The sequence below is a fragment of the Paenibacillus sp. J22P143 genome, assembly GCF_059692035.1.
In genome coordinates this window covers 1-57,671 of the sequence record NZ_JCAUAQ010000028.1, presented here as the reverse complement: position 1 = coordinate 57,671, position 57,671 = coordinate 1, and the positions used below count along the sequence as shown (strand labels likewise).

Sequence of the window (57,671 nt, the reverse complement as noted above, 5' to 3'; positions counted from 1 at the left end):
TTATCTGATCTGTAGACAAAGCTTGATTGTAAATTCTTACGGCATCAATACGTCCATTGAAGCTTTGTTTACCGCTGCTGTCTGCACCGATATATGTTCCCGTTGTTGGTATAGCTGGAGTTGTCGTATTATTGGTTACCGGTACGCTGTTGCCGTTAATAATTAGCTCCCACGTACCGCTTCTTCTTGCCGCAGTGACATTGGTCCATTGTCCCGCAGTCAAGGCGGTCTGCGATCCAAGAATCGTCTGTCCGCCAAGCGCAATGGCTACCTTATCGCCCTGGTTATGGTCCAGTATGATCGAATAACCATTGGTAAGGCCGTCCCCGTTCGACAAGATCTGTTGCGAGCCCGAAGTTGCGCCATTCCACTTCACCTTGGCTGTTAATGTTATATCGTCTGTTTTTGTCGATACAAGACCTGCGCTTGCATAGTTACCGTCAGCGCCGTTCAGGCTGAGCGAAGCGGAACCTTCCATTTTATCAGCCGTATCATAAGCCGCGTTTCCATTCAGGGTTGCACCAAACCCGTTCGGAATGCTGTCGTTGCCATTGCTGTTGAATCCCCACATCGTGCTGGCATTGACGCTCTCCATCAGCTGGAATTTGTCCACATTCACGCCTGTTGCGTTGCCATCGCTTCTAAGGGAGATGATGTTATTCGAACCCGGCCTCAGCTCGATCTCTACCGCATAATCGTTATAGGAACTTATTCCTCCTGTAGCCGGCAAGCTGAGTGTCTGAACCTTGCCTCCATTTACATATAATCCCTTGGTACCCGCCGCACCGGCAGCATATCTGAATTTCAATATTTTTTTGCCGCCAGAAGCGCCTCCGTCAACCCTGTTCATGTCCAAATATGCGCTTGCGTTGTTCATATTTACATATTTGCCGCCAGACACATTGACATCATCGTTCATGGTTGCATATGAGAATACACCATCTTCGGCTTCGTACAAGCCGGTTGTATTCGGCCCCCGTTGTATAGTTCCATTCCATACTGTTTGACTCGTAGTGAATTCTCTGCCCCTAATGCTCACCTTGTCCTGATACACATCAAATATGAGTCCCTGACCCCCATTTGTTACAATAGCTCCATCTCTTACCGCTGAGAATTTGTCACTGTATAAATTGCCTTGATATTTAATATCGTCATGAAGATGTCCTGAAACAAAAACACTTTGCGGATATTTCTCCAAAATATTCTTCATTTTCTGCTGCTGCCTATATTCAATTCCTAAATATCTCTGAGCATAATTATCAGCAAGATATGTTTTAGATACAGTATTATCTAATGGCTGATGTATGATCAGAAATACCGGCTTGTTCGAGTCGGCATCTTGAGCTATCGTGCGCTCCAACCAACTGATCTGTTCGTCGGAAATATATTGCACCCATTTAGACTCAGATCCTAAAAAAATGAAATGATAACCTTCGATCCACTTATCATAATACAATCCCGGCATACCTGTTCTATTTACATATCTATTCTTGTTATCGTCGTAATTATCAATATAGTCATACTCGTGGTTCCCAATTGTATAATATACAGGAGCATGTTGTGTTGCATTCATCGTATTCAAGACAGCGTCATATTCATCATCTCTTCCAAAATTGGTGATATCCCCGGCTACAGTGATGGCACTGACATTGTTATCGACAGAGTCCTTCAATGCCTTTGCGAGATTCGCTGTATTGCTATGAATGTCGGATATGGACATAAAGCTGAAGATGGGACCTGACGCAGGATTTTGCCCACCTGCTGCAGAGCTTTGTCCCTGAAAAAGCACAGTGACAAGGCCAGTACTCCCTACCAATGCAACGATCAGGAGTGGGGATAGCAATAATTTTTTGAACCTTTTTACGAAAGACATTCGTTGTACCTCCCTAATTATTTAAATAATTCCTCCGAAACCAGTGAACTTAATACGGCTAAAATTAATCATTAACTTGTTATCACCCCCCTCAATAATTCAAGACTCTCAATTTATCTCGTTAAGAGTTTTGTAAACGATTTGTAAACGCTACCATAAAATTACAAATGCCGTATTCTTTTAGCGAATCATGTAATACTTTTGAAAAAGTTGAGAATAAATCACAGTGTTAGCCCTGCAATGCTAATGATTTAATATTAATTTTATAGTTATCAATTGAATATCTTAAAAATTATATAATCATCCCAAAAAGTGAACATTTACAAAATAAAAAAAAAATCTGCTAAACGCACAAATAGCCCGATACGAGTCCTATAACTCGTATCGGGCTATTTTCCCCATGAACAAATGATTCTTGCAGTTTGATCCATAGAGTTAACTCCATTCAGCCTTTCACCGCTCCTGAAGTCATCCCCGAGATGATATATTTCTGACCTAGCAAATATACGATTAGAATAGGCACAATCGTCAGTACAATAACAACGCACATATTGTTCCATTGTGAGTAGAAGGAACCGTAATAATTGTACATGGCCATAATCATTCCCCACTTTTTCGAGGAGTTCAAATAGTAAAGGGGAATAACGAAATCGTTCCAGCTAGTTAGAAAATTAATGATGAGCACTGTTGAGGTCACTGGCTTTAATAGTGGCAGGATCACCTTGCCAAAGAGCTGAAGTCCACTACAACCGTCTATAATTGCAGCTTCATCCAGTGCTCGGGGAACCCCATGAATAAATCCAAAGTATAAAAACACACTAAACGGTATGAACATAGCTGAGTACAATAAAATGATACCGGGCATCGTGTTCAGAAGATGCAGCATTTGCATGATTTTAAATGTTGCCACCATGTTCATCGGAGCTACTAAGCCTAATAAAACCATATAATAGATCGCTTTATTCAAACGAGTTCTGTTCCTGGAAAGTACGAATGCAGACATAGAAGATGTCAATGATGTTAATATCACCGTCGAGGTTGAAATGAGCATACTGTTTAGAAAACTACGGAATAAATGACTTCCTTGAATCACTTTTACATAGTTCTCCAAGTGAAAAGAGCTCGGCCAATGGAAATTCATATAATTAGCTTCAGCGGTTGGTTTGAAGGAATTCAGCAGCACCAGAAATACGGGAACCAAGACGAGCAGCGTTAATATCCACATCATGATTTCTTTCGAGAGATGGACTGCGGTTGACGTTCTCATGATATTTCCACCTCATTTGCTTTAGAGAAGGCACCTAACACCGCGAATGAAATGATCGTAATGAATACAAACATGATAACGCCCAGTGCAGTTGCATACCCATAATCTCCTTTTGAAAACTCATTAAAGACCGTAATGTTGATGACTTCAGTTGCTCTGCCTGGTCCACCATTGGTCAATGGATAAATCATATCGAATACCTTCAGTCCAGAAATGACGCCTAAAACGGAATTAATAGAAATCGAAGGCATGAGCAACGGCAGCGTGATATGCTTGAATTTGCCCCAACGATTCGCCCCGTCAATATCTGCAGCTTCATACAAAGATTTCGGAATCATCTGCAAACCTGCTAGAAAAATAGCCATTGAAAACCCGCTCGCCTTCCAAATCTCGACAGACATACTCGACCACAACGCTACTTTGGGATCAGCAATCCAGTTATGGGCCAATGAACCAAGCCCAACAAACCTTAGAAAGTCGTTTAGAATCCCGGTTGGATAAAAAATTTGTGCGAAAATGATTCCTATAATGAGCGGAGAAAGCGTAATGGGCATGAAGAAAATCATACGCAACACATTTTTCGATCGGATTCCCTCATTTAAAAGTAGCGCTAGAATCAAACCAAGCACAATTTTGAACACAGTCGTTCCAAATGCATACAGCATTGTGTTATAAAATACTTTTAGCGTGCCCGCGCCGCCAGACCAAATCTGTTTGTAATTATCTAAGCCAATAAATTTCATTGTATCACTCATGGAATTCCAATTCGTAAAAGAGTAATAGAAACCAATGATGCAAGGCAGCAAAAATAAGGTCACATAGATTAGCAGCCCCGGCACTAAAAAACCTCCGGAATACACTTTGATATTTCTCATACGAATGTCCCCTCTTTATAAACAGAACCTGTTAGATGGAACAAAAATGGATTGTCCAAAGCATCATCTAACAGGTCTCTGCCATGCTCATGTTTGCTGTCTTTTATCTTTATTTGACATTGGCATTAAAAAGTTTTTGTCGATCTGCATCAAAGGCTTCCAGTACCTGTTTTGGCGTTTTTCCGCCTAATAACATATCAATTACGTATTTTCCTTCCGTTGTGTTATCCCAGAATTTAATGCCATTCTCCATGGACATATTAAATTTCCCATTCGAATTGGCTGTTAATTGCTTCGATTTTTCCGATTCCGCTGATGGGAACGGCTTGAATCCTGGAAGCACATCTTTTCGTGCATCATAGTACGTCTTCAAGTTATCTTCTTTGCTAATAAACTGAAGATACTGTTTGGCTGCATCGAGATTTTTGCTATTCTTATTCGCGACTCGCATGAGCTCGACTGTAGGCGCATACATGCTATTTCCTGCAAACGGTACAGGGAACATGCCCCATTTTGAATAATCACCTTGTGGATCTTTCTCTTTGATGTAACCGTCCCAGATAGCAAAGGAGAAAAACATCGCGTATTTCCCGGATTTCAGAGCATCAGGTGCTTTATCCCAAGTATCCGATAAGGAATCTTTACCGAAATAGCCTTTGTCATACACTTGTTTTAATTGTGTAAGGTACGTTTCGAATTCTTTGACTTCGGCAAATTTAGCTTGATTACTATTCAATTTATCATATAGGCCTGGTGTATTGTTGTTAGCCAACGGTCCGATGACGGAGAACCATAACCCTGGATGCCAGTTATCTTTGAGCGGTTCATAGATTGGATTCATTCCGCTCGCTTTAATTTTCTCACATACAGCAATAAATTCCTCATAGGTTTTCGGTACTTGTAAGCCTAATTTATCGAAAACTTCTGTGTTATACATCAAGCCCCAACCCTTTTGACCAACGCCTGTGGGCCAAGCCAAAATTTTGCCTTCATAGTTGACGCCAAGTTTAGCCATCTCATCTAAATTTTTTACCCAAGGCTCACCCGACAAATCCGCAAAGTTCTTATCCGGGAGGAATTGAAAAGCGTTAGCTGCTCCCCAAGTAAAGAAGATGTCAGGACCTTCTCCCGCTGCCAGCCTAGTTTTGAGAACGTTTGCATATTGGTCTTCAGCCATGACTTGAAAGTCAATTTTGATTCCTGTTTCCTTCGTAAATGATTCAGCAAGTTTTCGATCTACATCTTTAACCCAGTCGCCAATAGACGCGATGTTGAGCGTAACCCCTTTACTTGATTTAGCCGAACTATCAACTGTTTTGGCATTGTCCGTTCCGCAAGCGGCTAGGAAAATAATCATGGTGAGCAGTGAAGTTAGTATTATGGAAAAACGTTTTATTGAACGCTTATTTTTCATCTTGCTTTCCCCCTGATTGATTGGTTTAATAAGTGTGACTGGCCAGTCAACTTTGAATTTATTATAATCTTCTAAATCCTTTTGATAAATGCAGGATATCTACTTGTAGGCGTGGATTAAATCTACTTTTTGGAGGTACGCAGCGTGTTGAAGACCAAATCCATCCAAGCAAGGTTATTTTCAAGCTATTCGGTATTAATTGCGATCATCGTGATCACACTCATTACCGCATTTTACTTTTATACAGCAAATGAATTTAAGAAAGGTTCTTCCATTGCTATTCAAAAGAACGCCGAGTACATTTCCACGCAATTGGACGCCGAACTGTTGAGCATGAATACAATATCGCTAAAAATTATGGCTTCTATTCCCTTGCGTGAATTATTTTTTGAAAACGCGATCGAAGACACGTCTCTTTTTTATAATCAAAAACGCCTTAACGAGATCCTCCTGTCCATTACAGGTCCAGTTGTACCCGTTCACCAGATCAATATATTCAAAATGAACGGACGTTCCTTTGGGTTTGGGAGTTATTTCATTTCCAATTTTATCCCGCCCACTAATTTGAATTTGATTTCCTGGATTAGAAATACACTTGATTATGACGGAAGCAAATTCATTACCTTACCGCATTTGGATGATTGGGGATTGTCCAAAAAAGTAGTCATCTCCTTAAACAGGGCATTTTCCGAATCCTACGGTCAGGAAGTCAATAGCATTATTGAAATACAGCAAAATTATGACCGAATCGCAGCCATTGTTGCAAAGTCTATGCCTTCTAAGACCACCTATATTATAGATCAACAGGGCAACATCATTTATCCCTATACGGAAAATTCAGAGATAGATTATGATAGCATGAAAGGAATCATTGCGCTTTACGCAACCAAAATGAAATCGCTTCAATCGAGTACAAACAGCTTCTCTGTAAATAATGCCTATAACCATAACAAAGAAATTGTTGCGTATGCCAACTCTGAGTTTTCGGGTTGGAAGGTATTTGTAGCCGAATCAGAAAATCAACTTCTCAAACCAGTAATTACATTTCGTAATTATACACTCCTCGGCGGGCTGTTGATCCTTCTGCTCACGCTCTTATTTTCCTATTACGTTTCTAAAGGCCTAACCGTCCCGATTAAGAAAATTTATCATTCGATCAATAGACTTAATCTAGATTCCTTATCACAGAAATCGCCTTTGCAATTTCGCAGCAACCTAAATGAACTTGAAGTGCTCAATCAGTCTTTCATGGATATGTGCGAAAGATTAAAGAGTTCTCTAGAAACCGTCGTTTCATCACGTTCCCATGAAATACAAGCCCGTATGCATGCGCTGCAATCTCAAATGAATCCGCATTTCCTGTATAACACGCTAACCATTATCAGTATTACTGCTGAGAAAAATAACCAGTCCGAAATCGTCAAAATGTGCGAAGATCTTTCAGACATGCTTCGATACATTGTCAGTGATTCTTCAACACCTGTTACCATTGTTGACGAACTTACGCATACAGCAAGTTATTTGGATCTCATGAAAAAAAGGTATTTAAATCAGTTTCATTGCACTGTGGATATTCCTGAAGAAATGCTGCGATTGTTAATCCCAAAGTTAACGATTCAACCTTTAATAGAAAACTGCTTCAAATACGGGATCCACGTTCCACCGCCATGGGCCTTCTCTATAGTCGGAGCCTTTAGCTCTGATAAATGGACGATTACTGTGCGTGATAATGGCAAAGGCTTCACGGAGGAGGCGCTTCAAACGCTGCGGACCAAAATAGTAAATAATGTTTCCTATGATTGCGAGCACGCTGACAAGGCGCAAGAAATCGGCCTTGCCAATATTGCTTACAGAATGCGATTGTTTCATAATGACCATGCTATTTTTGAGGTGTACAATCATCCTGAAGGCGGCGCATGCGTGACAATTGGGGTAACTTCCGCGAAAGGAGACCTGCTGCTATGACCAACTCTAATATTCCTTTTCATGTACTCGTTGCAGAAGATGAACCTGTCATTCTGGATCACATTAGCCACAAGGTAGAAGTGGCGGACCCTGCATTTATCGTCATCGATCGCGTGCAGAACGGCTTAGAAGCGCTGGCATCCATGAGCCGACAGCTGCCCCATGTACTAATAACTGATATCCGCATGCCGATGATGGACGGGTTGGAACTCATAAAGTCGGTTAGAGATCAATATCCGAATGTGTATATCGTAATTTTAAGCGGGTACAGCGAGTTCACATATGCCCAACAAGCGATGCGATACGGCGTGGCTGATTATTTGCTAAAGCCTCTTAAATCCAAGGAATTGCAAGAAACATTGCATAGAATCAGGAATGCGTTGGAGTCAGCCATGCATGAGATGAACAAAGTGGCGCTCTCCCCTCCTATGGAGGGTGATCCTGCAGCAGAGACGCCAGTAGATTTAATCGAAACCATAGAAGTCTATATGAATGAACATTATTCAACGCCGATTACCTTGGAATCTATTGCTCAGAAATTCAACTTTAATCCTTCCTACTTCATCCGATTGTTCAAAAAGTACAAGGAAGTTACGCCGACTCAATATATCATTACGCTGCGCATGAGCGAAGCGAAACGACTGATGACAGTCCGTCCGGAGCTTGATTTCAAACAAATTGCGGAACGGGTCGGATATACCGATTCTCATTATTTTAGCCGTCTATTTAAAAGCACCACCGGCATTAGCCCTTCCGAATATCGAGCCGCAATGAGAAATACGCCATAGAAGCACAAAAAGAGCTTAGCCATCGCAGCCCGCCCAGTAGGATTGCTTGCAACGCTAAGCTCTTTCTCGTTAACCATACTTAGTTATTTTTTCACTAAACCGTGCGGATCAATAACAAATTTGCGGGAAACGCCACGGTCAAACTCTTGATACGCATTCGGAGCATCGTTTAACGTAATAAGCGTTGCATTAACCGCTTTCGCAATTTGCGCTCTGCCGCTCAATATCGCCATCATGAGATCGCGGTGATATTTCATTACCGGCGTCTGTCCAGTAACAAAGGTATGGGATTTCGCCCAACCCAACCCGAAACGGATTTTCAACGTCCCGATTTTGGAATCCTCGTCAACAGCTCCCGGATCTCCCGTGACATAAAGCCCTGGAATCCCTAGGCTCCCGCCAGCGCGCGTTACTTCCATAATCGAGTTTAAGACGGTAGCCGGGGCTTCACCATGAGATTTACCATGACCATGCGCTTCGAAACCTACACAGTCGATCGCGCAATCCACTTCCGGTGTCCCCAAGATTTGCTCGATTTGTTCCGCTAAATTGCTGTGCTCACGAAGATTGACGGTCTCACAGCCAAAGCTTTTGGCTTGTGCAAGACGCTCCGCGTTCAGATCGCCAACGATGACAACAGCTGCACCGAGCAACTGAGCAGAATGCGCTGCAGCAAGTCCGACCGGACCAGCGCCTGCCACGTATACGGTTGAGCCTGGACGTACGCCTGCGCTTACTGCCCCATGATAGCCTGTTGGGAAAATATCCGAAAGCATGGTCAAATCAAGAATTTTATCCATAGCCTGCTCTTTATCCGGGAACTTCAACAACTGAAAATCAGCGTAAGGAACCATCACGTATTCCGATTGTCCCCCAACCCATCCTCCCATATCTACATACCCATAGGCAGAACCGGGACGATCCGGATTCACATTGAGACAAACATTCGTGTTGCGTTCTTTACAGCTGCGGCAGCGTCCACAGGCAATATTGAACGGTACGGAAACTAAATCTCCCTTTTTAATAAACTCGACATCGCGTCCTACCTCTATCACTTCACCTGTAATTTCATGGCCTAAAATGAGTCCTGACGGCGCCGTTGTCCGGCCCCTGACCATATGCTGATCACTGCCGCAAATATTCGTCGTTACGACTTTCAGAATAACACCGTGTTCGCATTTACGTCCCACATTTAAAGGGTTAACTCCAGGACCATCTCTTAAGATTAGCTCTGGATAATCCGTATCACGAATTTCAACACTTCCTGGTTTCGAATAAACGACTGCTCTGTTGCCTGACATGTCCATCTTCCTCTCGTTTTTAGATCATATTGACGCAGCTAAGCGCTTACTTAACTGTGAACAATCTCTTTCGCTTTCTCCCATTGCTCTTCAAGGATGCGTTTAAACAAGAGCGTTTGCTGCCAACGGTCCGAGATTTCAATCTCTTGCCCATGCTCTGTGCGCCGTGTAATCGAATAGTAGTGCGGTGGACCCAGCTCGCAGCACAGTGGCAATACATCTCCAGGTTGCGCTTGCCCCAGCCAATACGCCATCCCTTTACACCACCAACGGGTAAAGTTCTTTACCGCCGGATGATCGCCATTTGGGCCGATATCGATCTGAACTTGTTCACCATTGGAAATACGGGCATGCATACCGGCAGTACGCTTAAGAATTCGGTCAAAATACGCTTCCGTTTGTTCACTGGTATCATTCATTTCTCCAGCTACCACGTAATGCGATAGATCAATTGTAAAACGAAGATCAGGAAGCGCGTCTGCATACCCAGCCGTACGTATCAAATCCTGAGTTACCATACCTCTATGTGTTTCGATAAAATTGGGCATATTCGCTTCTTCGGACACTTTGAGCAGTTCGTCTAATAGTCGAATGGCTGCTGCATCGATTACGAATGAATCCTTCACCTGCGAATTGAGAAATCGTACACGACCGAACTGTTTTGCAAGCTTGATGGATTCAATCATATCCTCCACGCCAGCTGGGTAAGCCAGTCCACTGAAGGTCAGCTTATAGCGATCCAGTAAGCAGTGCCACACATCCATTTCCGCCGGCGCCGGAAGAAATCCGCTGATCCCCGTAAATCCAGCTTCAGCAATTTTCTCGAACTTCTGTTCCATCGTCCATTCTTTCCCGTTGTCTCCGAGTTCCCACATGGCCCACCAGGATTGCTGAATATCCAATTTAGGCCGTTCTACTGTCCCGTTTGATACGCGATTCCATTGACTCAATGTGCCACTCCACCCCTTCTCATATCTCATTTGAAAACATTCTTATTTTCATTTTAATTCTTATCAGAGCATAAGTATTCAACCATAATCTACAATCTTGTAACCAAATTCACACTATGCAAATGTAAAAATTGGCGGAACCGAATTAGACTCAGAAGGACTGTGATTTTGGTTACATCATTACTGTTCTAGGCTAAATACTTCTTATCGATTTCGGTCTATAATTTGGTCATATCCCCCAATGCAAGGGATGATTATCGAAGGAGGGAATCCAATGACTACCGATTTTAAGAAGAGGGATTATCGACTAACAGGACCTGAAAATAAGGCTGCGCAAGATAAAGGGTTAGCTTCAGCCGAGTGGTATTCGACTCCAATTCCACGCAAGAGAATGAAAGAGTTAATGAAACGAACTGACGGCCCCGCCATTCGTGATACCTTATTCTGGTTTGCCCTGCTTATAGGATCAGGCATTCTTGCTTACTGGTCGTGGGGAACTTGGTGGGCCGTACCGGCATTTCTACTGTACGGGATTTTCTATGCGACGCCTGCCGATTCCCGCTGGCACGAATGCGGCCATGGGACAGCTTTCAAAACGCCTTGGATGAACGAAGTCATCTATCAGTTCGCATCGTTCATGAGTTTAAGACCAGCAACGCCTTGGCGCTGGAGTCACACGCGTCATCATACCGATACGTATATTGTTGGACGTGATCCTGAAATTGCAACGGAGAGACCACCCGTATGGCGTGTTCTCTTGATGGAATATGCACGGTTGGTTTCGGGACCAGCTGATATCAAGAAGATGTTCATGCACGCCTTCGGCCTTATAGAAAAAGAAGAAAAGGAATATATCCCGCAATCCGAATATCGGAAAACATTCTGGGAAGCTCGCGTCTATTTGCTTATTTTCGCTGCTGTTATTGCTGCGTGCATTTTCACGGGAAGCTTCATGCCAGCCCTGTTCGTCGTATTGCCGACTTTCTATGGCGCGCTCCTTGCGCTTTCTTTTGGAATCACGCAGCATATCGGCCTGAACGAGGATGTGCTTGATCACCGTTTGAATACGCGAACTGTGTATATGAACCCGTTTTTTAGATTCCTCTACTGGAATATGAACTATCATATTGAACATCATATGTTCCCCATGGTTCCTTACCATATGCTTCCTGCCTTGCACGAAGAGATGAAGGCCGATTGCCCTCCGGCATGTCCAAGTTTGTTGGCGGCGAACAAAGAAGTGTTCCGCGCGATTCACAGACAGCAGAAAGATCCGATGTATACGATTGAACGCCATTTGCCTAGTACAGCTACCCCTTACAATTATGGCTTGGATATCGCAAATGTCCCAGCTGCAATTCATTCATAATTTATTTAGGAGGAAACCTATATGACTCAACTTGAAGGTTGGATTGAAGTGTGTGGCTTAGATGATATTGATGAGGAAGACGTGATTCGATTCGATCTTGGCGATCGATCGTTTGCCATCTATCGTTCAGACAAGGACAAATATTATGCAACCGATGGATTTTGTACCCACGAGAAGGTCCACTTATCAGGCGGATTCGTTATGGGGCATATCATTGAGTGCCCAAAACATAACGGCCGATTTGATTATACGACTGGACAGGGTAAAAAAGCCCCTATTTGCGAGGACCTGAAAACATATCCCATTCAAATCGATTCAGGCCTTGTTTTCATTAAAATAAACGATTAGGAGACTCCTATGTCACCGAAAAGCTTGCTCAGCTCAACTGAGAATCAACAAGCACCCATTGACAAAGAATACACCCATGCCTTAAACTAAATTTAGTACTTGGTACTAACACTTGATACTAAATCATCTTTGAAACCATATTCCAAAGGAGTGACACTTCATGCCTTCCTTCAGTCCCTTGCAGGCGCGAATTTCCGCCATCGGCACTTATGTCCCTGAGCACATTTTAACCAACGAGGACCTTTCCAAGATGGTGGATACGAACGATGAGTGGATCGTTCAGCGCACAGGAATTCGAGAGCGCCGAATTGCCGAAGCGCATGAGTTCACAAGCCATTTATGTATAGCAGCCGTACAGAACCTGCTTGATCGTTACCCAAGCTCCCTTGACGATGTAGAGCTCATTATCGTGTCCACCCATACGCCGGACTTACCTTCCACGCCAGTTGCGTGTCAGGTTCAGGCGCACTTCGGCATCGCCTCCGCGGGAGCCTATGATCTGAATGCGACATGCGCGGGCTTCGCCTATGCGCTTCATACCGCAGGTGCACTTGTAGCTGCAGGTGTGCATCACAAGATTCTCGTGATCGGCGGTGACGCCTTATCCAAAATCACAGATTACACCGATCGATCCACCTGCATCTTATTTGGCGATGGCGCTGGCGCAGTTGTCGTTGAACGAGAAGAAGCTCAGCCTGCCTTTCTTGCTCATCATATGGGAGCCGACGGCACAGGGGCCAAGCATGTATATCGAACCGGTCTTGCCACTGAGCTGAACGGAGCTCCATTAGAGGGTGAGGGAAAGCTTGTCCAAAACGGCCGTGAAGTGTACCGATTCGCTGTTTCAACGGTACCTCAGGGCATCGAGATGCTGCTTCAAAAAAGCGGTTTGCCACTCGCAGCCATCGATTGGTTCATCCCTCATAGCGCGAACCTGCGCATGATTGATTCCATCTGCGAGAAGAGCGGTATACCGATCGAAAAAGCGCTGTACAGCCTTGAATACTTCGGCAACACTTCCGCGGCTTCCATCCCGCTTGCACTGGATTTGGGAATTAAAGAAGGAAAAGTACAAGCCGGCGACACCCTGTTACTGTATGGATTTGGCGGTGGATTCACACACGCAGGATTAATTATACGCTGGGGTTAAGGCTTCACACGCTTATTAATCCAAGGCTTACCAGGCTTGCCAACAACGCCCGACGGCTTGCTTGGTTTCGTTAATTTCAGCATCATGGCACGTTGGTACTCGCTTATCGTCTTTAGATTCTCTGCGACATGGCCGGCAAGCTGTTCAGAGCCCTCCATATGATCCGCAACAGCTTCAATGATTCTGCTCAAAGCTCGCTGGCTCCTCGCCAGCGAGGTCAACATGTGCAGCTCCAAGCGCTCCCGCTCCTGATTCCAATCCTTCACAGCTTCTCATCCTCACCGAATGGAAGTAAACCGCCCAATCCCATGGCATCGTCGGACCCTAAAGCTAAAGCTGAATCTGAATGGTTTTTCCCAAGCAAAGCCTTCATCTGACGATTTAGTGCATTCTCCAGCTTCGTTAAGCCATCTATAAGGTCAATGACGCTCTCATGGATTTCACCAGTTACTTTCATTTTATGGTCATGCCCCTCCAAATTCGCCCCGTTAATATGCTGACAAATCCAGTTTTGCGACTTCGTCGCTTCGACGACTCTCGCTTCCAACATTAGACTTATTTCGTATTGCAGCTTGGCTGTCGCATCTAGCATCTGCATATAGAGATCCGTTCTATCCAAGGCCATTCCCTCTATTCCTCATCAGGTACATGAATTTCCTTCATAACCATTTCCGTTTGCTTCGCCATAGCTTCTTCCAATGCAGCAAGGCTATTTAAATAGGCCGTTACATTCTGGGTCAGTTGTAACGCCCGCTTCTGCAGCATCGCTAATCCTGCAAATTCGGGATGCGAATCAGGCAGATCTCCAGCAATTGCCGCCATTTGCGTAGACACATGCCGATGTGTTTCTAAGATGAGTGCCATCTGGCTATGCGAAGCCGCAATATGAGAAACAATCTTCGTTACCCGCTCCTCCACGCAATCCCCTCCTACAACCTGTTTCACACTACGTTATGCAGCTTTCTGTAAAACGGTGCCTAAATGAACTGGGATGGATCCACACCCCATTTGTGAATAAACTTCTTGCGATTACGTCGCAGCAGAAGAAGCTTAGATCGACGACTGTTTTTCCGAAAACTGACACTTCCTCGATGATAAACGAAGCAATCGCCAGCTATGAGCAATTGATAGCCCGCTATTCGTGCGCGATAGCTGAAGTCATCGTCCTCATAATACCCGGGAGCAAATCTTTCATCCAAAAAACCTACCTGCTCGAACATCCCTCTCTTAAATAACAGGCAGAAGCCGACCAACCGCTTTGTTTCTCGCCATTTCCCAGGATCTACATGGTTATATTGATGGGCCATATTCGAAATTCCCGTGAAGGGGACACGGATTTTTTGCTTGCCAGTTACATGATTAGAGACAGGCCCTACCATGCCAATATCTTCACGACTATTTAAGCAGTTAAGCAGATTAGGAAGCCAATTTGGCGTGACGATTGTATCGTTATTCAAGAGCATTATGGTATCACCTTCAGCAAAACGCAACCCGTAATTACAAGCTGCAGGAAAACCGAGATTAGCAGGCAGCGCCACAAGCTTTACATTTTCACCACGACAGTAAGTTAATGTTCCGTCTTGTGAGCCATTATCAACAACAATAATTTCATAAGGCACGGTAGTGTGCTTACGGATGGATGCCACACAGGCTTTCAACAAAGCTAGACCATTAAACGTAGGAATAATTATGCTCGTAAGCTGCAAGTTCATGCCTCCTCGTTAATGTGCCATTTTCAATTCCTTTTTGGACATCCTGAAGAGAAGGAATAAGCTCCTCTGTACGGACGACCCTATCCCCCTCTATGAAAAGCAAGAAGTCCGACTGCGATATCTTCGCGGCCAGAGCTCTCGCGACATCTTGTTCGATTGGTTCGGGATGATGAACAATAATTGCGCGGGAATGCCCTCTGACCTTGTCGATTGTGCGGTCTTTCGAGCCATGATCAAAAACGATGATTTCCTTCAGCGGTAAACGCTTCAACTGCTCCAGCACGTGAAGGATGGTTCGTTCTGCATTGGAAGCTATAATAATCGCACCGACAGGATAGACACTTGTCCTACTTACCCTATTTAGCGATCGCTTAGGCTTAACGACTAATCGACGTAGCGGCTTCTTAACGAGATGTCGTTTTCTTCTCTTCCTAATAGAAACCAGAATTCGTTTCTTGCGGTTTAGTTTCACCAACTAGGCTCACCTCATGTCTTGACTTTATGCGATCGTCGGATTCGTGAGCTCCCACGTATATCCCTGTGCGAAGCCTTCGCCGTAGGCGACATTATAAGCTTCATTGAATGCCCGATCATAAGCCTGTTGGGCTCTCCTTGCTCTAGGACTTTGAATGATGCGGCGTTTGACTTTAGGGCGGCGAGCTACAATTCGACTACCCTTGCGTCTAGGAAATCGGATCAGACGACGATCTAATCTACGTTTCCCCTTTCGTCCCGATACGGGCCTAACACGACGAATGGATCGTCCCTTTTTTCTAATAATAATCCGTTTTTTTAGACCCAGCTTTCTTGGCGATCCCACTCGCTTAGACCGAATCTTCCTGCTAACAATCACCTTGCTTACCTTTTTTTTCGTGATCAAGTTCCAACACCTCCACTTTCTAAAATACGTCTTCTCGCTATCCCCTATCTAGGCCCAAAAATGACAGAAAGCATTGTAATTAAACGATTTGTGTAGGTATGATCGCGCATCGTCCGATACAATCCCCGCATGGCAATCAATTTACGTTCCTCTTCGTTAATTAAATAGTGATTCATTTTGTTCAGCATTTCTTCCGGTGACGCATACGTCACGATATCATAATCGGGTGTATAGAAATTGACTAAATCATCCCGAATATCCGTCAATTGAAAGGCGCCGCAACCAGAAATTTCGAATGTCCGGGGATTAGGCGAGGCACCGCTTATTCGGCGAGAGTTATGGTTCCACGCTTGGTCATCGAAGGCGCGATGCATATTAATGACAATACTCGCCCCGTTATAAAACGTGGCCGTTTGGTCTGGCGACATCCACGTATTCAATTGTATTTGCGGTGCAAGCAGACGATATTGCTTCAGACGTTCCCACCATATCCCAGAGATAATGACACGTTTGGTCGCTAAATACGGAGCAATCCGATTGAACATGGCCACCCGATTCCAATAGGCCGAACCAATAAAACATATATCGCGGTATAGACCACTCGGCACAGGCCTTGGTCGAAACATCTCTGGTTGAAAGGCTAACGGCAAGTAATGAACCTGCCTGCCCCCCATCTCCTGATAGAACTGTACACAATTAACTTCCAATGTGAATAAGAAATCATAGTGCTTCGCAAACGCAGCTGTAATATCCGTGTAATAGGGATCGTCCGTTAACCAAATGGCTGTCCGAATGCCCATATGGCGGACACGATCAACAACATTCAGAGATAGGTTCATCCCTTCCAAAACAATCATCACATCAGGCCGGTACTTGGCTGCCATGGTTTCGACATTGTCTTTGGGATGACCGATATGCGTCGCATCTTTCTCACAGTTCCCGACGATTAATTCGCGAACTAACGGACGAAGGCTGTTCATAACCGCGATATCCAATGGCTCGTAAGGGTAGCCTTTACCCGAAGTAACGAACAACACACGCACATCCCAAACAGGACTTGGTGCTCTGTCACGAACCGCCTTTTGGATAATCGCTTCACATTGTCCCAATCTGAGACCATTCGCATGACCTAATTGATAGCCGTCAGCAAGTCCTCGTTCTCGCGCATGCGCATCATTGATAAATTTCATTCATTTCAACTCCCTTCTAAGCAAATACAAGATTGAGCAGCTTACCTAATCGATCAGCAAACGAATGCTCCATTCGCGTTCTTCTCAACCCGCCCACTGCAATACGTAATCGATCCTCTTCATGAGTTAAATAATGACTCATTTTATGGAGGAGTTCACCTGTATGATGAAAGGTTTCAATTTCATGACCTGGTTGGTAGTACTGTTCCAAATCTTGACGGTAATCCGTTATCTGCAGCGTGCCGCATCCTGCAATCTCATACGTTCTAGGATTAATCGAATATCCTGGAATATTTCTACTGTTTTTATTGTAGGTTTCATCGTAGGTGAGTCGATGGATATTCAAGACTATTTTGGCCCCGTTATAATACTTTACGGACTCCTCGATCGGTACCCAATGCGGCTTAATCCCATGTTGGAGCAGCCTATAGTGAGCTAATCGATCCCACAATCCACCGGCAATGACCACCTTTTTCCCTATTAAAAAGGGGGTTATCTCGTTGAATAGGGCGATTCGGTTGGGAAATCCCATGCCAATAAAGCAAATATCGCTTCGATACGCTGGACTAACAGGCTGGGGTTTAAACACAGCTGGATTAGCTGCTAAAGGCAAGTAGTGAACTTGCCGGCAGCCGTTCCCTTGATAGAAAGGTACACAGGACATTTCGTGCGTAAATACATAATCATAATGAGGAGATAATGCGGCTGTGTGGTCAGTAAAATAGGGATCGTCCGCAAACCAGATAGCGGTTCGAATCCCCATCTGCCTAACTAGATCAATATGATGAACATGATCAGCCGGGAAAACATGAAGACCATTCATCACGAGCACGAGATTCGGTTTATGCTCTCTTGCAAGCCGGAGCATATCCGCTGGTTGCGCTGCATAAACGACTCGGACGGTTTGCTGTAAGCCCTGAATGATGCCTTGGTCAATCGCAGGAAAGCCTTGAACGATATATAACACACTTGCTTCTCGAAGCGGAATGGGAGCTGGGTGGCAAGTGTCGAGTGCAAACTGGCATCTTCCCATACGAAAGCCATTTTCCCAACCCGCCTGAAATCCGAGGTTGCGTCCCTCCGCTATGCCGTTGCGAATCACCATGTTCCTTTCACCCTCTTCGCCATAACAGCTGTATCGTAATAATCAACCTGCAGAAAAAAATCAAGTGCCGATTGCCAATCTCGCATTGGCGTAAAACCATTGTCCCGCATTGCCTTGTGTGCGAATGCCGTGTACATCGGTCTTGGTGCTGGTGCTAGCGGAAATAAATGAGTAGGAACAGCCTTGACGGAAACATGTTCCATCCCTGCCGCTCGAAGAATGCGCAGGGCAAATTCATACCTGGAACATACACCTTGATTAGAGGCATGATAGAGACCATATCGGTCCGTTTCGATGAGTTCACGAATAAATATAGCCAGATCCAAGCAATAGGTCGGAGAGCCAAATTGATCATCCACGATGGAAAGTGTCGGATGTACTCGCGCCTTTTCCAATACCTTGGTTACAAAATTGGTTCCCTTCATGCCATATAACCAAGAGGTTCGTACGATAAAATGGTTGGCGCAGGTCATCGCAACAAATTTCTCCCCAAGATGCTTGGAGTGTCCGTAGACATTGAGCGGATTGGGCGCATCTTTCTCGTCATAAGGAATATCCTTTGTTCCATCGAACACATAATCCGTACTGACATAGACAAGCTTAGCCCCAAGAATTTCACAAGCCTTCGCGATATAAAGAGCACCCATTGCGTTCACTTGATAGGCAATTTCTTTCTCCCGTTCTGCCTTATCTACATTCGTATAGGCAGCAGCATGCACAACAACGTCCGGTCGTTCGTTCAATAGCATCTCCTTGACAACTTGTTCTTGACTAACATCTAATTGGGCTTTATCCCAAGTAACGACCTCATGCATGGGGTTCAGCACCCGCTTAAGATCATAGCCTAATTGCCCGCCAGCCCCCGTAATCACTATTTTCAAGTGCGATCAGCTTCTTTATCTAATCGGTACGAACCGTCTGCAATACGGGCGTACCACTCGTTTTCATGTACATACCAGTCCAACGTCTTTTGAAGGCCTCTCTCAAACGAATAGGCCGGCGTCCAGCCTAAGTCGCGACGTATCTTCGAGCTATCCATCGCATATCGCCGATCATGTCCCAACCGATCCGCAACATATTGAATGAGCGAATCCGGTTTGCCCAACAGCCTTAGAATACGCCCGACAACCTCCAAATTCGTTCGCTCATTCTGACCGCCTATGTTGTACACGTCCCCAGGTACACCAGCTACAATCACTCGTTCAATGGCAGAGCAATGATCGTCTACATACAACCAGTCTCGTACATGCAATCCATCACCGTATAGGGGTATTGATTCATCACGAAGGGCACGAGTAATTAAGAGAGGGATCAGCTTTTCGGGAAATTGGCGGGGACCATAATTGTTGGAGCAACGAGTAATCACTGCTGGAAATCCATATGTTTCATAATAAGATCTAACGAGCAGATCAGAGCCCGCTTTACTTGCGGAGTAAGGAGAATTCGGAGCTATTGGCGTCTCTTCACTGAAAGCCCCCTCAGCCCCAAGTGAGCCGTAAACCTCATCTGTGGAAATATGAATAAACTTCTTCACCTGCCGCTGACGTGCAGCTTCAATCAGAATTTGAGTGCCAACTACATTGGTCATCACAAAGCTTCCTGGGTTATGAATACTTCGATCCACATGGGACTCTGCTGCAAAGTGAACAACCACATCGACTCCTTGCATCAACCTCATCATGAGTGCCTCGTTGCCAATATCCCCATGTACAAATTCATAACCAGCTTGCCCAGTAATTAGCCTGACGTTGTCCTTATTTCCTGCATACGTAAGTAAGTCAAGATTGATCACATGATCCCCTGGATGATGTTGCTTCCAATAATGAATAAAGTTACTTCCAATAAACCCCATGCCACCCGTGACAAGCAACAATTGCATTAGTTGTTCTCCTTCCTGACTAAAAGAGTGGCCTGAAAGAGCGATTCATGTGTCCCCGCATCAATCCACCATCCTGTGAGAAACTTATGGGAGAGCGCGCTTGACGCCGCATATACATTATTTACATCTGTGATTTCCATCTCGCCTCGTGCAGAAGGTGACTGCGATTTAATAATGCTAAACACAGAGGAATCATATAAATAAATACCTGTAACCGCATAGGATGAGCTCGGATCCTCCGGCTTTTCGTCAATCCGTACAATTTGCTCCTTCTTCATCTGAGCTACGCCATACCGTCTAGGATCCTCTACCTCTTTTAAAATGACCATGGCCCCTTCGGTCTGATGCTTATAGGCTTCAATCATAGGCACAAGTGGATCTTGGAATAAGTTATCCCCTAGAATAACAACGAATTTCTCACCCTCCAGCACGAAGTCCTCTGCCAAAGACAAGGCTTGCGCAATCCCACCGGCTTTCTCTTGAATCTTATAAGTCAGATTGACACCGAACATTTCACCACTGCCCAAATAATCTAGAAATAAGCCGGCAGATTGTTTCCCGGTGATGATGAGTATATCCTGAACACCTGCATGGCTTAGTTTATTAATGGCGTATTGAATCATGGGCAGATCACCAACAGGAAGCAAATGTTTATTGATTATATGCGTCAAAGGGCGTAAACGACTTCCCGTTCCTCCTACAAGTACCACACCTTTCACAAGTCATCCCCCTTCACGAGCATTCGTAAGTTTCGTATGGTGCGTAGTCACAGCCATTTCTACTATCATATGCTTTCGTAATAGACGGAAATTGGACGAACAACCCTAAATTGAAAATTGGTCATCTATCTATCGAATAGCAGAAAAACAAAAAACGGTAGTCTCGCATAGGATGCGAAACACCGTTTTTGTGTACTGCTCTAAAGACGCAAGGTTAATTACTTTTACCAATCGCCATCCAATTTACGATCCCTTGCTGATCAGGTGAAAATTTAGCTCGAATAATGGACAGTACCGCGCTGCCCGTAGACTTCTGACTGACAATAACATAGCAAGCCGGATGATTCGTAATCGCTGTTAACACATAATTGGTATCCGTGTATGCCTCTTCGAAATTGAGTACCAGCTCAATGGTCTCATCCTGGATCTTCATGACAAATGGCTCAAGTCCAAACTGCTGTAACACATTTCTTTGCTTCGAAGGGGTTCGCACAACACTATCTGACATTTTCGCCACGGTTAGCGAGGCGTCTGCGATATGTTCATTCGTGATCGTTCCAGATTGCAGCTTAGTTCCATCCACACTGCTAGGTGCAAGATGGAAATCAGTTACTGCCCATTGTGACAGCTTATAACTATTTACACTGCCATCTGCAAGTTTAGCTGTATCGATTGCACCATCGATAATTTTGCTGGTATCGACACTGTTAGCGGATAGCTTCGAGCCTGTCACAGCTTCATCTGCAAGGTGATCACTATTCACCGTGCCTACTACGAGTTTACTGCTGTCCACACTGCTTGGTGCTAGCTTATCACCGGTGACGGCTTCATCTTGAAGGTGCTCGCTTCCAATCGCTTCAGAGGATACTTTCGAGCTGTCCACGCTGCCACCCAGCAGCTTCCACCCATCAATAGAACCAGGAGCAAGATGGCTGCTTGTCACAGAGCCCAAGGCGAGTTTCAAGCCATCAATGATAAAGTCCGATAAATGTTCTCGTTGAATCGCACCATAGACAATTTTACTGCTATCTACACTTCCTGATGCCAGCTTAGAGGTATCAACAGAATGATCAACCAGATGCTCACTGTTCACAGCCCCTGCTCCCAGCTTGCTTCCATCCACGCATCCTGGAGCCAATTTCATCCCATATACAGCTTGATCAGCCAAATGGTAGTTATTCACCGAGCCAGACACCAATTTACTGCTATCTACCGAGTTCACTGCCAGCTTTTCATTATCAATAGCGCCTGCCACGAGGTGCTGATTACTCACAGAACCAAGCGCAAGCTTCGTGCCATTCACCACTCCCAGTGATAAATGTTCATCCGTGATAGCGCCAGGCATAATTTTCGAACTGTCTACGCTGTCTTTCGCCAGCTTCGTCCCAACGACTGCACCTTCTGAAAGATGCTCACTATTGATCGCACGTAAAGCAACTTTCGAGCTAATAACGACCCCGTCTGCCAAATGTCGTGCGACAACTGCACCAGCTGCCAGCTTGCTGCCATGTACACTTTCATTTGCTAATTTCGAAGCCGTGATAGAACCATCTGTAATGTGCTCTGCGTTCACCGCTTTGTTCGAAAGCTTAAGACTGGTCACACTTCCATCAGCCAGCTTATCTGTTGTCACAGCTTGATTCTCTAGCTTCGAGTTCGTCACGGCTTGATCTTCAATGATTCTCGTGGTTACCGATTCTGCTTGGAGATGCTGTGTACCTACAGCCCCATTCGCAAGCTTATCCTCGGTGACTGCACCGTCTGTTAAGGTATCCGTCGAAATGGAGTTTTCCTGCAACTTGCTTCCTACCAGACTTCGGTCTGCAAATACATCCAGCGTTATGGAGCCTTTGCCCAAATGCTCCGAAGTAATCGTCCCCGGTTTAATATGGGTTCCTTCTATGATGCCATCTTGCAGATGGCGTGATTCAATCGACATCGGCGCAATTTTGGCCGTGGTTACGGCTTCTTCTGCAATTTTACTCGTTGTAATGGTTTCTTCTTGGATATGCCTAGTTGTAATGGCTTCGTCTGCAATATGGTTGCGATGAATCGCGTACAAATCGATTTGCTGCTCACCTATGGCACCTTTAGCGATGTGTCCGCCAGTAATGATTTCCTCCTGAAGATGAGCTGCGAGTATGTTGCGGGAGGCAATTTTACTGGAAGTTACACTTTCATCCTTTAGTTTTGAATTAACTACACTGCCATCTGCTAATTTATCCGTCGAGACCGAACCAGCCCCAAGCTTAGAATTAGACACGACATTTTCTTCCAAATGTTCTGTTTTTACCATGTGTGAACCGATATGTTTGGCAATAATGGCACCTTGTGCAAGTTTATCCGTTGTTACCGCACCGTCTTGCAATTTGCTGCTAGAAACGACTTGATCATTCAAATGAACAGACTCAATGGCATGTGGAGTAATATGTCTGCTTGCTACAAGCTGCTCACCTAATTTAGCAACGGTGATTGCACCATCTTGAATCAGCTTGGAATCTATGGCGCCTTCTCCAATATGTTTAGTCCGAATTGCTTGATCAGCTATGTGATAGCTGGTTATTTCAGCAGCCTCAATATGAATGCCTCTCACCGCGGATTGCGCGATATGCATCGAATCTACGGCACGCTGAGCTAGCTTAGGACCCGTTACTGCCTGATCAACCAGAATGTCACTTGTAATCGACGCATGATCGAAATGCTCACTCGAAATGCTCTGGCCCTTGATATGGATCGAGCTAATGCTGCCAATCCCCAACTTATCTTCCGTGATGGCACCATCTCTAATTTTATCAGAGGTGATCGAAGCATCCATGAGTTTAGCCGTGTCAATGATATAATTGGCCAAATGCTTCGTCTGTACAGCACCACTAAGAATTTTATCTGACGTGATCGCTTGTTGATCAATCAATTCACTTGTAATGATCAGTTCCGATAAATGTTGTGGCAAAATGGCACCATCTGCCAATTTCGTGGCATCCACCGATTTATCTGCAATTTTGGTGGTTGTAATGCTGCTATCGAACAGCTTTCCGCCAGACAATGTATTATCTTGAATTTTATCTCCCGCTAAACTGTTTGGAGCAACATGTTCATCATGGATGGCTTGGTTGGCAATTTTCGGACGCGTTACACTTGCCTGGGCTAGTTTGGCATGTTCAATGGCACCATCCTTGAGCGATTTGGCACCAATGCTAAACGGTTTAATTTTCGTATCATCTATCGACCGGCTTGCAATTTTGTCCCAGGTTACCGCTTCATCTACAATGTCGTCCGTATAGACAACAGGGTCAACGAATTTACCAGTTTTACGTTCACTTAGTAATAAATCAGGTGTGATCTGCTCGGTAACCTTGGATACTTGCAAGACTTTGATTGGCTCTGTTTTCTCAACAGGTGATGGATTCGTTTTCGCGATTAGTTTGGGCTGATCTATCACTTTCTCTTGCTTTATTGGTGCTTCATCGAGCCATTTTAATTCATTCATGTTGGAGTTCACTTTATGCACGTTCGCCTTCTGGGTGCTGCTGCTCTTACGCTTATTCATATGACTCCTCTCCATTCCCCAAGAATTCTCATTGGTAACATATTCATTCTCACCTTAATAAGTACATTAGCCCCCAAAAATGTGCGCTAACCTAGACAAGAGCCGTTTCCTTCAACATTTGATTGTACAAAGCTGACCTCACCTCAGCAGCTCTTTGCCACGTGAACTTTTCTTTCACCCTGCTAATCCCGTTCTCTCCTAACTTACACTGTAAGCTCTCATCCTTCAGTAAACGCACAATCGTTATAGGGAGTTCCGTTCGAATGGCAGCTAGATCAATTAAGCAGCCAGTTTGTTCGTCTTCAACAACCTCTTGAATCCCGCCTACTTTGGTTGCGACTACGGGAACACCCGCTGCCATTGCCTCTACATTGACAAGTCCGAAAGCTTCATTTCCAATCGAAGGGACGACTAGAATCTCGGCGATTCGAATCCATTTTGGCATATCTTGATGCTTCACATACGGAATGAATGTCACATGATTCGGCATGGTCTTGGCTGCTTTCATGAGTTGTCTTACATATTTCGTTACTTTTTTGGAGCCATAAAAGGCCGCCCCCACGATAACCAACTTGGCTGTTGGTTCACTTTGAATGACACTTTTCATCGCATCAAGCAAATGGTGAACACCTTTCTGTGGAATTAATCGCCCTACAAATAAAATAATTTTACGATTCTCACAATCGATCCGCTTACGCATGACATTCCGTGATTCACTAATTTCCACTGTCCATTTGGATGTAAACTGACTGATATCCACACCTAAATAATGCGTGACTATTTTGTGAGCAGCACTCGGTACGAGTTGCTGCAGAAATCTCTTTAGAAAGTCACTATTGACGATAATGACATCAGCTGCACGCAAATAAGCAGTTAACGCTTTCGCGGAAATATACGGCTTCGTAATAAATGAAGTGGAATGGAGGACGAGACTTATCATGACATTTGGATATCGTTTACGAAGAAAACGAAGAAAACGCGGCCGGTTTTCCACTTGAATAATGCCAGGATTCAAGTGCGAAATCTGCGTATCAAGGTGTGACAAATAGGAGGTTGGCCCTCGATACCGTACTCTTCGATAGGTTACACCACGCCTATTTTCATGCCACGGTTGATAGGACGTCTTCCGCCCAAGAACGTACACAGGCATGCTCTTGGCCAATTGCTCCGCTGTCTTCTGAACTACCTGCTCAACTGAGCTGCTAGTCCCCGAAGGTATAGGAAAGGATCCGGGTGTGACAATGACCAGACGGTTCGATGGGGGCTTTGATTTTTTCAATTTCTGACCCTCCTGGAAACAATGAGGCGTAAATCTAGCCTCATTTTTCTTCTTCCTTCTATACATATGCGGATATATGGCTAAAGCATGGGCATCTGTCCTGATTTTCCAAGAAAGAATCAGCATTTGTACAAACAAGCAGGACACCTTTTCCATAAACTAAGAGTGATTCGGTTTTCGGAGAACATTCAAGCCCCAATTAGAGAGGGAGTGAAGTCAATGAGTAATCCCTATGTGGGTATTTTAGTTAACGATTCCTTGTTTGCAGGTATTCCTCTAGGGAACACACACTACGAAGCTATTCGTTTTTACGAGGATGCTGGCAAACTCTATGGCCTAACGCCTTGTTATTTCCGAATTCAAGATGTTCATTTGAAAACAATGAAAGTACATGCGTATGTTCAGGATGGTCAGCAGTTCAAAAGAAAATGGTCAGATCTACCTAAAGTCATTCATAATCGGGCCATTTATTTGGACGCTGCTTCTGCGAGAATTTTGGGAGCATGGACGCAGCGAGGCGTTACGTTGTTTAATCATTGGAACCGCTATAGCAAAATGCGTATACATGATCTATTAATGAAAAATGAGAGCCTACGCCCCCATCTCCCCACTACATTTCCCGCTACAATTGAAAATGTTAAGGCCATGATGGCTTCGTATGACTCACTCATTATCAAACCAACCAACTCTAGCATCGGACGCGGTGTAATGAAATTAGAGCGCCAGGGGCATGGATGGAAGCTACTCTATCCCTTAAATATGAAGCTAGCCAATCGAACTTGGCGAACCTTCAAATTCCGTCAACAATTGCCTATCCTTCTCCGCCGGAGGATTCAAAGGAGCAGCTATATGGTTCAACAATGCTTGCCCCTTGCCACTGTCGAGGGACGTCCCTTTGATCTCCGCATTTCCGTTCAGCGTGGTGCAGATGGTGCCTGGGGCGTTACTGGCATTGTAGCCAAGGTTGCCTCCGGCAAGCACTTCCTCACGAATGTCGCGCAAGGCGGGACATTGAAATCGTTATCCGATATTTTGAATGATCACTATCCGCAGCTTGATCCAGTGACCGTATGTCTCCAGATGACGAATTTCGCTATCTTGGTCGCCCAGCATCTCAGCACAGAATTGCCGAATTTAGCTGATTTAGGACTCGATATTGCCATGACAAATGATGGGTTCCCTTTGTTTATCGAATGCAATAGCAAGGATCAACGTTACAGCTTCCGTGAAGCAGACATGCAAGATTGTTGGAAGGCTACCTACTTCAACCCCATGGCCTATGCCAAATTCATCCTAGGTGGCGGCACGCCTCCTTGCTAAGTAACCAAAAACACCGTACCTCCGAGATTTTTCTCGGTGATACGGTGTTTTTTACCTATTTGACGCCGAGCGGAGCGAGCACGCGCTGCACTTCAGCGTTCAGCAGCTTCGGATCCGGAGCTGTCACAGGATGATCCTCAATCTTATACTTTTGCTTCAGCTTATAGACTTGCGCTACACTTTGGTCAATCGTGTCCATCGGAATCCGACCCGCTTGAACAGCGTCACGCAATGCACGTATGACAGCGATCGCTTTCTGCGGATCGTGACCCACCATCACGACATTGGAACCCGCAAGAACGGATTTCACAGAGGCTTCACCTATTTCATAATTTTCCGCAATGGCACCCATCGTCATATCATCTGTCATTATGAGCCCCTTAAAGCCAAGCTCTTTGCGTAGAAGATCCGAGATGATGGTCTTCGACATCGAAGCGGGATACTTCGTATCTATTTTAGGCAGCAGAATATGCGCGACCATAATGGCATCTGCCTGATGTTTGATCGCATCAGCAAAGGGAATCAGCTCGAGCTTTCGCAAGCGAGCGAGGTCATTTTGAACAACAGGCAGGCCAATATGTGAATCTACAGCGGTATCGCCATGTCCCGGAAAATGCTTCACAACCGGAACGACCTTCATCTCTTGCAAGCCATTCATCATAGGTATACCGAAGCTGCTAACGAGAGTTGCAGTCGCACCAAAAGAGCGATCGCCTATAACCGGGTTTTTGGGATTGCTATTAATGTCCAGATCAGGAGCAAAATCCATATTAAGTCCATAGGCATTTAACTCTTTCCCCAGCAGTTGACCGATATTGCGGGCCAATTGGGTTTTCCCTGATTTGCCAATCGTCTGATTTGTCGGCGTTTTCGAAATTTCATCAGGCAGACGCGTTACCCTGCCGCCTTCTTCATCGACACCCAGCCAAAGCGGAAGCTTGTTCTCCGTATTCGTCTTTTTCAACTCATTGACTAAGCCAACCAATTGTTTCGTATCCTTCACATTCGGCTTGTACAGAATAATGCCACCCACATGATAGGTTGCAATCAATTCCCGTGCTTCTTCGTTCATACTATAATCATCGATACCCGCGATAATCATCTGACCGAGTTTCTCATCCAATGTCATTGTAGGAAGACCACTTGATGCCACTGGTGATGGAGCTGGAGGAGGAGCGGTCGTCGGGATGGGTGTAGAAGTTAGTACTGCTGACTGTGAAACATTTGCGGACGGCAAGCTTGGTACAGGTGCTCCACTTGGCTGAGCTTCATTGTGTGACATACACCCCGTCATAAGCAGCATAAGGCCGCCAACGCTTCCAATTCTACGTATTGTATGGGAGAACACTCGTTTCAATTCGTCACCTGCCTTTACTTTCACAATCAACTATAGAGTAGACGCTCCCTACATAGAAATCGTTGAATGGCCGATTCAATCACTTCGAAGTCCTTTCAGCAAACAATGCATCAAGACATAAATGCCATAAGCACCCAGATAAGCCCCAGTGAACAGAAACAGCTTATTCGTAAAAACAACATGAATATTGGTCATGAATACCGTATCATCCCGAAGGATTTGGTACACACTCAGGGAACTGATTGCACCAAATACATACGCACATAGAACGGCTGCTCCTGCGAATATAGGTTTGAAAGAATCAAGTAACCAAGCACTACACAGCATGACTATCGGAATCAAAATAACAAATACAACGATTATTATCGACATCTTCGTTATCACCTCTTCAACAGCATTGACGATTTTGCTGTCGAAAATACAGATAAAGCCATTGCGGTTCCTAAAATAAACGGCTACGCCGTCCTTTAAGGACGGGAGCGTTTATCCAAAAATATAGCCCAAGTATATGTGAAACTTATACGTTCTACTATTTCAAGGAAATGAGCAATAGGCAATTGATTCTTTTACCTTTCTGTGGCAAGATTAGCGAAGAACCGCTAATAGGAAACTATGTGCTTATGCCAGAGTCCCTCCTAACCAACGAATGAACAGGAGTTTATGATCTATGTCTAAACCTTTTTTCCGATTACTGACCGAGTTATCTTCACGCAAATGGGTCTCTCAAGTGACAGGTGCCATTGCCCGTTCCAAAATAAGCCGGCTATTTATCCCCCGTTTTGCCCAAACCTATGGCATTCGAATTGAAGATGCTGAGAAGCATATCAAGGATTATAAGTCCCTGAATGATTTCTTCACTCGCAGATTGAAACCAGGCTTGCGGCCGATCCACGAAGACACGACACGTGTTGTAAGTCCTGTTGATGCTATGATTACAGGTATTGGCGACATCAAAGAGGGCCAGATCGTCAATGTCAAAGGTCAAGACTATACAATTGACGAACTGCTTAACCGCTCACCGCGCACGGTGAACTACAATAATGGCTTTTATTTCGTCCTGTATCTGAGCCCAACAGACTATCACCGTATTCATTCGCCAATTTCAGGTGATATCCTGGAGAAAGAGCATGTACTCGGGAAAGTGTATCCCGTGAATGAGTTCGGCCTTCGTCACATGAAACGCGTGCTAAGCCGTAACGAGCGGCTGATTACCTTCATTCAACATGCAACCGGAGAAGTAGCCGTCGTCAAAGTCGGCGCACTGAATGTGAGCTCCATTCAATATGTGACACCTCTTCCGAACACGCTCGAGCGCGGTCAAGAGCTTGCTTATTTCGAGTTCGGCTCCACAGTCGTTCTGCTTTTTGAAGATGGGATGTTCGAACCACGTCCTGATCTAAAGCTAGGCTCTAAAGTTAAAATGGGTGAAGACCTCGGACGTTTCTTGGACACCTAGTCGGGAATCAGAACCTGAGAGGAGAATACCATGGCATCCATTTCAACACCATCTCCGAATCATAGCTCGAAGAGCTTGCAAGGAACGGGAGATATCAAACCTACAGTTTATCGGATTTTAATCGCGATCGGGCTTGTGCATTTGCTCAACGATTCCATTCAATCCGTCATTCCTGCCATTTTCCCCATTTTGAAAGATGAAATGGGGCTTAGCTACGCGCAAGTAGGCTGGGTGCAATTTGCCATTAACTTTACAGCATCGATTATGCAGCCTGTTGTTGGTCTCTACACGGACCGCAAGCCATCGCCGTATATGCTTCCGATAGGGATGACATCGACGTTGATCGGTATGCTGCTGCTAGCTTTCGCTCATTCCTATTGGGTTGTTCTCTTGTCTGTCTGTTTTGTCGGTCTAGGCTCGGCTGCCTTTCATCCAGAAGGATCGCGCGTTTCGCATATGGCCGCTGGAAGCCGCAAAGGTCTCGCCCAATCGATCTTCCAGGTTGGCGGCAATGCTGGGCAATCGTTGGCTCCGATTATGACCAAATGGATCTTCATTCCGTTAGGATTATTCGGATCGATCTGGTTCACAGGCGTCGCGGCTGTCGCGATCGCTGTACAATTGTACATAGCACGTTGGTACAAGGTTGTCCTTCAAGACGCGCCAGTGAAAGCCAAATCCGTCGTGAAGCGTGTCGTCAGCCCGCAGCGGCGTAAGCAAGTCATGTTCGCTATCAGTGTTTTGATTTTCCTTGTGTTTGTTCGTTCTTGGTATGGCGCTGCGATGAGCGGCTATTTCGCCTTCTTTCTTCAAGATACGTATCATATCACGATTGACCGCGCGCAGAATTTCATTTTCTTATTCCTAGCCGCTGGAGCTGTTGGCACTTTCTTTGGCGGGCCGATTGCAGACCGCTTCGGTAAGCGGAATGTCATCTTCTTTTCCATGCTAGGAGCTGCACCATTCGCCTTACTACTGCCTCATGTGTCTGTCACTTGGGCCTATGTGTTGCTCGTTATTATCGGTGTTATTCTTTTATCCAGCTTCTCCGTGATGGTGGTTTATGCACAAATGCTTTTTCCTGGCAAAGTAGGGACCGTTTCCGGTCTCGTCACAGGCTTAGGTTTTGGTCTTGGAGGCATCGGAAGCGTTGTGTTAGGTAACCTTTGTGATACCATCGGAACGGCCCGCGTCATGGAGCTATGTGCATTCTTGCCGCTGCTCGGAGTACTAACTTTCTTGCTTCCTTCGGATCGCAAGTTGAAGGAATGGACGGAAGAACAGGCGTAGCAACAACAAAAAAAGCAGTTCGGCACGCTGGATCACAGCGTAGTACCGAACTGCTTTTTTCAATTAATCGTGATGGGCTTCTTTTGCCTCACTTTGTCTGCGCCGACGAGCGACGCCTGATTCATAGGCTGCTTCCATGACGGCTTCTCTAACTTTTTCCACAACCGCATGGTTGAATACGCTTGGAATGATGTAGTATTCGTTAAGCTCATCCTCATTCACAACCGCTGCAATCGCCTTGGCTGCTGCAAGCTTCATCTCTTGCGTGATCTTGGAAGCCCGGCAGTCCAACACGCCGCGGAAAATACCTGGGAAACAAAGTACGTTATTAATTTGATTCGGATAATCCGAGCGACCTGTCGCCATAACGCGTACATATGGCTCCGCTTCCTCTGGGGTGATTTCTGGCGTTGGATTCGCCATCGCGAACACAATCGGGTCTGTCGCCATACGCTTCACATCATCTTGCTTAAGCACACCTGGTCCTGAAAGTCCGATGAAAATATCCGCACCAGAGATGACATCCGATAATGTCCCCCGTTCTAGACCAGGATTCGTATTCGAAGCATACCAATCCCAAGCTGGATTCGTGAATTCATCTCCTCGTACGATAGCTCCTTGACGATCCACACCAATGACATTGGTAACGCCCGCTGAGATCAGCATTTTGGTACACGCAATGCCTGCTGCCCCGATGCCTGTGATAACAACCTTACACGATTCCAGCTGCTTACCAACCAACTTAACTGCATTCAGCAGTCCAGCTAGAATGACAACCGCCGTTCCATGCTGATCATCATGGAAAACAGGAATATCCAGCTCATTAATTAAGCGTTCTTCGATTTCAAAACAACGCGGCGAAGAAATATCCTCCAAATTAATACCGCCAAATCCGGGCGCAATCGCCTTTACGGTACGAATAATCTCTTCCGTATCCTGCGTGTCTAAACAAATAGGGAACGCATCTACACCTGCCATTTGTTTAAATAGCATCGCTTTCCCTTCCATAACGGGCATTGCCGCTTCTGGTCCAATATTACCAAGTCCGAGAACGGCCGTACCATCTGAAACGACGGCAACGGTATTCCTTTTTATCGTCAATGAATGTGCCTTGCTCGGGTCTTCATGAATGGCCATACAAACCCTAGCTACACCAGGCGTATATACGCGGGACAAATCATCCCGATTTTTAATAGGTACTTTAGGCGTGACTTCAATTTTACCACCCAAATGAAGCAGGAAGGTTTGATCAGATACGTTAATGATGCGGACACCAGGAATACCTTTAAGCGCCTTCGTAATCGTTTCTGTATGCTCGGGATCACTAACTTTGACCGTAATATCGCGTGTTGTCGTTGTTTTGCTGGCCCGTGTGACGTCAATCGCCACAATATCGCCGCCTGCGTCACCAATCGCGGTAGCAATTTTTCCAAAGGTTACGAGTTCTTTATGTATTTCCAGTCGCACGATCACACTGGTTCCTCCGCCATTTAATCCAGCCATACTACGGATCACTCCTACGATTAATAGTTTAATTGACCACATGTTAGATAATAACATACAAGCTTTAGCATTCAAAGTTATCAGCCAAAAGACTTCTTTTGCGAGCCGATAGATACTTTTTATGGTAAATGAAAAGAGTTAGGAACGACTTTCAAAGATCGTGAAAAACCTTAGGAAAGACCTTCATAGATCGAACGGAGCAGGCTGACGCCTTGCCTGATCTCTGCCTCCGTCAAATGAGCAAATCCGAAGCAGGCGCCTGCTCTGTCGTCTGAGAGCGCGTAGTTGCCCGCGTCTGTCCAAGTAACGCCGGCAGCTCTGCATGCGGCTGCATAATCGGTGTAGGTGCGCAGGTCTCCGCGCCACCAACCGAACAGATGCAGCCCGCTGTCGCTGTCCACCCACTCGAAGAGGGTGGACAGCTGCTCCTGCAGCAGCGCTTGCAGGAGCAAGAACTTGCTCGCGTACACCCGCCGCATGCGGCGCAGGTGTCGCTCGTAGCCGCCGCTCGCCATGAAGGCGGCGAGCGAGCGCTGTTCGAGCAGCCCCGTTGGGTGCGGCTCGTATAGCCGCTTCGCGGCTACAAAAGCGTCGTGCAGCGCCTCCGGCAGCACGACATAGCCGATGCGCAGGTCCTGCAGCATCGTTTTGGAAAAGGTGCCGATGTAGACCACTCGGCCCTCTTGGTCCAGCACCTTGAGCGGCTCAATCGGCCGCCCGCGGTGCCTGAACTCGCTGTCATAATCGTCTTCGACGATGACAGCGCCTTGCTCCGCCGCCCAGCGCAGCAGCTGCTGGCGGCGCTCCAGGCTCAGCACCGCCCCCGTAGGGAATTGGCGGCTGGGTGTCACGAACAGCAGCCGCGCGTTCCACGGCTGCGGGATTAAACCTTGCCCGTCCACCGCCGCGTGGACGGGCACTCCCCCAGCCGCCAACACAGCGCGGCTGGCGCCTTGATACCCAGGGCGCTCCAGCACCACGGGATCGCCTGGGTTTACAAGCAGCTGGGTCAGCAAGGCAATCGCCTGCATCGACCCATTGACGATCACGAGGCGCTCCGGAGGCGCATCGATGCCTCGCATCCGCCTCAGATGCACCGCAATCGCTTCGCGAAGTGCGTAGTGCCCCTCGGCGATGTGAGCGTCCTCGTGCGGCGACTCCGTCATCCGCCGCACCTGCTCGTACATCCCGCGGTTCCACTGCTCCCGCGGGAACTGATCCATCTGCGGTCGCGCCACAACAAACGCAATCTCCACGCCAGCAGCTTCACTTACACGTTCCCGCTCTTTCCCTCGCTCTTTACCTCTAGCAGCATCACCTACATGTTCCCGCTCTTTCCATTCCTTAGCTCCAGTAATTCCACCTTCGCCTTCACGCTCTCTTTCCTGCGCCCTAGCTCCAGCAATTCCACCTTGACTATCCCGCTTTTCTCCCTTACTCCACCCCTCACTCACCCGAATACCCCAAGCCGATAATTCAATATTCTTTCCTGCATTCGACTTAGACATGAACAGACCATCCGCATAAACAACGAAAGTGCCCCTGCCGACATCCGCTTGCAAATATCCCTCAGCGATCAGCATATCGTACACCTGATTAACGGTCCCTCTGGAAATGCCAAGCATATCGGCTAATTCTCGACTTGAGGGCAGCCTGGTGTAGAGCTTCAGCTTATTCCCCACGATTTCATCGCGAAGCGCATGATACAAAGCAGCATATTTACTTGGATGTTGTGTGAGGTACACTTGAAACGGCAAATAGAAAGCCATAATACCCCTTCTTTTCTTTTTAAAATGGTACATAAAAATTGATATGAATTGGTTCTTTTTATGAATCCAATCTTACAGTATGCTATCTAAAATCGCATTAAAAAATTCCACATGTAAGGAGAAAACGAACAAATGAATCTACTGCCGCCAACCTTAGAAGGAACTCGCGTCACCCTGCTTCCCCTGCACGAATCACATCTTCCTAGCCTGACCGAGGCTGCGAACGACCCTACTATTTGGTCTAACATCATGACACCCTTGCTAAGCCCATCTGAGGTCCATACATTTGTATACCAAGCGCTAAAAGAGCAGGAAGCAGGACAAGGCATCCCTTTCAGCATTTATGATAAACTTACCGATACCATTGTCGGCAGTACGCGACTTTTTGATATCTCGGTTCCTCATCGGAATTTGGAGATTGGGCACACCTGGTACAATCCTAGCGTCTGGCGCACCCGCGTAAATACAGAATGTAAGTATATGTTGCTCCGATACTGCTTTGAGTCCCTGAACCTGCTCCGTGTTCAAATCAAAACCGACCTTCGCAATGAACGCTCGCAAGCCGCTATTGCCCGTTTAGGAGCCCAAAAGGAGGGCATTCTGCGTCAACATCGTGTGCTTTACGACGGCTATGTTCGAGATACCGTCATGTTCAGTATCCTCGATAAGGAATGGCCGCAGGTGAAACAACGACTGGAAGGTTTTTTAATCAATTGAACAACAAGTACTCTTCATTTGTGCGTTCTTCCATGACACTTGACTCATTTCTACCCGTTATATAGAAAATTTATTTAGCGCAGTGACGTACAGGTGCGAAAGTGATATAATAACTGGGAAAAAATGAAACGCTCATTGGAAGGAATGACCCACTCTTATGAATCCTTTGGCAAGTCAGTTAAACGAGACCCTGCAACGTGAAAATTCTCACGTACATGACATGCTTTCCGCATTAGGTAAATCGATTTACTTCCCGAAAGAAGGCATTCTCAGCCAATCGGCTGAAGCGAAGGCCAAAGCCAAGAAATTCAATGCTACTATCGGTATTGCAATCGAAAATGGTCAACCTATGCATCTGAAGGTCATTCAAGATACACTCTCCACCTACAATCCTAAAGATATATATGAATATGCTCCACCTGCTGGTAAGCCTGAGCTTCGTACGGCTTGGCGGAAAAAAATGCTCGAAGAAAACCCGGGCATTGGCAGCAAACTCATCGGCAACCCTATTGTAACGAATGCGTTGACACATGGTCTGAGTATCGCTGCCGATCTTTTTGCAGATGTAGGTGATGCCGTTATTATTCCAGATAAAAACTGGGAAAATTACGAGCTCACATTCGAGATTCGCCGCGGCGCTCAAATCGTGAACTATCCGCTTTATAACGACCAAGAAAGATTCAATTCCGCAGGATTGCGAGAAGCGCTTCTCGCTCAAAAGTCCAAAGGCAAAGCGATCGTCGTTCTGAATTTCCCGAACAATCCAACGGGCTATACGCCTGATGTTGAAGACGGAAGTGCCATTACAGCCGCGATCCAAGAAGCTGCAGAAGCAGGAATTAACGTTGTTGTCCTGACTGACGATGCATACTTCGGTCTTTTCTTTGAAAATTCCTTGCATGAATCCTTATTCGGTCAATTGGCTGATCTACACCCTCGTGTGCTTGCTGTCAAAATTGACGGAGCAACCAAAGAGGAGTACGTCTGGGGCTTCCGTGTAGGCTTCATTACGTATGCTGGACAAAGCGAAGCACTTCTTAGTGCACTTGAACAAAAAACAATGGGGATCATCCGTGCGACAATTTCCAGCGGACCTCATCCATCTCAAACCTTCGTGCTTCATGCACTGAACTCACCAGAATTCAATGTACAGAAGCAAGAGAAATACGAAATAATGAAAGGCCGCGCGAATCGTACGAAGTCTATTTTGGACAGCGGAAAGTTCGATGATGCATGGGGCTACTACCCTTTCAACTCTGGCTATTTCATGTGCTTGAAGCTCAAAACCGTCGATGCTGAAGCCTTGCGCGTCCATTTATTGAATCAACATGGCGTAGGTACAATCGCGCTAGGTTCGACTGATCTTCGTGTAGCATTCTCTTGCATCGAAGAAAGCAACTTGGAAGAGTTATTCAACATCATTTATCAAAGCGTTAAAGAAATAGAGACAGTTGCCGCAAGCAAATAGTAGGACAACGTAAAAAGAGGGCGTCCCAAAAGCCATGTATGTGGCGGGAGTCCTCTTTTTACATTGCTCACCACATTAGATAGAGGTTTTCTCATAACCAATGCCATTCCGTGGTAACATGGAAGTGCGAAATCACTAGACCTTGTTCTTGTAGTAAATACAGCTGTGAAGCATGTAAAATGCGAAAGTGCATCCTTTTTTTTCGAATTTGCTTCCCCATCTGAAATGCTTGCAAAAGTGCAACCATCTCCGGCGGCACTGCTCAATTTGGTACCTTTTCGGTCCTTAAGGATGCACTTTTGCATGAATTCATACATGCTTACCCGTTTCCCCATAAAATGGGTGTACTTTAGCATCTTTGACCATGTTCAAAATCTGAGGGTAACCTCTTTTCAATTAACTTAGAAGTTACATACGACAAATCATGTTTAGATCCTTCCCTAACCTCATCGAGCAAGTAAATACTGATGAAGTAAAGCGCTCACATATTTATATCGAACATTGCGGTGGCGGAGCTAGCACAAAGGTTGAGCTGCTTCGTGAATATCGACCGTTACCCACCTTGACCTCAGCTTCGTCAAATTCCTCGACAAGACCCCCGCCAATCATTTTTCCATCCAATAACACCATGGTGTAAGTTCCAAACAACATTGCATTCGTAAAATCGACATCTGTATGTATGATAGTCATCTATCCCCCTGAAAAGTAGTATACATACTACTTCTCTATTAAGTTCACAAATCCTTTTAGATTAGTTAGAATCACACAACCAGAATGGGCTCCAATATCAGGTTTGAATCTCAGTTACATATGCTCGACTTTTTCACTTTGGCTCATCGAATGTGCCGACTGCAGCCACCTTACCGCTGGCAAAATGAGAATCGCGACAGCAGCTAACACGCCTATCGCAACAATCCGGTTGTTTAACAAGAGTTGAACAACCAAGGAAAGCACAATGCCCCCTAAGTTGCCAAACAGCAGCAGAAGGCCTGTGACGGCGCCGACTGATTGCGGATCGGATTTGGCCTCTGCCAGCGAGAGCATCACGGGCAAATCGGCAAGTAGTAGAAAACCGCACACGGCCAGCAAGCTGATGAACATCCACTGTGGCATACCGACCGCTAGCCCAAGCAGAAGGAACACGCTCGCCACAAGTGAAAAGAGAACGACCACTCGCGCGCGCTGCCCGCGCAGCGCCCAGCGTGGCAGGGCCGCAGCGCCGACAATTCCTGCCGCTGTCATAACACCGATGCCAATGCCGACTTGCTGGGCATTGAAGCCAATAGCGCTGGCTAGCACTTCCAGCCAAGTCGCCAGCGTAATGAAAATGCCGAAGCCTGCGAACAATAGCAGGCTGAACAGTCTTACCCAACGCTGCGACCATAGGGTCGCAATTGCGCCGAACCCGAACGCGCTGCTCGTTTCAGCAGCCGCATCGACTTCAAAGACTGGCGCTCGTCTTAGCGCCACAAGCATCGCAATGGCGGCAATTACACTAATCGCCCCTTGCGACCACAAGACAGCCGGCATCCCCTGCCATGCCAATAGAAAAGGAACGGTAACGGTGGAGACAAGGATACCGACGAACAAACTGGCCGTACCTGCCGCAATCGCATTGGCTCGTTGCTCTGGACGCACATAGAGCACGGCTAATTTGTTCACGGCATTGAGTACAAGCGGCTGACCTACGGAGATCACAATCTGTCCGATTAAAGCATATTCGTAGCCAGGCAGGATGCGAATAAGCGCTCCAATCGCCGTCAACGCACCACCAATGAGCAAAGATCCGCGAAACCAACGGTCAGCAGCGATGCCAAATGGAATGGACAGCAATACGTAGACAAGTGGGAAAACGAGTGATAACCAGCCTACGGCATCAACAGAAACATGCCACTCGCGAGCAGCCGCCGTCGTAATCGGCGTAAATGTTACCCATAGCAGCTGAGTCACAGCCGCCAATAAGGCGTAAGCAGTGACGACCGACCAGCGAGATCGAGGCGCATCAGGCTCCATCTTCATGACACCTTCCCCTTTTCTATTCTTTGAATAACTTGAGACTTACCTCTTCCTAAAGAGCCGTATTTAAGGCTTAGTCAACATACGAATGATTTTCAACCCGATTTTGCTTGACGGATATCGAAAAGGGATATCGAACATCGTCGTCTGCTTTAATATACTTTTCATATGTGAAAATATTTGAAAGCTCATCTCACCATGATAGCTGCCCATTCCGCTCTCGCCAACTCCACCTACAGGCAAATGCGTTGAACCAAAATGCATCAGCGTATCATTGACACAACCGCCGCCGAATGAAATTCGCTCGAGCAAGGCATTCTGCACCTTTTTATCCTCGGAAAATACATAAAGTGCCAACGGCTTCGGTCGAGCATTGATCATAGCTACCACTTCATCGAGACTGTCATAGGTCAGGACAGGAAGAATAGGGCCAAAAATCTCCTCCTGCATGACGGGCATATCCCATGTAATCTGTTCAAGTACCGTCGGTTCGATTTGCAGCGTCTGATCATTAGCCAACCCACCGATAGCGACCTTTCCGTCATTCAAAAAACGATGCAAACGCTCGTAATGACGACGAGAAATGATTTTGCCGTAATCGGGGTCTTGCAGCGGCTTGTCGCTATAAAACGAAACAATAGCTTCTTGAAGATAGAAAATCAGCTTTTCTTTCACGCTCCGATGCACTAGCAAATAGTCTGGCGCAACGCAGGTCTGTCCAGCATTAGAGAACTTCCCGAAAGCGATCCGCTGCGCCGCCAGCTTCAAATGCGCGTCATGATGTACGATGCAGGGGCTCTTTCCGCCGAGCTCTAGCGTGACTCTCGTGAGCCGCTTCGCTGCCGCCTCCATCACAATTTTCCCGACGGCTACACTGCCCGTAAAAAAGATTTTGTCAAACGGCTGCTCCAGCAACGTACGACTTTCCTCCACGCCGCCTTCCACAACAGCTATATACTGCGGCTCGAAAGTGGCACGTAATATTTCGGTCATCACAGCAGACACAGCTGGCGCTAGCTCAGAAGGCTTCAACACAACCGTATTGCCAGCCGCAATCGCTCCCACTAACGGATCAAATGCAAGCATAAACGGATAATTCCACGGCGCAATGATAAGTGCCGCACCCAGTGGTTCAGGGATTATATAGCTTCGGCTCCCTGAATGTGTCATCGGCGATTTCACTTTTTTCGGTTTCATCCAACGTTTCAGATGCTTGATGACATGCGCAATTTCTTGATAGACGATGCCTATTTCAAACGCGTACGCTTCCTTCTCACCCTTATTCAAATCGGTGCGAAGCGCCTGGATAATCTCTGATTCCCGTTCGACAATCGCTTGCTTCAGCTTTTTGAGCTGTGTAAGACGGAAATCGAGTCCTCGCGTAGCACCGGTGTGGTAGTATCTTTTTTGCTGATCCATCAATTGGCTTATCGCCATACGTCTCTCATCCTCTCGGATATTTATATCCCGGCTATGCAATCACCATCATTTGCGAACGCTTACAAATCACTGTATTTAACAATTACATAATCCTACTATTTTACCACCCCAATCCCCACAGTGACAATATCACGATACATGTTGAAAAAAGCCCTGATTGCTCAGGACTTCTTTGACTATACTTATGCGTTCTTTTGCTTTGTTACACTTCTTTTAGTTCTTCTTATTCGTTTTGTTACACTTCTTTTAGTTCTTCTTACTCGCTTTGTTACACTTCTTTTAGTTCTTCTTACTCGCTTTGTTACACTTCTTTTAGCTGTTATCTTTTTCTTTAAGATGTACCTTTTTCTTCTTAGCAGTTTTAATTTTTTTCCTCTTCGCAGTATTAATTTTCTTCTTCTTAGCCGTTTTAACTTTACTCGTCTTTTCATAAATTCATTAATTTTCTGTTCATATAACGTGATATATTGGTCCACCATTGTAGAAGTCGTGAACTTGTTAAGCACATATTCTCTTAGGACATGTGATGGCGGGAATGACTCATTTAAAGCTTTGTACGCAAGTTCATCTATGCTATTGCATACTAACTGAGGAAAGCCTTCGAGTACCTCTAAAGCGGCACCATTGTTCAAGGCTAATACAGGGGTGCCTGAAATCATAGCCTCAATCAAAACAAGTCCAAAAGGCTCCTTCCAAATAGACGGAAAGAGGACACATCGAGCTCTCTTAAGGAGCTCCTGCTTTTGTTTGCCTGCAACTGCACCTATATAGTTAATGTTTTCATTATTATCAATACGGGGCTGTAAAATGTTTCGGAAATATGCTTCATCTTTAATGGGGCCGGCTATAATGAGCTTTTGGTGATTGCGTTCAGCGACTTCAATTGCATGAATGACGCCTTTGTCGGGGAGTATCCTCCCGATAAACAATAAATAGTCATCTTTTCCTTCACTGTACTCGTATTCATCCGGGTTGATTCCGTTGTGAACGACTTGACCGTTGGCACTGACATTTTCCCGAGCAGCGTGACTGACATAAACGGAATCATGGAATGCTATATTGGTAGGTAAATGATGAGTGGGTAACACGGGAATTCCCATTTTTCTTAATCTGACAATAGATGTAAAAGTGTGATCATGAATCAGATCTACTCTCGAAGGTCTTGTTTTACGGATAAATGCGGGTAAGTGTCGATCTGCGAAATATTTGGGGTAGGGTACTACCTTTGCTGAAACTTTACTTCCCTGAGGAGCATATAAAACAACCCTATGTCCACGTTTTACCAATTCCTGCGTAATTTCGTAAACAATTTTCTCCGTTCCAGCTGTGTCAACAGCTGATACAGGGGTACAGACTGGTGAAATGACTTGTAGGATTCTCAAGGTTCGTTTTTTGGGAGTTGTACGTTTTTGCGTAGTGTTAAATAACCCAAATAAGTCACGAATTTCTTTCGTTTCAACTGCTTTGCGATTGTACGCTCCGCCGCTTAATAGTTCTCGATGCATCCTTGCATATGCCCAGAAATGATCAGCATACTCTGGTTTAAATCCAATATAATAATTTATACATTTAGTTACAAAAAAGAGAATTTCCTCTTTAAACCTATAATCCGAGTGTGCATGTTCAATTAAACGGTCCCAGGCTCGTAAAATATCTAACACTTTGGGTCCGCTGCTATTTACGATAGAACCTGGTCTAGACCTTTTGTAATAATATAAGGGGATATTCAAATAAGCTGGCAAATTCGCAAGACTGATCAAAATCGGTGTTGATGCAACATCCTCATACCAAATATTCAAATACTGAATTTTTTGTAGTAATTCCTTTTTGTAGAGCTTATTCCATGGAACCACTTGAGCGTAAAGAATAGCCTGCTTTTGCGTAAAGATGTCTTGTGAATATCCCTTTTCTGGAATCGTCAGATCTTCCTCTTCATACCTGCTAAAATAATCACAAATCACCATGTCATGCCCATCTAAAGCTTTCGTATACAACATCTCAAACATATTGTTAGCAATCCAATCGTCCGAATCAACGAAACCGATATAGTCACCTCTAGACTGAGCAATCCCTACATTCCGAGAGTTACCTACACCTTGATTTTCAGCAAAGTGTATACTTTTAATACGTTCAGGTTTTTGATTCACGAACTCTTTAATAATTTCAGAAGAATGGTCTGATGAACCATCATTGATAATAACTAACTCCATGTCACTCCATATTGTTTGGTTAATTATAGATTGCAAACACTTACTGAGGAATTCCCCAGTATTGTATACAGTTACGATAACTGAAATTTTAGGACGAGCTGGTCCTGCTTCTTTTGAAATGATCTCTGTCGAGTCAAGAATTGGTTCCCCCTCCGCTTCTGTTGAATTTGATACATTCATATTCCCTCTTATTGACTACGGCTTGTGTATCTGCTGACTTCTCCTATAAATAGGTATGATTACTTCCGGTAATAGTGATTTGAATTAGGAACCGTTAATGCTTGCAAACCAATTGTAACCCACATTATGTATATAAATAGAAAATGAGCCCCTACAAGGAGCTCATCTTTAGAGATAGATATGAAAAAAAGCCTTGATTTTCAAGGCTTTTTTCTTGGGATGCGGTCGGGGGGATTTGAACCCCCACGCCTTGTGAGCGCCACCCCCTCAAGGTGATGGGGTGGCTTTGCTCGGTTCTGTTATAGTGGGTAAAAACCTTGATGTAGTGCGGATTTTCTACTCACCATTATGTTGCATTTGATTGCTCTTTGCTGCTTGTTGACGAAGTTCGTCAACAATTCGTCAACAAGTAGCATTTTTACATGAGTTCTTGAATTCTCATATCAAACTGGGGCGTCAGTTCTTGCAATAATGATAAGCAAATGCTTGCTCAAGATTCAGCTATTATTCTAAACGTAACCATCTTCGAATCTAGGTTTACAGAAGAAACTTTCCAACCAGCTAAAAGCCATGCCTTCGTATGAGGATGTGGATAATTCCCTCTCCACCAAGCTTTGTTACTAAAAGCTGAAACTGGAAGTCTACATCTACGTCCCAAAATATTTTGTAACTTATTCAATGTCATCGTTATTTCTTGTTCTGTAATACTACATAAATAATCGTATAAAGGCTTATATTTTCCTATCTCTTTACTACTTTCTTCTTACCTTTGCATTTTTTCTTCATTCTGAATTCAGTCATATATTGGTGGTATTTTTGAGGAAAAAATTCTTCACCGTTTATTACATTCGGAGCCAGTTTCGACAGTGAAGTAAGCGTCAATGGGATTCGTTATCTTCATGCTAGACCTCGTTCCACAATCTTCTGATATTGTCAAGACCGATTCTCGTACCTGCTTTGCATTCTTCCATACCTTCGAATTCAAGCGAAATGTACCCATCATAGCCAGAATCTTTGACCACGCGAAGCACTTCCCTCAAGTCGATGTCTCCGTGACCGACGATAGCGCCGCGCAAATAATTGCCGCTTGTGGTCTTAAACCAACCTTCTCCTGGATTCTGAAAAGAGGGACGGCGATAAAAGTCTTTTATATGCACCACAGAAGCGTAAGGTAGGTTGTTTTTTACAGCCGAAACGGGATCCTCATCGACACACATGAAATTGCCGATATCAAGCGTTGTCCGGAAGTTCTGTCGATCAACCGCTTGCACCAAGGCCTGCACCCGATCACTCGCCTGTATGAAATATCCATGGTTCTCGACGCTGGTCACAATGCCGTACTGTGCCGCATGATCCGCAATTTGCCTACATGCCTCCGTCAAGCGATCTAATTCCCGATGAAAGCTATGGATCGAGTTGTCGCTGCAGCGGGCAACGTCATGCCGCATCCGCTTAACACCTAGCCTCGCCGCAAGATCGACTTCCTCCTTCACACGCGCAATCTCCTGCTCATAGGCTTCCTGCGTGTCCGTAGCGAAATTGGCCCCGATTGCATAATTCGAGACATCGATCCCCCGTGACTTCACCTTTTCAAGAATAGTATCGGCTACCTCTGGCTGACCGGCCAATTGGAATCCAAATGGCCCGATCTCAACGTGCTCGCCTCCATGGTCGGCGATCCAATCGATCGCACCCAGAATGTCCATTTCTCCAGATTCCATAGCACGGAACAAACTATATGTACTTACGCCTAGTTTCATCCTTTTCACCGTCATTTTCCTTATGATTGGTTGATTACAGCTGAATCTCTGTCCCTTTAGCTGATGATTCATAAATAGCACATAACATTCTCATCATCGTAACGCCATCCTCAACCGGACTGATCGGTGTACTCCCCGTACGGCAGCAGGAGACGAAATGACTAACTTCGTTATGGAACGCTTCGGTAACATTCAGCGATTTATGATCCGTCTGAGGTGTTACATTCAAAATCGTGTCATGCTTCTCTGTCACCAGAAGCAGTTCTGGCTCCAGCTCTACGCCACCTTGATCTCCGTATAATTTCACAGTAGTCTCATCTTTCTTAGCGTGCAGCGTAAAGCTCACGTCTACGAGCAGAGAGGCCCCATTCTCGAAGCGGATCAACGCGTTTGCCATATCCTCGACAGCGTTCGTGCTTGGGTCGTAGTCTGCAGCTTTGTAAAACGATAGGTTGAGAACATGAGCGCGATTACCCAACTTCTTGTACGTATTGCCACTGACAGAAACAGGCTTCGGCCGCCCCATCAAATACCAGCACAGATCGATGACATGTACCCCGATATCGATGAGAGGGCCCCCACCTGAGCGCTCTTGATCCGCGAACCAGCCTCCCGGATTACCGAGCCTGCGGATGGAGGAAGCATTCGCATAGTATATTTCCCCCAGCTCGCCGTTGTTGATAAATCGCTTCACGAGCTGTGCATTCGCATCGTAACGACGCACGAACCCAACCTGCAGCGTTTTGCCCGTTTCACGCACCGCCTCTTGAATCTGAAGCGCTTCCTTAACCGTACGGCACAGAGGCTTTTCTACCAATACATGCTTGCCTGCACGCAATGCGGCTATACTTATCTCTGCGTGAGAATTGTTCCACGTACAGATGCTGATTGCTTCTACCTCTGGGTTAGCCAAAAGGTCCTTATAATCCGTATATACATGCGGTATTCCGTATGATTTCGCTTTCTCTTCAGCCCGCACTTGATTCAAATCGCAAACCGCAAACAGTTCCACTTCCTCCAGCTTCTGATACGCTTGTAAATGCAGACCGGATATCGATCCGACGCCAATGATGCCAATTTTGGTTTTCGATGCGATCATAAGTGCACATCCTCCTAAGTATGGTATAGCCTCTCGGCATTCGCCGTGGTAGATGGGAAAACGGATTCCTTATACCATCCGAGCTGTTTTCCTCCTACTTTCGTAGGGGGATTTTTTTATTTAAACCACATTCTGAACTGGTAAAAGAAGTTCAAGATATGGGGTTTTCTTTATCGAAACACTTGACTTTTACAAATATCCCCAAAATGGTGTGGGAAAGGCAGATTAATGTTCCCACTTCAAACACGTAGCTCCACATCGCTTCGATGTTCGCCGGCCTGACTCATGTGTATTGGTTATTATATAATTAATTGTATTGTGAGAATGTACGTGTATCTAGTTAACAAATCAACGAAAAATGTTCGGTATCAATGTTGTTATTCGATTCATTTCATCATCGAAGCTGTCCGGTGGGCAGCAACAGCGCCGCCCCCTACAAACACCTGCTCTGCTGCGTGCCAAGAAATATTGAAGCTGAAAACTCCAACAATATGTGGTGAGTCGGAGCGGATACGAGTAGTGAAGGCACTCTGCTTTTAGGCTTGATAGACAGAATCGATATGGGGACAGAGTACCTAGAGGCTTGGAAGGAAAAATTCGAGGGGTACGATCGTAACTTCTCATGGCGGAAAGAACAAGGCATGCCAATTCCAGAAGGAGTTATCATCATTAGCGACCATAAGTCCAATAATAGCAAACGACGCTGCTTCACATCTTCCCCCGTCAACAGACCGCCTCTGGAAACACCGATAAACACATCGGCTCCGCGGATCGCTTCCTGCAAGCTGCCCGACTGCGTGCCGACCTGCGGCTGCTCAGCAAGCCATGCCCACATAGGGTGGGCATACTCGCCGCCCCGCACAATGACACCATTCTGGTCGACCGGAATGAGCGTTTTCACGCCGGCTGCCAGCAGCATTTTGCAGATGGATACGCCTGCAGCGCCTATGCCGTTGACGACGACACGAGTATGCTCCATTCGTTTCCCTACGACTTTCAACGCATTAATAAGCCCCGCAGTTACACCATTAGTAGTACCATGTTGATCGTCATGAAAAATTGGAATATCCAACTCGTCGGCCAGGCGCGATTCGATCTCGAAGCAGCGCGGCGAGCTGATATCTTCAAGGTTAATGCCTCCGAAGATCGGGCTGATCGCTTTAATCGTTCGAATGATTTCTTCCGTATCTTTGGTATCAAGACAGATCGGAAACGTTACCAGTAAATATAGAGAAACAACTAGAATCGTTACATATATAACTATCCGGTAACCGATACCTGAGAAAAGCTGAAGTCCCGCTATACGCTGGGACAGTCCAAGCGTTTGAGGGGCAAACACCAGTACATTCCATCCGGCATAGGTTCCTAGATAAATAAGTGCAACACCGAAAACGGGATCCAGCTTTAATCCTCGTGCAATGACCAATCCTAAAGGAATAAAGCCAAAGAACATCGAACTCTTCCCAACAGCTTAGAGCGGGATTTTAGAAAAGGTGTTCCTGGGCTTGCCTTGCTCACTGACATTACCTCCCTCCCATATGGCCGCTCAGATCGGCTTATTTGTTGACCATTCTAGATGCGTCAACAGGAGAAATCCTCTCTAATAACCTATTCAGTCGCCTTACACTGGACATTGCTACAGACTCGATAGACACTCTCGTAAAGCATAGAAGGCTGAAACTGCATAAGGATGCATTTATCCATTCAGATCAAGGGAGTCATTATACGAACCCCAAATACCAAGAACTTTTAAAGCAAAAAGGGTTAGGGCAATCCATGTCTAGACGAGGGAATTGCTGGGACAATGCTCCACAGGAATCGTTTTTCGACCACCTGAAGGATCATGTTGACCACCGTAGTTGTTTATTATTAGGAGAATTACAAAGGAAGATTGACTGTTACATTCGCTACTACAACAATAATCGTATCAATGGGGATTTAAAAAGATGACCCGTGTGCAATACGTGCAATACAGGAATCATCTATTGTTAGCTGCCTAGACATACCAGACTTTTTTTAAGTGTCCTTGACAGATGGTCCAGATCATGTAGCCGTGAGGCCTTCTTTTTCCGTTTTATCAAAAATAGAAAAGCCTTATGATCACTAGTCGGAGTCTTTAAGGATCGCTGGTTCCACAGACATCAGCTAAAGCTTGTTGCATCAAGCAATGATGGGATTTTTCGAACTTTGACTTCTGTCTATCAGGCCTAAAAGCAGAGTGCCTTCACTACTCGTATCCGCTCCGACTCCCCACATAATTGTTGAAGTTTTCAGCTTCAATATTTCTTGACACGCAGCGGAGCAGGTGTTTATAGCAGGGGGCGGCGCTGTTGCTGCCCACCGGACAACTCCGAAGGAAAGTGTTTACCCCAACTTTTTTTGATGAAATGAATCGAATAACAACATTGATACCGAACATTTTTCGTTGATTTGTTAACTAGATACACGTACATTCTCACAATACAATTAAAATATAAAAACAAATACATAAGAGCGACCTCTCGTTCAGAAAGGATTCATCATGAGGCTATTCGCACGGCTTGTCAAGCAATGGGATATTCAAATAATGGTCGTTCCGGCAATTCTGCTGATTATCCTTTTTAACTACGTCCCTATGTGGGGAGTCCTGACCGCATTTCAGGATTACAACCCGGGAAAAGGGTTACTGCACAGTCCCTGGGTCGGTTTTAAACATTTCCAGATGTTTTTCAACGCCCCCGAATTTGGGCTGGTTATGCGGAACACAATTGTAATCAGTTTGCTGAAGTTGTTGATCGGGTTTCCAGCGCCGATCATTCTAGCACTTATGCTAAATGAAGTAAAGCATGCCGCCTTTAAACGTATTGTACAAACCATTAGCTATTTACCGCATTTTATTTCATGGGTTATCATTTCAGGATTCGTCATTTCCATGCTCGCGGTCGATAATGGCAGCGTTAACATCTTGCTGAAACAGTTCCATTTGATCCAAGAGCCGGTGAGTTGGCTGTCGATACCCGCGTATTTTTGGGCGATTCTGGTCACTACGGGGGTTTGGAAGGAAATCGGATTTGGCGCCATTGTCTACCTGGCTGCCATCGCGGGCGTCGATCCTCACCTTTACGAAGCGGCATCGATCGATGGCGCAGGGCGCTTTAGGCAAATCATTTCCATAACGCTTCCTTCGATCGCTCCGGTTATTATTATATTTATGATTCTGGCTGTGAGCCAAATACTCAATGCCGGCTTCGAAGAAATCCTGCTTCTAACGAATCAGGGAGTCAACGTCATACTGCGGCCTGTGTCCGATATTATCGACACGTATGTATATCGGGTGGGTATTATCAATTACCGCTATTCGTACGCTACGGCAGCAGGGCTGTTCAAATCTGTACTCAGTGTAGGCTTACTTATTGCAGCCAACTGGATTGCACGCAAACTTGGCAGAGCAAGCTTATGGTAGCGATGGGGAAAGGAAATGAGACCAACATGAAACGATCATACGAGGATTGGGTTTTGGACGGAGTTATCTACATCTGTTTAACGTTGTTGGCGTTTGCAACGTTGTATCCGTTCTTGAATTCACTTGCCATCTCCTTTAACGAAGGCAATGATACGGCATCCGGAGGCATTACATTATGGCCACGTGTCATTACTTTGGATAATTATGCTTACGTATTTCGGGATGGCAAAATGCTGCACGCATTCCTGATCACGATTTCCCGAACCGTTTTCGGCACTTTTTTATCGATATTGTTTACGTCCATGTTTGCGTTTGGACTGTCGCGACGCCAGTTGATCGGGAAAAAGTTCTACATGATTGTCTGTGTCATTACCATGTATTTCACCGGTGGACTAATTCCCACCTATCTGCTTATCCGCGACCTGCACCTGATGAACACATTCTGGGTACTGATCATCCCAGGTATGATCAGCGTGTGGAATATGATTATTTTCCGTACGTTTTTTCAAGGCCTTCCCGACGGTCTGGAAGAGTCGGCGAAAATCGACGGCTGCAACAATCTGACTACTTTTTTCCTCATCGTGCTTCCCATATCCGGCCCTGTCATGGCTACGCTCTCATTGTTCACGGCGGTTGGCCATTGGAATGCATGGTTCGATGCGACGATCTATTTGACGAACGAGAAACTACAGCCGATTCAAGTTGTGCTGAATCAGGTTATCAATTCAACGCTTGAGAAAGACCCTATGAAAGAAGTCAGCGCTACTGCCCAGCAAGTACATGCGAACTTGCAGGCTGTCACGCATCAATCCGTCGTGATGGCAACGATGATGGTGGCTACGATCCCGATCATGATGGTGTATCCGTTCGTGCAGAAATATTTTGTCAAGGGCGTATTGGTCGGATCGCTCAAGGAATGAAGACACTCTGTTGATAAATGTCAAAAATGGCTTTATCATAAAAAATGATTTTGAGAGGGGAAATTGATCGTATGAAGAAAAAGAAATGGGCAGGAAGCGCACTCGCACTGACATTAAGCCTGAGTGTTCTGACAGCAGGCTGTGGAGGCAATTCCGAAGGAGTAGCACCGTCTCCAAGCAGCGGCAGTAACGATCCGCAGAATTCGCCGTCAGCAGCAAAGCCGCTTACGTTCTCCTACTTCGAGTATGACGATACGTTCAACCCTTCACCATGGGGAGAAACCGTAACTACAAAGTGGATTCAAGAGAACAAGAAGGTCTCGATCAAATGGGTGACAAGCAATGGCGCCGCCCAGCAGAAATTCAATACAATGTTCGCAAGCGACGATTTGCCTGACGTCATCACAATGAGCCCCGGCCCGGAATTGGATCGCTTAATTGATTCCGGCAAAGTCATGGCACTGGATAGCTATATTGACAAATTTCCGAATCTGAAAAAATGGGCAGGTACTAAAACGCTTAATATGAACCGGGCGAAGGATGGCAAAATCTATACGTTCCCCGTGTGGTATATCAGCGAAAACTGGGCGAATGGCAACGGCGGCTATGGCATCAACCGCAAGGTGTACCAAGATTTGGGTTCACCAAAACTGGAAACTATTGCGGATTTCGAAGCTTACCTGCGCCTTGTAAAAGAGAAATATCCCGACTACGTTCCGCTTGAGGTCGGCAATATCGCAGCGATCTATATGCTGTACTCGGCATTCAAGGAGAACAATCCTCCGTTCTTCGTAAAAAATATGATGTTTCAAGACGGCGACAAGCTGCAGTCAATTACGGAAGATCCCGCATTCAAGGACTTTATTCTATTCGCAAGCCGTTTATTCCGCGACAAGCTGATGACTCAGGACGTCTTCACGCAGAAGAATGACCAGTTTGTGGAAAAGCTGAATCGTGGCAAGGTCGGAGTCGCGCTTGAAACGAACTTAACTTCATGGGCCAATAAGCCGAATGCCAAGCTGCGCGCGGAGGATCCGAACGGCGGATATGAATTTATTTGGCCTATTCACAAAGAGGGCCTCGATAAGAACAAGATTACAATTAACTCGTACAATTCGACGGGACCTGATAAAATGGTTATTACCAAGAAAGCGAAAGATCCAGAAAGCATCTTTTCGTATATGGACTGGCTGACAGGCGATGCAAATTTGATGTTCATTTACGGGCCTCCAGGCCTGTTCTGGGATAAGTTGGACGATAAGAGTGTACCGATTCTGAATGATAAATATACGAACATCGATAAAGCCGAGCTCGATAAGATGAAAATCAATGAAGGCTGGATGGCCGGCAATGTGAAACTCGTCGATTCAATCAAATCCGCTCTTAACGAAAAGCTACCGAAAGACAAACAGGATTGGGTCACGAATCAACAAGCGAATATCGCTTGGAAGACAAGCGCGAATGTCACCGCATTTGCCAATATCGATCCATCGCCTGATTCGGGGGAAGGCATCGTTCTACAGACTATAAAGGATATTTTCAACCAAGCCTTCTCCAAGATGATCTACGCGAAAAGTGATGAAGAAGTGCTCTCTTTCTTGAACAAAGCGAACGATGACATGAAGAAAGCCGGGTATCAAAAAGTGCTTGATTACCGGACGAAGAAATGGCAGGAAAATATAAAAATCATGAACGGTAATTAATAGCAGGTGCAGCTTTTATAGGAGAGTATACAATGTATACTCTCCACTGCTATATTTGGAGGAAAACGACCATGTTCGAGGTGATGCTTGTTGACGATGAACCGCTGGATTTGGAAGCGATGATACGGCTTGTTCCATGGGCCGAACTGAATATGAAGATCGCCGGAACCGCCTATCACGGAATTGCCGCCCTTGAATTATTAAGCCAGCGAACCTTCGATATCCTCATAACGGATATCCAGATGCCGATTATGTCCGGTCTCGAGCTTGCCGAGCAGGCGAAAAGCCGGAATCCTCTACTCAAAATCATCATCATTAGCGGCCATGAGGAGTTCCAATACGCCCGCAAAGCGATTGCGATGAACGCAATCTCCTATTTATTAAAACCTGTCAACGACCGGGAGTTGATCCATACGCTGCAGACCGTCAAAGAACAACTTCAATATGAGCAGGAGCGCTCCGAAAAAGAATCGCAAATGGAAGAGTCGCTTTCTCTGTTGCAGAATGAAATGATACTTCGATGGATGAAAGGTTCGCTTGATCCCCCGTTTGTTAAACATATCTTGAATAAATACGGCATTGAATGGCAGTCCGGCCATGGTTGTATCGCCCTCATCGAGATCGACGATCTGGCACGGGTGATGAAGCAGATTTCGTCCGAACAGCAAACCTCCTTTATTCATCATATCCATGCACAAATTACAAGACAAATCCGGGAAATGCGGCTCGGACTTATCTGCACAGTAGATGACAACAAAATCGCTCTGTTCATGAACGGCTTAACGTCTTCGCCTACAAAAGAACTGCAGTCGCTGGTCGATGCCATGAATCAAAACGGAAGTCAATCGATTACCGTGGCGCTCGGTCCTCTCGTTCCCGGGTTCAGTGGGATCCCTTCCTCTTACCGGGATGCGGAACAGGTGCTTGATGCCAAAATGTTTGTCGGCAAAAATCGCGTTCTCACCACCGAACAAACAGAAGGCGAAATTGTCCAGCAAACCGCCAATATGGAGAAGCTGTTCGACAAGCTGTTCCAGGCAACAGGGACATATGATCTCGTAAATATCCACGACTGTCTGGAGCATGTATTCGAGTTGGTGTGTAAACTCAGCGACAAGCTGTCAGTGTACAATTTCTCGATGTATGTCATTACCAAAATCGAATCCTATCTGCAGACGCTGAATACCAACTTGTACGAGCTCTTGAAAATCGAGCGCAAGTATATGGATGTGCTTTTTATGTTTGAAACGATTGACGACATTAAGTCTTGGCTGCGAAAAAAACTTTTCGAAATTTCCGAGCATTTGCATATGAAACGAAAGAAACCGAACCGCAAGCTGATTGGAGAAATCGATGTTTATATGACCGAGAGCCTCAATCAATCTTTACAGCTGCGCGATGTAGCCAAATTGTTTGGGTTTTCCCCCAATTATTTGGGCTATTTGTTCCGGGAAGAAATGAATATGTCTTTTAACGATGCTCTGATTAGAAAACGAATGGAAAAGGCACGCGAGCTGCTAAAAGATCCGAAATTGAAAATTTACGAAATCGCTGCGCAAGTCGGCTATCAGAATCTCGCCTTTTTTAGCCGTCATTTCAAGCAAAGCTATGGGTTAACGCCTGGCGATTATCGAAAAAAAAGTTGAGCGTGGTCACATGAAATTCCGATATAAACTATTACTATCCTACTTACTGCTCGTGGTTGCTCCGATCGTCGCCATCGGATATTTCGCTTACACGTCATCCGTACAGTATGTAAAGGAGCAAACCAGACAAAATGTTGCCGCTACACTAAAGCAGGCCAATGATAATATTATGGAAAAAATGAAGGTGATTGAGCGGGTGGACAATCAGATTTACCTCGACCAGTCACTTCAGCAATTGCTGCATAAAACATACAGCCCGTACGAGAGTTATCAAGTCACTAAAGATAGCCTGACGCCGAAGCTGGATTCAGCTTTGAATCTGACCTCGAACCCCATTCTTCTGGATATATATGTTTTTAATTCTACTCTGCCTGAAATCTACTATATGAAGGACGACGTTACTCCGATTAGCGGAAAGCGCTTCGAGCTTTATCAATTGGAACGCATCGCGTACAAAAACTGGTATCTGCAGTTTGCAATGGCGAAGGAACAGTCCTTATGGCGACAGGTCGATGATGACGTAAGGTTCGGCAATGTTTCGCTCCTGCAAAAATTGATGCATTTCCAAACCGTATCGACGATTGGCGTCATGCGCATCACGGTGAACCTGAACGATTTATTCGGAGATTTGAATTACAATCGAAACGAGCAAGATACGCCAAGATTTTGGATGGTCAATAGTCCGGAAGGAAACAGGATCTATGAAAGCAGCCAAAACCCGATCCCCAAAGACTGGAAATCACATCCTGAACGGTATTTGCTTGAGCAGCAGCCATTAGAGGGATTGAATTGGAATCTGGCAGTGCTCGTACCACTTCAAGAATTGGAACAAGGCGCCCATAAAGTCCGCAAACTTACGCTTCTTATTTGCTTGGCCAGCTTTGCTCTTCTTGCAGCTGTCAGCGCAGCGGTCTCGAACTATTTTTCTAATCATATCAAACGGATCGTGCATTCTCTTCACTCCTTCCAAGAGGGGAAATTCACCAAACGCATTCCATACTCAAGCCATGATGAGCTTACGCAAATTTCGATTGCGTTCAATGAAATGGCCCAGAACATTGAAGGACTTATTCAAGAAGTCTATGAAGGCAACCTGCGAAAAAAGGAAGCAGAACTCGAAGCGCTTCAAGCGCAGATCAAGCCGCATTTCTTATACAATACGCTTTCATCGATCAGCAGGCTTTCACGTCTCGGGGAGACGGAGAAGCTGCACAGGATGGTAAGCGGACTGGCCGCCTTCTACCGGTTGACGTTGAATCAGGGGAAGTCGATCATTCCAATTCATAAGGAAGTAGAACAAGTTCAAGCTTATATCGACATCCAGAAGATCAAACAAATGGAAAGGCTGGAGGTCAGTTTTGACATTTCGTTTCCGCTGCTGAATTATGATACGCCGAAGCTAATTCTGCAGCCTTTCGTTGAAAATGCGCTGGAGCACGCCATGTTCGGAGACAAGCTCCACATTCGGATCGTCGCTCATCAGGAAGGAAGTAATATTGTTTTCAAAATTATTGATAATGGGATCGGCATGAGTAAAGAGCGTTTACGTGAGGTCGGATACAAGACAGCAGCAGGCTATGGAATTCGGAATGTCGATGAACGAATCCGCCTGCAGTTCGGAGAGGCATTCGGCGTCTCGCTCTATAGCGGAATCGGGATCGGGACGACAGTAAGGGTAGTCATACCTGCTTATAAGGAAAGCTGATTTTCGGCGGGAACCGGAAAGGATGCTCGAACTTCAGTTTATAAAATTGGGGAAGTTGCATCGAACATCAACTCTCCTGTAAATATAAATGTTGATTTGATCGGTGCTCTTAAAGTAAAAGTTATCTTTAAATTTAATAATAGAGACTATGGTGAGGCAACTGGTGATTTTGGATTAGTAGACGTCGAATTCATCAATTAAGACTATGCACGAAGGCCGAGGGTGTAACAGCCTCTGCCTTTCTTTGTATTACAGGGGGGACTTAATTTACATATATATCCAATGTATGTTCTTAAATAAAACGTACATTCACTTGAAGTAGCAGACCTCGCTCGGGAAGTTTGAAACAACGTCAATAAAAAAACACGAGTGACCTGTAAATGAGGCCAAATGTGTTTTTTATTGCACGTTATCAGCACTTTAAGCGGAAAATTTGAAACCGATCGTGGATACATTGATCGGTAAGCCGGTATCAGGTTACACAGACCACTGTAGCCATCCAGGGAACCGGTAAAGCCGCTTTTTCATTCGTGATCATAGTCGTATCTGTCAACATTTACACAGGGCTTCCACACCATTTAAGATATGGAAAGAACAAGCGAACTCGGGACGATGGCTTAAACCAATTGGCTATGTCGGTATTACAACTTAAGTTGTATGCCGAAGTGCGCGCAGGAAGAATTCCCCATGCTCGAATAGGTTCTAAAATAATTTTCCGCCGCGACACCTTGGAAGCATGGTTCAGGCAACAGGAACTAGATAACTTAAGATGATTCTGAAGTCGCTCAAGCTTTCATTGGACTTAGGATTGGGATCATCATCAATGCAGCAGAGTATACTTCCATATGCTTCCTATCCCCTCCCTATGGCCTCAATGCGTTCGTTTGATTATGTACACAACAGAAATAGCCCGTAATGTATAAAAGTCACATTCAACATACGTGATTCGTTAACAGTGCTATTTCTGAATCTGCAAAGCGGAAAAGATCTGCAACTGCTGCCCCAGAATTACTACTAGTGTGAGAACGCACTAAGGGTGCGTCCGCCTTTTGTTTTCCAATAATGAATGCATATGGCTGGTCATGCACTATGAATCCTTCCATATGCCTTCAAATTGGGACTAGCTAATGGTTTGACTCTCGCTTTCGCCATTCTCACTGAAGCTACAATTTTGCCCTTTCCAGATTAGAATCATTACTAACGAGATGCTCTTTCCATTTTCTTGATAATGACTTCTCATCTTTAACATACTAAGATCAATGTGTTCAATGTTATCTATAGCCACTATATTAATTTGGGTTAAAGGTGATTTGGATACAATACAAAAAAATGGAGGATATCGCCTATGGCTAGCGTTCAAAAAAGAGGTACCGGATCATATCTGCTAGTAGTTGAAGCAGGTTATGGGCCCACAGGTGAGCGAATTAAACGTACGAAAACGGTAAAGGCGGAGGGCGTTCGTGAAGCCCGTAAGATGCTCGCAGAATTCCAAACAGAAGTGGAATCGGGAGAATATATCTCACCTCAAAAAATGACGTTAGGGGCCTTTGTCGATGAATGGAGAAGCAAGTATGCAACCAAAGAACTTGCCCCCCTCACGCTTAAGAACTATGATCTACATTTAAAAAATCATATTCTTCCTGTATTCGGGCATCTGAGGATGGACCAAATCAAACCTTTGCACATTGTCTCATTTCTCGATGACCTAAGTAAACCAGGCGCTCGAAAGGATGGGCAAGGTGATACACTCTCAAGCGGCACCATCGAATATATTTACCGTGTGGTCAAAAGCCTATTTAACCGCGCTATGGACTGGCAGATGCTCAAGAAACATCCAATGGAGTAATACAACTAGAAATGATGTACTACGATGAGAATGAAGCACAACTTGCAATCGAAGCATTATATACAGAACCCACGATGTGGCGATTGTTTTGCATTGGAGCGATCCTAGGTGGTTTTCGATGAGGTGAGTTGATCGGATTGGAGTGGAACGATGTGAATTACGAGAAATGCACCATATCCATAAACAAGAGCATTTCACTAACATTAGGTGGCCAAGCTCAAGTAAAGGCTCCTAAAAGCAAATCTTCAAAAAGAACAGTCACAATGCCAGATTGGTATATGCAAGAGATGAAGAGATTCCATCATAATTGGAAGGTAGATAAAATGGAAGCAGGGGAACTTTGGGAGGGGCAAGGACATCAATATGTGTTCCAAGTTGGTTTCGGCAAGCCCTTGTACCATTCATCGCCTACCCATTGGTGGAAGAAGTTCACAGAGCGCCATAACCTAAAATTCATTCGTCTTCATGATCTTCGGCACAGCGCGGCAACAATTTTGATCCAAATTGATGTGTCCATGAAAGCGATCCAAGAACGATTAGGTCATTCCAAGCATCAAACCACTGCAGACCTGTACGCTCACGTCGCCCAGTCGGTAAGCAGAGCAGCTGCGGATAAATTAGAAAAGTTCAATCCTCGTCTAAATATTTCGTCAACAGTTCGTCAACAAGGGTAATTTATGAAGCTGTACTACCGCATTCATTCCATCTGTTATAAAACAGAAAAAACCCTTATACAACAAGGGTTTCGAGCTTTTAAAGCTGGGATGCGGTCGGGGGGATTTGAACCCCCACGCCTTGTGAGCGCCACCCCCTCAAGATGGTGTGTCTGCCGTTCCACCACGACCGCTTAGATATACTGGGGATCTTAGAAAATGAAAAAGGGCGGACGACGGGACTTGAACCCGCGAATGCTGGATCCACAAACCAGTGCGTTAACCCCTTCGCCACGACCGCCACAGTAGGGATTTATTCCCTGAAGACTAGATACGAAACTCACGTAAAGTTAGATTACTTAGATATCTGAGAGACTTTGACGTAAGTCAAAGATCCCTATATATGGTTAAGCCCTCGACCGATTAGTATTCGTCAGCTGCATACGTTGCCGCACTTCCACCTCGAACCTATCAACCTCGTCGTCTACAAGGGGTCTTACATACTGGGAAATCTCATCTTGAGGGGGGCTTCGCGCTTAGATGCTTTCAGCGCTTATCCC

Annotated in this window: 49 protein-coding genes, 2 tRNA genes, 1 rRNA gene and 2 pseudogenes (1 of these 54 running past the window's edge); 19 read left to right on the top strand and 35 right to left on the bottom strand. The window is 45.4% G+C overall.

Going from position 1 to position 57,671, the window contains the following annotated elements; translation table 11 throughout:
• The 4 genes from AC58PQ_RS25265 to AC58PQ_RS25250 all read right to left on the bottom strand — a co-directional run.
• On the bottom strand, window positions 1-1,873 hold the 5' portion of the coding sequence (locus AC58PQ_RS25265; protein ID WP_497246532.1) for a LamG-like jellyroll fold domain-containing protein. Its footprint begins 3,455 nt before the window's first position; the window shows 1,873 of its 5,328 coding nt (coding positions 1-1,873); the start codon lies at window positions 1,871-1,873; its stop codon lies off the left edge, out of view.
• 445 nt (window positions 1,874-2,318) lie between these two features.
• The gene (locus tag AC58PQ_RS25260; protein ID WP_497246530.1) at window positions 2,319-3,140 is read right to left on the bottom strand and encodes a carbohydrate ABC transporter permease; all 822 of its coding nucleotides are present in this window, start codon (window positions 3,138-3,140) and stop codon (window positions 2,319-2,321) included.
• Window positions 3,137-4,015 (bottom strand): carbohydrate ABC transporter permease, encoded by an 879-nt coding sequence (locus AC58PQ_RS25255; RefSeq protein ID WP_497246528.1) that lies wholly within the window; start codon window positions 4,013-4,015, stop codon window positions 3,137-3,139. The genes AC58PQ_RS25260 and AC58PQ_RS25255 overlap by 4 nt, the downstream gene beginning before the upstream one ends.
• A gap of 109 nt (window positions 4,016-4,124) precedes the next feature.
• A complete protein-coding gene (locus tag AC58PQ_RS25250; RefSeq protein WP_497246526.1) occupies window positions 4,125-5,429 on the bottom strand; it encodes an ABC transporter substrate-binding protein in 1,305 nt (434 codons plus the stop codon).
• A gap of 144 nt (window positions 5,430-5,573) precedes the next feature.
• On the opposite strand from AC58PQ_RS25250, the gene AC58PQ_RS25245 reads away from it, so the two are divergent.
• Both AC58PQ_RS25245 and AC58PQ_RS25240 read left to right on the top strand, forming a co-directional pair.
• Entirely contained in the window at window positions 5,574-7,394 is a 1,821-nt protein-coding gene (locus AC58PQ_RS25245) for a sensor histidine kinase (RefSeq protein ID WP_497246524.1), read from the top strand.
• Window positions 7,391-8,182: a response regulator transcription factor gene (locus AC58PQ_RS25240; RefSeq protein WP_497246522.1), complete on the top strand. Its 792-nt coding sequence runs from the start codon at window positions 7,391-7,393 to the stop codon at window positions 8,180-8,182. The genes AC58PQ_RS25245 and AC58PQ_RS25240 overlap by 4 nt, the downstream gene beginning before the upstream one ends.
• An 83-nt stretch (window positions 8,183-8,265) precedes the next feature.
• Here the strand turns inward: AC58PQ_RS25240 and fdhA are convergent, their stop codons facing one another.
• Complete coding sequence (fdhA, locus tag AC58PQ_RS25235; RefSeq protein ID WP_497246520.1) at window positions 8,266-9,483, bottom strand: formaldehyde dehydrogenase, glutathione-independent; 1,218 nt, start codon at window positions 9,481-9,483, stop codon at window positions 8,266-8,268.
• 50 nt (window positions 9,484-9,533) lie between these two features.
• Window positions 9,534-10,433, bottom strand: a complete 900-nt coding sequence (locus tag AC58PQ_RS25230; RefSeq protein WP_497246518.1) for a sugar phosphate isomerase/epimerase family protein — start codon at window positions 10,431-10,433, stop codon at window positions 9,534-9,536.
• A gap of 274 nt (window positions 10,434-10,707) precedes the next feature.
• Here AC58PQ_RS25230 and AC58PQ_RS25225 point away from each other — a divergent pair, with 274 nt between their 5' ends.
• The 3 genes from AC58PQ_RS25225 to AC58PQ_RS25215 all read left to right on the top strand — a co-directional run bounded on the left by AC58PQ_RS25225 (window position 10,708) and on the right by AC58PQ_RS25215 (window position 13,300).
• A complete protein-coding gene (locus tag AC58PQ_RS25225; RefSeq protein WP_497246516.1) occupies window positions 10,708-11,802 on the top strand; it encodes a fatty acid desaturase family protein in 1,095 nt (364 codons plus the stop codon).
• A gap of 21 nt (window positions 11,803-11,823) precedes the next feature.
• Window positions 11,824-12,150 (top strand): MocE family 2Fe-2S type ferredoxin, encoded by a 327-nt coding sequence (locus AC58PQ_RS25220; RefSeq protein ID WP_497246514.1) that lies wholly within the window; start codon window positions 11,824-11,826, stop codon window positions 12,148-12,150.
• A gap of 160 nt (window positions 12,151-12,310) precedes the next feature.
• On the top strand, window positions 12,311-13,300 hold the full coding sequence (locus tag AC58PQ_RS25215; protein WP_497246512.1) for a ketoacyl-ACP synthase III: 990 nt from the start codon (window positions 12,311-12,313) through the stop codon (window positions 13,298-13,300).
• Here AC58PQ_RS25215 and AC58PQ_RS25210 read toward each other — a convergent pair.
• The 13 genes from AC58PQ_RS25210 to AC58PQ_RS25150 form a co-directional block, all read right to left on the bottom strand.
• Entirely contained in the window at window positions 13,297-13,566 is a 270-nt protein-coding gene (locus AC58PQ_RS25210; protein WP_497246510.1) for a hypothetical protein, read from the bottom strand. The genes AC58PQ_RS25215 and AC58PQ_RS25210 overlap by 4 nt on opposite strands.
• Window positions 13,563-13,925 (bottom strand): alpha-helical endospore appendage domain-containing protein, encoded by a 363-nt coding sequence (locus AC58PQ_RS25205; RefSeq protein WP_497246508.1) that lies wholly within the window; start codon window positions 13,923-13,925, stop codon window positions 13,563-13,565. Before AC58PQ_RS25205 ends, AC58PQ_RS25210 begins: the two co-directional genes overlap by 4 nt.
• Window positions 13,926-13,930: 5 nt before the next feature.
• A complete protein-coding gene (locus tag AC58PQ_RS25200; protein WP_497246506.1) occupies window positions 13,931-14,218 on the bottom strand; it encodes a nucleoside-diphosphate sugar epimerase in 288 nt (95 codons plus the stop codon).
• Between the two features lie 59 nt (window positions 14,219-14,277).
• Window positions 14,278-15,012 carry a glycosyltransferase family 2 protein gene (locus tag AC58PQ_RS25195; protein WP_497246504.1) on the bottom strand — a complete coding sequence of 245 codons (735 nt, stop codon included), beginning with the start codon at window positions 15,010-15,012 and terminating at the stop codon, window positions 14,278-14,280.
• Window positions 14,972-15,484, bottom strand: coding sequence for a glycosyltransferase family A protein (locus AC58PQ_RS25190; RefSeq protein WP_497246546.1), 513 nt, complete (start codon window positions 15,482-15,484; stop codon window positions 14,972-14,974). The genes AC58PQ_RS25195 and AC58PQ_RS25190 overlap by 41 nt, the downstream gene beginning before the upstream one ends.
• A gap of 27 nt (window positions 15,485-15,511) precedes the next feature.
• Window positions 15,512-15,892 carry a hypothetical protein gene (locus AC58PQ_RS25185; RefSeq protein ID WP_497246502.1) on the bottom strand — a complete coding sequence of 127 codons (381 nt, stop codon included), beginning with the start codon at window positions 15,890-15,892 and terminating at the stop codon, window positions 15,512-15,514.
• Between the two features lie 44 nt (window positions 15,893-15,936).
• Window positions 15,937-17,082 carry a CgeB family protein gene (locus AC58PQ_RS25180; protein ID WP_497246500.1) on the bottom strand — a complete coding sequence of 382 codons (1,146 nt, stop codon included), beginning with the start codon at window positions 17,080-17,082 and terminating at the stop codon, window positions 15,937-15,939.
• A 16-nt stretch (window positions 17,083-17,098) separates the two neighbouring features.
• The gene (locus AC58PQ_RS25175; RefSeq protein ID WP_497246498.1) at window positions 17,099-18,187 is read right to left on the bottom strand and encodes a CgeB family protein; all 1,089 of its coding nucleotides are present in this window, start codon (window positions 18,185-18,187) and stop codon (window positions 17,099-17,101) included.
• A complete protein-coding gene (rfbD, locus tag AC58PQ_RS25170) occupies window positions 18,181-19,059 on the bottom strand; it encodes a dTDP-4-dehydrorhamnose reductase (protein WP_497246544.1) in 879 nt (292 codons plus the stop codon). The genes AC58PQ_RS25175 and rfbD overlap by 7 nt, the downstream gene beginning before the upstream one ends.
• 5 nt (window positions 19,060-19,064) lie before the next feature.
• Window positions 19,065-20,066 carry a dTDP-glucose 4,6-dehydratase gene (gene rfbB, locus AC58PQ_RS25165; RefSeq protein WP_497246496.1) on the bottom strand — a complete coding sequence of 334 codons (1,002 nt, stop codon included), beginning with the start codon at window positions 20,064-20,066 and terminating at the stop codon, window positions 19,065-19,067.
• Complete coding sequence (locus AC58PQ_RS25160) at window positions 20,066-20,785, bottom strand: sugar phosphate nucleotidyltransferase (protein ID WP_497246494.1); 720 nt, start codon at window positions 20,783-20,785, stop codon at window positions 20,066-20,068. The genes rfbB and AC58PQ_RS25160 overlap by 1 nt, the downstream gene beginning before the upstream one ends.
• Window positions 20,786-20,999: 214 nt before the next feature.
• Entirely contained in the window at window positions 21,000-24,332 is a 3,333-nt protein-coding gene (locus tag AC58PQ_RS25155) for a WIAG-tail domain (protein WP_497246492.1), read from the bottom strand.
• A gap of 91 nt (window positions 24,333-24,423) precedes the next feature.
• Entirely contained in the window at window positions 24,424-25,611 is a 1,188-nt protein-coding gene (locus tag AC58PQ_RS25150; RefSeq protein WP_497246490.1) for a glycosyltransferase family 4 protein, read from the bottom strand.
• A 219-nt stretch (window positions 25,612-25,830) separates the two neighbouring features.
• On the opposite strand from AC58PQ_RS25150, the gene AC58PQ_RS25145 reads away from it, so the two are divergent.
• A complete protein-coding gene (locus AC58PQ_RS25145) occupies window positions 25,831-26,931 on the top strand; it encodes a YheC/YheD family endospore coat-associated protein (protein WP_497246488.1) in 1,101 nt (366 codons plus the stop codon).
• Between the two features lie 55 nt (window positions 26,932-26,986).
• Here the strand turns inward: AC58PQ_RS25145 and nagZ are convergent, their stop codons facing one another.
• The gene (gene nagZ / locus AC58PQ_RS25140) at window positions 26,987-28,312 is read right to left on the bottom strand and encodes a beta-N-acetylhexosaminidase (protein WP_497246542.1); all 1,326 of its coding nucleotides are present in this window, start codon (window positions 28,310-28,312) and stop codon (window positions 26,987-26,989) included.
• Between the two features lie 51 nt (window positions 28,313-28,363).
• Window positions 28,364-28,660 carry a transposase gene (locus tag AC58PQ_RS25135; protein WP_497246486.1) on the bottom strand — a complete coding sequence of 99 codons (297 nt, stop codon included), beginning with the start codon at window positions 28,658-28,660 and terminating at the stop codon, window positions 28,364-28,366.
• Window positions 28,661-28,955: 295 nt separating this feature from the next.
• Here AC58PQ_RS25135 and asd point away from each other — a divergent pair, with 295 nt between their 5' ends.
• Both asd and AC58PQ_RS25125 read left to right on the top strand, forming a co-directional pair.
• Entirely contained in the window at window positions 28,956-29,744 is a 789-nt protein-coding gene (asd, locus tag AC58PQ_RS25130) for an archaetidylserine decarboxylase (protein ID WP_497246484.1), read from the top strand.
• Window positions 29,745-29,774: 30 nt separating this feature from the next.
• Window positions 29,775-31,034, top strand: coding sequence for an MFS transporter (locus AC58PQ_RS25125; RefSeq protein ID WP_497246482.1), 1,260 nt, complete (start codon window positions 29,775-29,777; stop codon window positions 31,032-31,034).
• Between the two features lie 63 nt (window positions 31,035-31,097).
• Here the strand turns inward: AC58PQ_RS25125 and AC58PQ_RS25120 are convergent, their stop codons facing one another.
• Window positions 31,098-32,537, bottom strand: a complete 1,440-nt coding sequence (locus AC58PQ_RS25120) for an NAD-dependent malic enzyme (RefSeq protein WP_497246480.1) — start codon at window positions 32,535-32,537, stop codon at window positions 31,098-31,100.
• Window positions 32,538-32,707: 170 nt separating this feature from the next.
• Window positions 32,708-34,306 (bottom strand): MocR-like pyridoxine biosynthesis transcription factor PdxR, encoded by a 1,599-nt coding sequence (gene pdxR / locus AC58PQ_RS25115; RefSeq protein ID WP_497246478.1) that lies wholly within the window; start codon window positions 34,304-34,306, stop codon window positions 32,708-32,710.
• A 132-nt stretch (window positions 34,307-34,438) separates the two neighbouring features.
• Between pdxR and AC58PQ_RS25110 the strand changes: the two genes are divergently transcribed.
• Window positions 34,439-35,023: a GNAT family N-acetyltransferase gene (locus AC58PQ_RS25110; protein WP_497246476.1), complete on the top strand. Its 585-nt coding sequence runs from the start codon at window positions 34,439-34,441 to the stop codon at window positions 35,021-35,023.
• Window positions 35,024-35,180: 157 nt separating this feature from the next.
• Window positions 35,181-36,491 (top strand): aminotransferase class I/II-fold pyridoxal phosphate-dependent enzyme, encoded by a 1,311-nt coding sequence (locus tag AC58PQ_RS25105; RefSeq protein WP_497246474.1) that lies wholly within the window; start codon window positions 35,181-35,183, stop codon window positions 36,489-36,491.
• A 489-nt stretch (window positions 36,492-36,980) separates the two neighbouring features.
• On the opposite strand, the gene AC58PQ_RS25100 is transcribed toward AC58PQ_RS25105, so the two are convergent.
• The 9 genes and pseudogenes from AC58PQ_RS25100 to AC58PQ_RS25060 all read right to left on the bottom strand — a co-directional run.
• On the bottom strand, window positions 36,981-37,181 hold the full coding sequence (locus tag AC58PQ_RS25100; protein WP_497246472.1) for a hypothetical protein: 201 nt from the start codon (window positions 37,179-37,181) through the stop codon (window positions 36,981-36,983).
• 114 nt (window positions 37,182-37,295) lie between these two features.
• Window positions 37,296-38,510, bottom strand: a complete 1,215-nt coding sequence (locus tag AC58PQ_RS25095) for an MFS transporter (RefSeq protein ID WP_497246470.1) — start codon at window positions 38,508-38,510, stop codon at window positions 37,296-37,298.
• 63 nt (window positions 38,511-38,573) lie between these two features.
• Window positions 38,574-39,944 carry an aldehyde dehydrogenase gene (locus tag AC58PQ_RS25090; protein ID WP_497246468.1) on the bottom strand — a complete coding sequence of 457 codons (1,371 nt, stop codon included), beginning with the start codon at window positions 39,942-39,944 and terminating at the stop codon, window positions 38,574-38,576.
• Between the two features lie 185 nt (window positions 39,945-40,129).
• Window positions 40,130-42,337, bottom strand: coding sequence for a glycosyltransferase (locus tag AC58PQ_RS25085; protein ID WP_497246466.1), 2,208 nt, complete (start codon window positions 42,335-42,337; stop codon window positions 40,130-40,132).
• A gap of 490 nt (window positions 42,338-42,827) precedes the next feature.
• A complete protein-coding gene (locus AC58PQ_RS25080; protein WP_497246540.1) occupies window positions 42,828-43,082 on the bottom strand; it encodes a DUF7662 domain-containing protein in 255 nt (84 codons plus the stop codon).
• Between the two features lie 157 nt (window positions 43,083-43,239).
• Complete coding sequence (locus tag AC58PQ_RS25075; RefSeq protein ID WP_497246538.1) at window positions 43,240-44,097, bottom strand: sugar phosphate isomerase/epimerase family protein; 858 nt, start codon at window positions 44,095-44,097, stop codon at window positions 43,240-43,242.
• Window positions 44,098-44,131: 34 nt separating this feature from the next.
• On the bottom strand, window positions 44,132-45,196 hold the full coding sequence (locus AC58PQ_RS25070; RefSeq protein WP_497246464.1) for a Gfo/Idh/MocA family protein: 1,065 nt from the start codon (window positions 45,194-45,196) through the stop codon (window positions 44,132-44,134).
• Between the two features lie 706 nt (window positions 45,197-45,902).
• Window positions 45,903-46,409: pseudogene (locus tag AC58PQ_RS25065) on the bottom strand (malic enzyme-like NAD(P)-binding protein); the annotation flags it as partial.
• 9 nt (window positions 46,410-46,418) lie between these two features.
• Window positions 46,419-46,649: pseudogene (locus AC58PQ_RS25060) on the bottom strand (YfcC family protein); the annotation flags it as partial.
• A gap of 107 nt (window positions 46,650-46,756) precedes the next feature.
• Here AC58PQ_RS25060 and AC58PQ_RS25055 point away from each other — a divergent pair.
• The 9 genes from AC58PQ_RS25055 to AC58PQ_RS25015 all read left to right on the top strand — a co-directional run bounded on the left by AC58PQ_RS25055 (window position 46,757) and on the right by AC58PQ_RS25015 (window position 57,132).
• Window positions 46,757-47,146, top strand: coding sequence for a DDE-type integrase/transposase/recombinase (locus AC58PQ_RS25055; protein ID WP_497246462.1), 390 nt, complete (start codon window positions 46,757-46,759; stop codon window positions 47,144-47,146).
• 571 nt (window positions 47,147-47,717) lie between these two features.
• Window positions 47,718-48,638, top strand: coding sequence for an ABC transporter permease (locus AC58PQ_RS25050; RefSeq protein ID WP_497246460.1), 921 nt, complete (start codon window positions 47,718-47,720; stop codon window positions 48,636-48,638).
• Between the two features lie 26 nt (window positions 48,639-48,664).
• Window positions 48,665-49,558 (top strand): carbohydrate ABC transporter permease, encoded by an 894-nt coding sequence (locus tag AC58PQ_RS25045; protein WP_497246458.1) that lies wholly within the window; start codon window positions 48,665-48,667, stop codon window positions 49,556-49,558.
• Between the two features lie 71 nt (window positions 49,559-49,629).
• On the top strand, window positions 49,630-51,261 hold the full coding sequence (locus tag AC58PQ_RS25040; protein ID WP_497246456.1) for an extracellular solute-binding protein: 1,632 nt from the start codon (window positions 49,630-49,632) through the stop codon (window positions 51,259-51,261).
• Between the two features lie 71 nt (window positions 51,262-51,332).
• Window positions 51,333-52,907 (top strand): response regulator, encoded by a 1,575-nt coding sequence (locus tag AC58PQ_RS25035; RefSeq protein ID WP_497246454.1) that lies wholly within the window; start codon window positions 51,333-51,335, stop codon window positions 52,905-52,907.
• A 10-nt stretch (window positions 52,908-52,917) separates the two neighbouring features.
• Window positions 52,918-54,612 (top strand): sensor histidine kinase, encoded by a 1,695-nt coding sequence (locus AC58PQ_RS25030; protein WP_497246452.1) that lies wholly within the window; start codon window positions 52,918-52,920, stop codon window positions 54,610-54,612.
• A gap of 632 nt (window positions 54,613-55,244) precedes the next feature.
• Window positions 55,245-55,385 (top strand): helix-turn-helix domain-containing protein, encoded by a 141-nt coding sequence (locus AC58PQ_RS25025; protein ID WP_497246536.1) that lies wholly within the window; start codon window positions 55,245-55,247, stop codon window positions 55,383-55,385.
• Between the two features lie 572 nt (window positions 55,386-55,957).
• Window positions 55,958-56,458 carry a tyrosine-type recombinase/integrase gene (locus AC58PQ_RS25020; RefSeq protein ID WP_497246450.1) on the top strand — a complete coding sequence of 167 codons (501 nt, stop codon included), beginning with the start codon at window positions 55,958-55,960 and terminating at the stop codon, window positions 56,456-56,458.
• A gap of 152 nt (window positions 56,459-56,610) precedes the next feature.
• Entirely contained in the window at window positions 56,611-57,132 is a 522-nt protein-coding gene (locus AC58PQ_RS25015; protein WP_497246448.1) for a site-specific integrase, read from the top strand.
• Window positions 57,133-57,223: 91 nt separating this feature from the next.
• Here the strand turns inward: AC58PQ_RS25015 and AC58PQ_RS25010 are convergent.
• The 3 genes from AC58PQ_RS25010 to AC58PQ_RS25000 form a co-directional block, all read right to left on the bottom strand.
• A tRNA-Leu gene (locus AC58PQ_RS25010) sits at window positions 57,224-57,305 on the bottom strand.
• A 34-nt stretch (window positions 57,306-57,339) separates the two neighbouring features.
• Window positions 57,340-57,412: transfer RNA gene (locus AC58PQ_RS25005), tRNA-His, on the bottom strand.
• 102 nt (window positions 57,413-57,514) lie between these two features.
• A 23S ribosomal RNA gene (locus tag AC58PQ_RS25000) occupies window positions 57,515-57,671 on the bottom strand; the annotation flags it as partial.

What these genes read in the sequence shown, in the direction of transcription:
- AC58PQ_RS25180 (WP_497246500.1), bottom strand. Translation starts at nt 17,082, where the DNA reads ATGAAATTTATCAATGATGCGCATGCGCGAGAACGAGGACTTGCTGAC.
- AC58PQ_RS25045 (WP_497246458.1), top strand. Translation starts at nt 48,665, where the DNA reads ATGAAACGATCATACGAGGATTGGGTTTTGGACGGAGTTATCTACATC.
- AC58PQ_RS25155 (WP_497246492.1), bottom strand. Translation starts at nt 24,332, where the DNA reads ATGAATAAGCGTAAGAGCAGCAGCACCCAGAAGGCGAACGTGCATAAA.
- AC58PQ_RS25095 (WP_497246470.1), bottom strand. Translation starts at nt 38,510, where the DNA reads ATGAAGATGGAGCCTGATGCGCCTCGATCTCGCTGGTCGGTCGTCACT.
- AC58PQ_RS25135 (WP_497246486.1), bottom strand. Translation starts at nt 28,660, where the DNA reads ATGTCGATAATAATCGTTGTATTTGTTATTTTGATTCCGATAGTCATG.
- AC58PQ_RS25255 (WP_497246528.1), bottom strand. Translation starts at nt 4,015, where the DNA reads ATGAGAAATATCAAAGTGTATTCCGGAGGTTTTTTAGTGCCGGGGCTG.
- pdxR (WP_497246478.1), bottom strand. Translation starts at nt 34,306, where the DNA reads ATGGCTTTCTATTTGCCGTTTCAAGTGTACCTCACACAACATCCAAGT.
- AC58PQ_RS25050 (WP_497246460.1), top strand. Translation starts at nt 47,718, where the DNA reads ATGAGGCTATTCGCACGGCTTGTCAAGCAATGGGATATTCAAATAATG.
- AC58PQ_RS25105 (WP_497246474.1), top strand. Translation starts at nt 35,181, where the DNA reads ATGAATCCTTTGGCAAGTCAGTTAAACGAGACCCTGCAACGTGAAAAT.
- AC58PQ_RS25030 (WP_497246452.1), top strand. Translation starts at nt 52,918, where the DNA reads ATGAAATTCCGATATAAACTATTACTATCCTACTTACTGCTCGTGGTT.
- AC58PQ_RS25040 (WP_497246456.1), top strand. Translation starts at nt 49,630, where the DNA reads ATGAAGAAAAAGAAATGGGCAGGAAGCGCACTCGCACTGACATTAAGC.
- AC58PQ_RS25195 (WP_497246504.1), bottom strand. Translation starts at nt 15,012, where the DNA reads ATGAACTTGCAGCTTACGAGCATAATTATTCCTACGTTTAATGGTCTA.
- AC58PQ_RS25250 (WP_497246526.1), bottom strand. Translation starts at nt 5,429, where the DNA reads ATGAAAAATAAGCGTTCAATAAAACGTTTTTCCATAATACTAACTTCA.
- AC58PQ_RS25145 (WP_497246488.1), top strand. Translation starts at nt 25,831, where the DNA reads ATGAGTAATCCCTATGTGGGTATTTTAGTTAACGATTCCTTGTTTGCA.
- AC58PQ_RS25085 (WP_497246466.1), bottom strand. Translation starts at nt 42,337, where the DNA reads ATGAATGTATCAAATTCAACAGAAGCGGAGGGGGAACCAATTCTTGAC.
- AC58PQ_RS25205 (WP_497246508.1), bottom strand. Translation starts at nt 13,925, where the DNA reads ATGGCCTTGGATAGAACGGATCTCTATATGCAGATGCTAGATGCGACA.
- AC58PQ_RS25035 (WP_497246454.1), top strand. Translation starts at nt 51,333, where the DNA reads ATGTTCGAGGTGATGCTTGTTGACGATGAACCGCTGGATTTGGAAGCG.
- AC58PQ_RS25090 (WP_497246468.1), bottom strand. Translation starts at nt 39,944, where the DNA reads ATGGCGATAAGCCAATTGATGGATCAGCAAAAAAGATACTACCACACC.
- AC58PQ_RS25120 (WP_497246480.1), bottom strand. Translation starts at nt 32,537, where the DNA reads ATGGCTGGATTAAATGGCGGAGGAACCAGTGTGATCGTGCGACTGGAA.
- AC58PQ_RS25260 (WP_497246530.1), bottom strand. Translation starts at nt 3,140, where the DNA reads ATGAGAACGTCAACCGCAGTCCATCTCTCGAAAGAAATCATGATGTGG.
- AC58PQ_RS25075 (WP_497246538.1), bottom strand. Translation starts at nt 44,097, where the DNA reads ATGAAACTAGGCGTAAGTACATATAGTTTGTTCCGTGCTATGGAATCT.
- asd (WP_497246484.1), top strand. Translation starts at nt 28,956, where the DNA reads ATGTCTAAACCTTTTTTCCGATTACTGACCGAGTTATCTTCACGCAAA.
- AC58PQ_RS25025 (WP_497246536.1), top strand. Translation starts at nt 55,245, where the DNA reads ATGTCGGTATTACAACTTAAGTTGTATGCCGAAGTGCGCGCAGGAAGA.
- AC58PQ_RS25175 (WP_497246498.1), bottom strand. Translation starts at nt 18,187, where the DNA reads ATGGTGATTCGCAACGGCATAGCGGAGGGACGCAACCTCGGATTTCAG.
- AC58PQ_RS25225 (WP_497246516.1), top strand. Translation starts at nt 10,708, where the DNA reads ATGACTACCGATTTTAAGAAGAGGGATTATCGACTAACAGGACCTGAA.
- AC58PQ_RS25220 (WP_497246514.1), top strand. Translation starts at nt 11,824, where the DNA reads ATGACTCAACTTGAAGGTTGGATTGAAGTGTGTGGCTTAGATGATATT.
- AC58PQ_RS25125 (WP_497246482.1), top strand. Translation starts at nt 29,775, where the DNA reads ATGGCATCCATTTCAACACCATCTCCGAATCATAGCTCGAAGAGCTTG.
- AC58PQ_RS25070 (WP_497246464.1), bottom strand. Translation starts at nt 45,196, where the DNA reads ATGATCGCATCGAAAACCAAAATTGGCATCATTGGCGTCGGATCGATA.
- AC58PQ_RS25020 (WP_497246450.1), top strand. Translation starts at nt 55,958, where the DNA reads ATGGCTAGCGTTCAAAAAAGAGGTACCGGATCATATCTGCTAGTAGTT.
- rfbB (WP_497246496.1), bottom strand. Translation starts at nt 20,066, where the DNA reads ATGCAATTGTTGCTTGTCACGGGTGGCATGGGGTTTATTGGAAGTAAC.
- AC58PQ_RS25110 (WP_497246476.1), top strand. Translation starts at nt 34,439, where the DNA reads ATGAATCTACTGCCGCCAACCTTAGAAGGAACTCGCGTCACCCTGCTT.
- AC58PQ_RS25240 (WP_497246522.1), top strand. Translation starts at nt 7,391, where the DNA reads ATGACCAACTCTAATATTCCTTTTCATGTACTCGTTGCAGAAGATGAA.
- AC58PQ_RS25100 (WP_497246472.1), bottom strand. Translation starts at nt 37,181, where the DNA reads ATGACTATCATACATACAGATGTCGATTTTACGAATGCAATGTTGTTT.
- AC58PQ_RS25215 (WP_497246512.1), top strand. Translation starts at nt 12,311, where the DNA reads ATGCCTTCCTTCAGTCCCTTGCAGGCGCGAATTTCCGCCATCGGCACT.
- fdhA (WP_497246520.1), bottom strand. Translation starts at nt 9,483, where the DNA reads ATGTCAGGCAACAGAGCAGTCGTTTATTCGAAACCAGGAAGTGTTGAA.